Below are 55,639 nucleotides of genomic sequence, written 5' to 3' on the forward strand. Positions count from 1 at the left end.
ACGGGCTGCTGGTGTCCCGCCGGCAGGTGGTCGCCGGCCGCATGCGCCGCGTCTACCGGGCCACCCAGGCCGGTCGTGCGGCCCTGAACGACGATCGCCGCACGCTTCGCGAGCTGGCCCAAGAACTGCTGGGCAACGAGGCCTGACCGCATGACGTCGGCGCCGCCGAAACGGTGTCCCTTAAAGTTGTGTCATGCCTACCAAATCTGATCCTGGCGATATCGACGATGTCGAGCCGCTGGCCGACAGCACAGCGAGCCAGGCCAGGCGGGTCGTCGCCGCGTACGCCAACGATGCCGACGAGTGCCGGATCTTCTTGTCCATGCTCGGTATTGGGCCCGCGAAAATAGAGACCTAAATGGCACCCGGGGGTGGCGAGGACTCGAAGGCCGCGGATGCGGGGCGCTTCGGGGATTCGGAATTCGTGGTCGTCGCCAACCGGTTGCCGGTCGACCAGGAGCGCCTCCCCGACGGCAGCACAACCTGGAAACGCAGCCCCGGCGGGTTGGTCACGGCCCTGGAGCCGCTGCTGCGCCGTCGCCGCGGGGCGTGGGTCGGGTGGCCCGGCGTGGTCAGCGACGAGATCGACGCCGCCCAGGAACCCATCGTTCAGGACGAGCTGCGGCTGCAGCCGGTACCGCTGAGCGCCAACGACGTCGCCGAGTACTACGAGGGGTTTTCGAACGCCACCCTGTGGCCGCTGTACCACGACGTGATCGTCAAGCCCATTTATCACCGCGAGTGGTGGGAGCGCTACGTCGACGTCAACCGCCGCTTCGCCGATGCGGCCTCGCGGGCGGCGGCTCCCGGCGGAACGGTGTGGGTCCAGGACTACCAACTGCAGCTGGTGCCCAAGATGCTGCGCGCCCTCCGCCCCGACTTGACCATCGGCTTCTTCTTGCACATTCCGTTTCCGCCCGTCGAACTGTTCATGCAGCTGCCCTGGCGTACCGAAATCATCGACGGCTTGCTCGGCGCCGACCTGGTCGGATTCCATCTGACCGGCGGCGCGCAGAATTTCCTCTTCCTGGCCCGACGACTGGCGGGCGCAAACACCTCCCGAGGCGCGGTCGGGGTGCGGTCACGGTTGGGCGAGGTACAGCTCGACTCGCGGACAGTCCAGGTGGGCGCCTTCCCCATCTCCATCGACTCCAGAGCGCTCGACGAGGCGGCCCGCGATCGCAACATCAGGCGCCGGGCCCGCGAACTCCGAGCCGAGCTGGGCAACCCGCGCAAGATCCTGCTCGGCGTCGACCGGCTCGACTACACCAAAGGCATCAACGTCCGGCTGAAGGCATTCTCGGAACTGCTCGCGGACGGTCGTGTCAAACGCGACGACACCGTGCTGGTCCAGCTCGCGACACCCAGCCGCGAACGTGTGGAGAGCTATCAGATTCTGCGCAACGACATCGAACGCCAGGTCGGCAATATCAACGGTGAATACGGCGAGGTCGGTCACCCGGTGGTGCACTACCTGCACCGTCCGGTACCCCGCGAAGAACTCATCGCGTTCTTCGTCGCCAGCGACGTCATGCTGGTAACCCCGCTGCGCGACGGGATGAACCTGGTCGCCAAGGAGTACGTCGCCTGTCGCAGCGATCTGGGCGGGGCGCTGGTGCTCAGTGAATTCACCGGTGCGGCAGCCGAACTCCGGCAGGCGTATCTGGTCAACCCGCACGACCTGGAGGGCGTCAAGGACGCCATCGAGGCTGCGCTCAACCAGCCGGTCGAGGAGGGTCGGCGCCGGATGCGCTCGATGCGACGTCAGGTGCTCGCCCATGACGTAGACCGTTGGGCGCGGTCATTTCTCGACGCCCTCGCCGAGGCGCATCCAAGTAGCGGCAAGTAAGACCAGCAAACCCATGGTGTTGCCATCCAAACGCTGTGATACTCGATGACAGCGTTGGCATCCAATGGGAGGGAGAAGCCGTGAACATCCGTCGCGCGCTGGCCGCTGGTGCCGGCATCTTCTCAGCGGTGGCGATCGGAATCGCGTCGGAAGCCGACAACCCGGCACGTGCGGTCGTCGCACCACCGGCGGATGGCACCTATACGTTCAATCAGGCAGGCGTGTCGGGGGTCACCTGGACGGTCACGGCACTCTGCGACCAAGTCAACGGAAGCCGTTACTACAAGGACTACGACAACCCGATCATCATGGCCGATTTCTGCGCCTTGAATGTGGTGAGTTCGACCTCGGAGCGGATCACCCGGCAAGACAAGCTGCAGAACTACAGTGGCAGGGCCCGTCTGGTGAACGGACTTTGGACGTTCAAAGTCGATGTGGCCGACGGTGTTTCGTGTCCGGGCGGCGGTACCGGCCCGTCCACCGAGACTTACGCGTTCGACAACGAGACGCTCGCCGGCACCCATACCAGCTTGCACGGCGCCGTATGCGGCCTGCCGTCGGAGATGACCAAGCAACCGTTTTCGCTTGCCCTCGCCGGTCCTCCGCCCAGCCCGATCGAACGTTATCCCTTGCGCTGCAACGACATAGCGATGTGCTTTTAGAAGCAAGCGCTCAGATCGGCGTGATGAATCCGATCAGCCATTTGTCGCCGACTTTCTTGTAGTCCACCCGCAACCGGCTGCCGTCGAACACCGGCTGCCGTGACTTGTCGGTGACCGTCCGGTTCATATACACCATCACGGTCGCCGATTCCCGTTTCGCCGACATCACTCCCACGCCCACGACATTCGCCTGGACGACGACTTCCCGCTTCTTGGCCTCCGGGATGATCTGGTCGTTGACGCTCTTCTTGAACTCTTGGCGATAGTCCGGCGTCAGCAACGGGTAGGCCTCGGCGAGACTGCGCTCGATGGTCTGGTACTCGTAGGCGAACACCCGAGGTATGTCCTTGGCCGCCTGATGCGGCAACACCGCCCGCGCCGCCTGCGCGCCGCGAAGCTCGACTCGGTTCCAGTACAACCAGCCGCTTGCCGCCGACAACCCGACAAAGGCGAAAATCAGGACCGAGCCCACGATGGCGACCAGCCATCGCCCTATCCGCATCAGTTGCCCCCGTCCGGATACTTCAGGTCGTAGGTCGTCATCCGTCCAGCGTCGTCCTCATGCACGATGACCCGCAGCCGGTAGGGCGTGGACGGCTTGTTGACCCCGTCCATATCGGCGACCGTGACGCGCACCGAGACCAGCACCGACGCGTTGTCGCTGACCGGATCGATGCCTTCCAAGGCAGCCCCGTTGATGACGGCTTCCGACGACGCATTGGTCGAGCGAAACAGGGCTTTGAGGTTTTCGACATTGTTGTTGGAGCTGAGCATGCCGCGCAGCGGGCCGCTGGTGCCGTTGTAGAACCGGTTCACGCTCTCGTCGATGTTGTCCTGCTTGTAGCTGAACATGTTGACCACGGTCTGGGTGGCGGTGTCTACGAAACGCTGGTCGCGCGCCTGGTCGCGCTCGGCATGCCGCTGCTGGGTCACCAGCAGGGTCAGGCACGCGGCTAACGCGCCGACCGCTAGCAGCGCCGCGGCAACGGAGATCCATCCGACCAGGACGCGCCGCGGCTGCCGTCGCGGCGGTGGCTTGGCCGCCGCCGGCTTCTTGGCCGGCCGCGTCGGCTCGGGCGGTGCCTTGACCGCGGCCTTGGCGGCAACGGTGGTAGCGCCGGACTCGGCATTCGCGGGGCCCGCCGCGCGGGATGCCCGCCGACGGATCCGTTGCGTTGTTTGCTGCTGGGTCGCCGAACCGGTCTTGCCCGCCTCGTCTACATCCACCACTAAAGCGGCCTCGGGTCACGCATAAGGTCCAACCAATTCTCGGCGCTCGATGCGCCGCTCATACCGGGCGCGAAAATACCAGTCCCGCCCGCAGGGTCGGCAAAGGCACCGGTCCTCGGGTCATAGGTGGTGTACGCCGGGCCGCTGGCCTGCGGTTGGGGGCCTGGCGGCGGCCCCCCACGGCTTCTCCGGCCCGGGGCCCGCCGGCGGGGGATTGATCCCTTCCGGCGGCGCTGGCGGAGGCAGCCACTTCGGGTACGGCAGGATCGGCGGTACCGGTGGGACCCCCGGCGGCATCCACGACGGGTTGCCCGGCGGCGGCAACGTGTCGTTAGGCGGCGGCGGCGAGAGGGCCGGCTGGTGCCCCGGTAACGGCCCGGGACCAGGCACCACGCCCGGTGGGGGTGGCCCCACGATGGGAGTGCCCGGATCGGGTTCGGCGCCGGGCGGGATATACGGGAACTTGTTGGGCGGCAATACATTTAGCCCATTGGTTACCGGTGTCCCATAGGGCACCGGCGGACCCCGCCAGGGGTTGCGACCAACCGGCACATAGCCTTTGGGATCGCGACACAGCTGGATCGTCGGTGCCCGCTTGCCGGGGAACTCTTGGCACGGATAGTTGCGGGCGCCGCGCACCGTCGTGGGGTCGTTCTGCGCGGCCTTGCAGTACATGTCCCGCGGCAGCTCGCGCACCGTCTCGTCGGCCGGCGTGCGCATCAACGGCGGTGGCACGAAGCCCACCGCGCACGGGGGCGGGTCGTTTAGGTCGAGCTTGAAGTCCAGCTTGGCGCCCTCGTCTTGCGGTGTGCCACCAGCAGCGGTGGTGATCGCGGCGAACAACGCCGGCAACACCACCAGCAGATGCTCGATCGACTTGTGATAGATGACGCCGACCCGGCCCAGGTTGGCCAGGCTGGCCGCCAGCATGGGGAACGACGGCCGGATGCCGGAGAACGTCGCATTGGCCTCGTCGATCGCGCCCGGGGCGGTGGCCAGTGTGTCGCGCAGCTGCGGGTCGGCGCGCCGCAGCTCAGCGGTGAATCGCGCCAGCCCGTCAGCCAGTGACTTGATGTCACCCCCGGCTCGAATCTGGGCTTGCAGGAAGGGATCGACTTGGTCGATCAGCTGCGAGACTTGCGGATAGTCGGCATTGGCCTCGTCGACCAGCAGGCGGGCGGATTCGATGAGCCGGGCCAGCTCGGGACCGGAGCCGTTGGTCGCAGCGAAGGTCTCGCGCAATAGCTCGCGCAGTTTGGTGTCGCCGAGGCTATTGACCAGCGTCTCGGCCTGCTTCAGCAGGTCTGCGATGTCCTGGCCGATCTGAGTGCGGTTCCGGTCGATCCGGTCTCCGTTCCGCAACTTGCCCGGCGAAGGATTGTCGGGCGGGACGAGGTCGATGTACTGCTCGCCGATAGCCGACACACTCTTGACGGTGGCCTTGACGTTCGAGGGAATCGGAGTGCCGGTGTTCAGTCGCATTACGGCGGTGACCCCGTTGGGATTCAGTCCCACCGACTCCACCCGGCCGACCTCGACACCGCGGTAGGTGACGTTGGCGTTCTTGTACAGTCCGCCACCGGCCACGAAGTCGGCGCTCACTCCATATGTCCCGAGGCCGAAGGTCGCGGGCAACCGCAGGTAAAAAATGATCATGATGGTCAGCGTGATGACGGTGACCAGCGCGAATATGGCCAGCTGAATCTTGGTGACTCGATCTATCATCTTCCGCCGCCCCTACTGTCCTGACGCCGTGCCGGGCGGAATCTTGAACGGATCGGCCGCCTGTCCGGACAGGTTGGCCAGCTCGCCGACCAAGAAGTCGGGCGGGTTGAGGATCTCACTCATATGCATCATGTTCGGATCGAGTGCGTACGACGTGGTGAAGAACGTCTCACCGAGCCGGCGCAGGGTCAGGTCGAACGTGGTGAACACGTTGAGGTAGTCGCCCCGCACTGCCTGCTTGATACCGAAGTTGGGGAACGGGAAGGTCAGCAACAGCTGCAATGAGGTGACGAAGTTCTTCCGGTTGTCGTTGAGCGCCTTGACGGCCGAGTACAGGTCCTTCAAGTCCGCAGCGAAGTCGACCTTGGTCTTGGCCAGGATGTGCGACGTCACCCTGGCCAGCCTGCCCAGGGAGCTGAACGCGTCGACGATGTGGTCCCGCTGCTTGTTGAGCACCCGAAGCGCCTCGGGCAGCGTGTCCAACGTCTGGCTCAAATTCTCCTTGTCACGCGCCAGCGTCGCAGAGAACCGGTTCAGCCCGTCGACCGCGGCGATGATGTCGTTGACCTGATTGTTGAGCCCCGACGTCAGCTCGGCGAGCCGGGGTATCAGGTCGTGGAACTGAGCCTGACGGCCCGCGACGGCCTGGTATGTCTCGTCGGTAATCTCTTGCAGCGCACCGACATTGCCCTTGTTGACCACCACACCGAGTGCCGAGAACACCTCCTCGGTGGTCGGGGCGCGGCCGGTGTTGGCTTCTGGGATTTTCGGGCAGCTGCGGTCGCCCAGCTTGCCGACAGACGGTTTGCCCGCCGGACGGGCCAGGTCGACATGCATCGAACCCAGAAGTGAGGTCTGGGCCACCTTGGCGGTGGCATTGCACGGCAACACCACGTTCTTGTCCAGCGCCAATGTCACTGCGGCATAAAAACTTCCGTCGGACCGCTGTTCGGCGCTGATACCGGCGACACTGCCGACGGTGACGTCCTCGAGCATCACCGGCGAGTTCTGCGGCAGCGTCGCCACATCAGTCATTTCGACGGTGATTTTGTAGTCGCCGCTACCGTGGCCGACGGTGCCGGGCATGGGCAGTGAGTTCAGGCCGCCGAACTGACAGCCGGCCAACAGCACGCTGCTCGCCGCTAATACGCTGCCGCGCAGCACCTTTCGATTCATCCCCCGGCCCCTTGCTCAGCGGGCAATGGTGGCCCGGGGACAGGACCCGGTGTCGGGCTGCCGGCGGCCGGCGGCAGGCCCGGCCGGGGTCCCGGCGCGGGCCCGAAACCGGGGGGTGTCCCGGCGGCGGGTGCTGGCCCGGGCGCTGGCGGTGCGGCGCCCGGGGCGGGCGGGACGAGCAGGTTTTGCAGATCGGCCGGATTCTGCACCGGATGCGTTCCCGGAGCGGGGATCCAGGTAAGTTCCGGGATCGGTGTCTGCGCCTTGGCCTTGGTGGCCGGGGTGTCGTAGATGATCTGGCCCTTGTATGCCGTGATCATGTTTAGCGGGTGGAACATGATCGGCGGGTAATTCACGGTAAGCCGGCGCAGCACCGGCCCCAGCCGCTCGCGACAGATCTCGGCGCGCCGGAAGTACTCGGGCGCCCTTGGGCCACCCGCGGTTTCGAATGACCCACCGCAGATGAACTGGACGGGGTTGGCGAACTCGGGAATCGACAACAATCCGTTCAGCGTGCCCTGAGCTGGGTCATAGATGTTGTAGAAGTTCGAGATGCCCGGACCGGCGACGTGCAGGACCTGCTCGATGTTGTCACTCTGACTGCTCAGCGTCCCAGCCAGGTCGTTGAGTTTGTTGACCGTGTCGATCAGCGTCGAATTGTTCTGGCCCAAAAACCCGCGGATGTCGGACAGCGCCTGGTTGAGGGTGCCCAGGGTGTTGTCCAGGTGACGCGAGCTGTCCGCGAGCACCTGAGACACCGACGCGACGTGTCCGGCGAACTGCACGATCTGCTCGTTGCTCGCCGACAGTGCGTCGACGAGTATCTGCAGGTTCTTGACCGTGCCGAAGATGTCGCTGCGCGAATCCCCCAGCCGGCCGGCGACTTGGGAAAGCTCCCGCAACGCATTGTGGAACGACTCACCTTTGCCGTCGAGGGTGTCGGCGGCCTGGTTGATCGCCTGGCCCAGTGGACCTTGCAGCTGCCCCGCGGCCGGACTCAGCTGCACCGCCAGGCTTTTCAGCGACTCTTTGACTTGGTCCCACTCCACCGGCACTCCGGTGCGTTTCAGATCGATGGTCGCCCCGTCGCCCAGCACATCCCCGCCGGTGTACGCCGGGGTGAGCTGAACAAACCGCGCCGACACCAGGTTCGGCGAGATGATCACGGCTTGGGCATCTTTGGGCACCTTGACGTCCCTCGACACCGACAAGGTGACTTGGACGTCGTAAGGTCCAGGATCGATCGACTCGACCTTACCGACCGGGACCCCGAGGATGCGCACCTGGTCTCCGGGATATAGACCGACGGCAGAAGAGAAGTGCGCGAAGATCTTTCGCCCGTTGTCGCCCGCGGAGAAGAGCACATACGCGCCGCCCAGCAGCGCCGCGACCAGCGCGACGATGGTGACAGTACGCAACCCGCGGCTGCCGAAACTTTGCTTCATCATGGCGATTTCGGCCTGATGATCCAGCGTTCCTGAATCAGCCCGCGCAGGTAGTCAGAGAGGCTGGCCGGGAGCTTGCCCGGCTGGTAGACGAAGTCGAACATCGTCGCAATCAGCGGCGCCGGTAGCACGCCGTAAACGTTGACGTTGAAGCCCGGCCCGGAGCCCACCACCTCGCCCAGCTCGGTGGCGTAGGTGGGCAGCCGCTTGAGGGCCTCGGTGATGTAGTCACGACGTTCGTTGAGGAGGTCCAGGACTTGGTTGAGCTTGCTCAGCGCGGGACCGAACTCCCTGCGGTTGTCGGCGACGAAACCGGAAATCTGCGCCGAGAGACCGCTGATCCCGGAGATCAGCTGGCTCAGCGCCGCCCGGCGCTCATCGAGCGCGGCGAACAGCTGGTTGCCGTCATTGACCAGTTTGTCGACTTGTTTGGCCCGGTCGGCAAGCACCGCGGTTACCGACTTCGCGTGCGCCAGCAGCCCTTGCAGCGCCTCGTCACGGCGGTTCAGGGTGCGCGACAACGAGGTCACACCGTCCAGGGCGCCGCGCAGTTCGGGGGTTGCGTCGCGGAAGGCGTCGGTCAGTACCCGCAGCGCCTGCTCGAATTGAGGCTTGTCCAGCTCCCCGGAATTGCGACCCAGATCTTCCAGCGCCCCGGCAAGCGTGTAGGGCGTGGTCGTGCGGCTCAGTGGGATGACGGTCGCTTTGCCGCTGCCGCCCGGGCTCACCGAGATGGAGCGCTCGCCGAGGATGGTGTCGGTCCGGATTGCGGCAAGCGACTGATCGCCGACCACGACGTGGCGGTCGACGGTGAAGCTGACCTTGGCGCTGTCTCCGGCCAGAGCCACGTCCGAAACCTTGCCGACCTTGAAGCCCGAGACATACACGCTGTTACCGGGTGTGATGCCCGCCGCGTCGCTGAAGTAGGCGGTATAGGTCTGGCCTTGTGGCCAGAACGGTAATCCGGCATAGCCGAATGCGACCAGCACCACGCAAATCACCAGCACCAGGCCGAAGATGCCGGTGCGGAGTGGGTCGCGATAGCCCTTGGGGTTATTTGGCAAAAGCGCACCTCCCCTTGCTGGGATCTACCTGTCCGCCCATCGGGATCAGGATGTCGCCGCCGGCCGGCCCGTTGAGCTTGATCGTCACGCTGCAGAAGTAGATGTTGAAGAACGACCCGTATGCGCCGAGGGCGGACAGGCGCAGGTAGTCCTCGCCGAGCTGCTCGATGTCGTTGGCCACCTCGGCTTTGCGGTCGTCGAGTTCGGTGGCCAGCGGCCGGGTGTTTTCCAGGATGCCTTGCAGCGGCCGGCGCGAATTCCGCAGCAGGTCCGTGAGATCCGTCGTCGTCGAGGCCAGGGGCGGAAGTGCGTCGGCGATCACGTCCTTGTTCTTGGCCAACGCGGTGATCAGTTGCTGCAACTGGTCGACGCTGGTGGAGAACTGCGCGCTCTTGGCGTCGATGGTGCCCAGCACCGTGTTGAGGTTGGTGATCGCGTCTCCGATGAGCTGGTCGCGCTGGCCGAGCGCCGAGGAGAACGCGCTGGTGTTGGCCAGCACATTCGACAACGCCCCACCCTGGCCCTGCAGCAACTCGATGATCGCGCTGGTGATCACGTTGACCTTGTTCGCGTCCAGTCCCTTGAGCACCGGTTTGAGTCCGCCCAGCAGCGCGTCGAGATCCAGCGCGGGCTGGGTGTGCGCAGCGTTGATCGTGCCGCCCGGTGGTAGTTTGCGCAGCTCACCCGGGCCCGACGTGATCTCCATGTACCGGTCACCGACGAGGTTTTCGTAACGAACCACCGCGCGGGTGGACGAGTACAGCTGGTAGTGCTTGTCGACCCCGAACTTGACGTCGATGGTGTTGTCCCGGTTGAGCTTGATGTCTTGCACCGAGCCCACCGGCACACCGGCGATGCGGACCTTCTGGCCGGCCTTCAACCGCGAGGCATCGATGAAGGTGGCGTGATAGGTGGCTTCCGGGCCGAACCGGAACTGGCCGAACACCACCACCAGGGCCGCGCTGACCAGCAGCATTGCCACCGCGAAGATGCTGACCTTGATCACCATCGAGCGGTGCGAAGGCATGCCTCCCCTCGGTTCGGCCATCAGAAGTCGTCCCGTTCCGCAAACGCGCCGTGGAACAAGAACTGCAGTGTGGAAGGCGCGTCGACCTGCAGTTCGGTGGGCGGCTCATAGGGAATGTAGGCATTGTCAGTGACCAGGAACGGCGAGCGGAAGAACGACCCGCCGGTCTGCTTGGTCGGGATGTCGGGCAACCCCCGGCAATTCGGGCCGCCGGAGCCGTTGACGATCGGCAGACTCTCCGGATAGACGTACGACGGCGCGCCCAGCACGAAGCTCGACGACGTGAACAGGCCCGCCTTGCGCACACCGAGCAAGGGGGCGAATTCTTTGATGCCCCGCTCGATGCCGGCGAACAGGCAGCCGAATTCCGGCGAGTAGTCGGCGGCCACCTTGAGGGGGGCCCGAAACCGGTTGATGGCGTCGATGAAGTTCTGCTCTGCCGGCGCCAAAGTGTCGTAGGCATTGTTGGCCAGACCGATGGTCGCCAACAGCGTGGTGTTGAGATTGTTCTGCTGGTCGACCAGGGTCCGGTTGATGGTCGGAACGCTGTCGAGCACGGTGTTCAGGTCCGGCGCGGCGTCGGCGTAGATATTCGTGACGATGCCGGCCTTGCGGAAATCCTCTTTCAGCGCGGGCAGTTTCGGGTTCGACTGCTGGGTAAGGGTATTCAGCCCGGCCAGTAGCGCGCCGAAGTCGTCGCCGTGACCGCGCAGGCCTTCGGACAGCGCGCTCAGCGTCCCGTTCAATTCGACCGGGTCGATCTTGTGCAGCAGGTCGATGAGCGACTGGAACAGGGTGTTGACTTCCAGCTGCACCTCCGCGGCTTGCTTGGTCGCGTCCGGGCGCAGCGTTCCCTCGGGGTGAGGGGGCACCACGAATTCCACCGACTTGGCGCCGAAGATGGTGTTGCCCGCGATACGCACGGGCGCATTGGCCGGGATGAAACCCAGCTGGTTGCTGTTGATGGCCAGCTTCAGCCGGGCCTGGTCACGGTCGTAGCTGATGTCTTCAACCTTGCCGACCTGGATGCCGCGGTACTTGACCTTGGCGCCCTTCTCCATCACCAATCCAGCGCGCTTCGAGATGACGTTCACCGTTTCGGTAGGGGTGAAAGCCGCCGTGTACGAAAGGTAAGTCAGGACGGTGAACGCCACGATCAAACCGGCCAGCAGCGCCGCTGCCAGCCGAACAGTCGCGGGTCGCGATCCCGTGCTTGCCATGGTTGTTGAGCGGACTCCTTATCCAGAGAGGTTGAAATTACCGGACGCGCCGTACACGGCGAGTGAGATGAACAAAGTGATGACGACGACGACGATCAGCGAGGTGCGCACCGCCTGACCGACTGCGATGCCCACGCCGACCGACCCGCCGGTGGCGTTGTAGCCGTAGTAGGTGTGGACCAGCATCACCGCGATCGACATCGCGATGGCCTGCAGAAAAGACCACAGCAGGTCGGTCGGGATCAGGAAGGTGTTGAAGTAGTGGTCGTAGAGGCCCGCGGACTGACCGTTGATGAACACCGTGGTGAAGCGAGCCGCGAAGAACGCGGCCAGCACCGACAACGAGTACAGCGGGACGATCGCGATGAGGCCGGCGATCAGCCGGGTCGACACCAGATACGAAACCGAGTGCACCGCCATGCTTTCGACCGCGTCGATCTCTTCGGCGACGCGCATGGCGCCCAGCTGGGCCGTGGCACCGGCACCGATGGTGGCCGCCAACGCGATTCCCGCGATCACCGGAGCGACGACGCGCACGTTGAGGAAGGCGGACAGGAACCCGGTCAGTGCCTCGATGCCGATGTTGCCCAGCGACGAATAGCCCTGCACGGCGATGACGCCGCCGGATGCCAGGGTCAGGAAGGCCGCGACGCCGACAGTGCCGCCGATCATGATCAGCGCCCCTGCGCCCAGGGTCATTTCGGCGACCAGCCGGATGGTCTCCTTGCGGTACCGCGTGATCGCGTTGGGGATATAGCGCATGGTCTGGCCGTAGAACAGCGCTTGTTCGCCGAAGTCGTCGATCGGCCCTTGCAGAGTCCGGTTGAACAGGTTGCGTACCCGGTACGTCACGTCGTAGCTCATCGCGTGCTCACTTCGCCGTCAATCGCACGCCGATGGCGGTCATCACCACGTTGATCACGAACAGGCAGATGAATGCATAGACCACGGTTTCGTTGACCGCGTTGCCGACACCCTTGGGTCCACCCTTGACGGTCAGGCCGCGGTAGCACCCGACCAGCCCGGCCATCACCCCGAACAGCAGCGCTTTGACCTCGGCGAGAATCAGCTCCTTCAGGCCGGTCAGCACGGTCAGCCCGTTGATGAATGCACCGGGGTTGACGCCCTGCAGCAAGACGGAGAATACGTAGCCGCCGGACAATCCGATCGCGCACACCAGGCCGTTGAGCAATAACGCGACCAAGGTAGAGGCCAACACCCGCGGCACGACGAGCCGCTGGATGGGATCGATGCCGAGCACACGCATGGCGTCGATCTCCTCGCGGATGGTGCGTGCACCCAAGTCGGCGCAGATCGCGGTGGCACCGGCGCCGGCCACCACCAGCACCGTCACCACCGGGCCCAGCTGAGTGACGGTACCGAACGCCGTTCCCGCGCCGGACAGGTCGGCGGCGCCGATCTCGCGCAGCAGGATGTTGAGGGTGAAGGCGACCAGGACGGTGAAGGGGATGGATACCAGCAAGGTCGGAACCAGCGACACCCGGGCGACCATCCAGGTCTGGTCCAGAAACTCGCGGAATTGGAACGGCCGACGGAAAGACGCCCGCATGGTTTCTATCGACATCTCGAAGAATCCACCGACCGCCCTGGCCGGGACGGCAAGTTGTTCGATCAACTTGGCTCCCCCCGTCTGCTCGAGGATGTGTCTCGGTGTCCTCCGGGCCCGGCCAGGGATTGCCCGCTGCTCTCTGTGAGCCGGCTCATATTAACTCAGAAGGCATTCGCCGTGTCAACGATTGACGAGTAACGGTATTTGTCGATGGCAAACCGTAATATTGGCAGGTCAGGGCCATACTGCCAAAACCAATCTGGAACAGGTTCTAGCTGGCCGGGGAGTCGCCAGGACCCTCCCACGCTCACTCACCCATCAGCCCGGTTGCCGAAAAGTTCAGGTCCGGATCCCGGCCGGCAAAGTAGTCATGCAAGGTGGCGCTGAGCTGTTCGGGCTCCCAGGCCGAACCGTCGGCACTGAACTGGCGCTCCACGCTCGGCGCAGACACCAGCGTGACGCGTGGTCCGTAGACGATGAACACCTGACCGTTGACTTCCGCGGCGGCCGGGGACGCCAGGAATTGCACCAGCGTCACCACGTGCTGTGGGGACAACGGGTCGACCTGGTCCGGTGGGATGTCAGGTGCCGCGCCGAAGACGTCGGCGGTCATCGCCGTGCGTGCCCGCGGACAGATCGCATTGGCGCACACCCCGTACCGGCTCAGGGCCCGCGAGGCCGACAAGGTGAGCGCGATGATGCCCGCTTTGGCAGCGCCATAGTTGGCCTGCCCCACCGGCCCTACCAGGCCCGCCTCGGACGAGGTGTTGATCAGGCGTCCATATATAAGGCCGTCCTTGGCTTCTTTGGCTTTGCTACGCCAATACGTGGCGGCGTTGCGGGTGAGCAGGAAGTGCCCGCGCAGGTGCACGGCGATGACGAGATCCCATTCCTCGTCGGACATGTTGAACAGCATCCGGTCCCGGGTGATGCCGGCGTTGTTGACCACGATGTCCAGTCCGCCCAGCCCGTCGGCGGCGGAGATGAGTTCGTCGGCCGTCGCACGTTGGCTGATGTCGCCGGCAACGGCGAGAGCCTTGCTGCCTGCCGCGCTGATCTCGTCCACGACGTCGGAGGCATCCAGCGCGGCGGCCAGGTCGTTGACGACGACGGTGGCGCCCCGCCGTGCCAAACCGAGCGCCTCGGCACGGCCGAGGCCCGCGGCCGCGCCGGTAACCACCGCGACCTTTCCGGATAGATCGGTCGCGTTCGTGCTGCTACTCAATATGAATACCTCTAGTTTCGGGGGTCAGCCCGGGCGGGCTCGGACTAGTCGCCGCGCAATAGAGCAGCGCGCGGGCATTCGGCGATCGCCTGTTCGGCCAGTTGCTCCTGGTCGGGCGGAATCGGATCGGTCTTGACGACGGCGTAGTCCTCGTCGTCCAGGTCGAAGATATCCGGCGCGATTCCCAGGCACACCGCGTTACCTTCGCACCGGTCACGGTCCACTATCACCCGCACAACATCCTCCTTGAACCTGGCCACCCGCCCCGTCGGGAGCCCGTCACTTGGTGGCTTCTGAGTAGCTCCACCATAAGACCCTGGTACGTCTGACGAAACGGTCGCTGGATTCCCAGACTAGAACGTGTTACAACCGGGAAGACGAATGGGTAGCCGTCGGTCAGTTCGAGGCGCCCGATCGATGCCAGCGAGATGAATACCAACGCTCAACCGAAGGACGGCTGGAATGCGCATCAGTTATACCCCTGAACAGGAGGAGCTGCGTCGCGAGCTGCGGTCGTACTTCACCACGCTGATGACACCGGAGCGCCGGGAAGCGCTCAGCTCGGTGCAGGGCGAATACGGCGTCGGCAATGTCTACCGAGAGACCGTCGCGCAGATGGGCAAAGACGGGTGGCTCACCCTGAACTGGCCCAAGGAGTACGGCGGCCAGGACCGCTCCCCGATGGACTCGCTGATCTTCACCGATGAGGCCGCGATCGCCGGTGCGCCGGTGCCGTTCCTGACGATCAATAGCGTGGCGCCGACCATCATGGCGTACGGAACCGACGAGCAGAAGAAGTTCTTCCTGCCCAAGATCGCGGCCGGCGAGCTGCACTTCTCGATCGGCTACTCGGAGCCCGGCGCCGGTACCGATCTGGCCAACCTGCGCACCACCGCGGTCCGCGACGGCGACGAGTATGTGGTCAACGGCCAGAAGATGTGGACCAGCCTGATCGCTTACGCGGACTATGTGTGGCTGGCGGTGCGCACCAACCCAGAGGCCAAGAAGCACCGCGGCATTTCGGTGCTGATCGTTCCGACGACCGCCGAGGGGTTCTCCTGGACGCCGGTGCACACCATGGCCGGTCCCGACACCAGCGCCACCTATTACTCCGATGTGCGGGTGCCGGTGACCAACCTGGTCGGCGAGGAGAACGGCGGCTGGAAGCTGGTGACCAACCAGCTCAACCACGAGCGCGTCGCGCTGGTCTCACCGGCGCCGATCTTCTTGTGCCTGCGCGAGGTACGCGAATGGGCGCAGCACACCAAGGATGCCAGCGGTGCCCGGCTCATCGACTCCGAATGGGTGCAGCTGAACCTGGCCCGGGTGCACGCCAAGGCCGAGGTGCTCAAGCTGATCAACTGGGAGCTGGCGTCGTCGCAGGAAGCGTCCCCGTCACCGGCGGACGCATCCGCCGCCAAGGTCTTCGGTACCGAATTGGCCACCGAGGCCTACCGGCTGCTGATGGAAGTGCTCGGTACCGCCGCCACCTTGCGTCAGGACTCGCCCGGCGCGGTATTGCGCGGCCGGGTGGAGCGGATGCACCGGGCCTGCCTGATCCTGACTTTCGGCGGCGGCACCAACGAAGTGCAGCGCGACATCATCGGCATGGTCGCGTTGGGTCTGCCCCGAGCCAACCGCTGACCCTTAGGCCCTTAGGACGGGATTTTCATGGATTTCACCACGACCGAAGCCGCAACCGACCTCGGTGGTCTGGTCGACACCATCGTGGACGCGGTGTGCACGCCGGCGCATCAACGCGACCTGGACGCCCTCGAGCAACGGTTCGACCGCGAGCTGTGGGGCAAGCTCGTCGAGAGCGACATCTTGACCAGTGCCGCCCCGTCGTCGCTTGGGGGCGACGGCTTCGGGGTGCTCGAGCAGACGGCTGTGCTGGTTGCGCTGGGCCATCAGCTGGCAGCGGTGCCATATCTCGAGTCGGTGGTGCTGGGTGCGGGCGCGTTGGCCCGGTTCGGCTCCGAGGAGTTGCAGCAGAGTTGGGGTGTGCCCGCGGTCAGCGGCGAGAAGATCCTGACGGTGGCTCTCGACGGCGAGATGGGTGAGGGCCCGGTGCGGGCAGCGCCCGCCGGTGACGACTTCCGACTGACCGGTACCCGGACTCTGGTCGGTTACGGGCCGGTGGCGGACGCCTTTCTGGTTCCGGCCGAAACCGATTCCGGTACAAGTGTTTTCGTGGTGGCTTCGGGTGATCCGGGAGTTTCGGTGACCGCCCTGCAGACCACTGGCCTGGGCTGCGTCGGGCACCTGGCCCTGGACGGCGTGTCGGTTGCCGCGGACCGGGTGGTGGGCGGAAGCGAAGTCGTGAACTGGCTGCGCACGATTTCCACCCTGGGTCGCAGCGCGTTCCAGCTCGGCGTTCTCGAGCGCGGATTGCAGATGACGGCCGAATATGCCCGGACCCGTGAGCAATTCGACCGCCCGATCGGGAGCTTCCAAGCGGTGGGTCAGCGGCTGGCCGACGGCTACATCGACGTCAAGGGGCTGCGGTTGACGCTCACCCAGGCCGCGTGGAAGGTGGCCGAGGACATTCCCGCCGAGATCGACGTCGCGTCGGCGGCGTTTTGGGCCGCCGACGCCGGGCATCGGGTCGCACACACGATCGTGCACGTGCACGGCGGCGTCGGCGTCGACACCGATCACCCGGTGCACCGGTACTTCCTGGCCGCCAAGGAGACCGAGTTCGCGCTCGGGGGTGCGACCGGGCAGCTGCGCCGGATCGGTCGTGAATTGGCGGAAACCCCTGCTTAGCCCGGCTGCTTCGGCTGACCTCACGGTCACTTCGTTGCTAATGCCGCTGGCCGAAATCGACGACCGCGGTGTCTATTTCGAGGACTCGTTCACCAGCTGGCGTGATCACCTCCGGCATGGCGCCGCGATCGCGGCGGCATTGCGCGCTCGCCTCGACCCTGACCGGCCGCCGCACGTCGGTGTGCTGTTGGAGAACACGCCGTTCTTCTCGGCAATGCTGGTGGCGGCAGGGCTGTCCGGGATCGTGCCGGTAGGGCTCAACCCGGTGCGCCGCGGGGATGCGCTGGCTCGCGATATAGGCCGGGCTGACTGCCAATTGGTGCTGGCCGACTCGAATTCGGCGGCGACACTGGGCGATATCGATCATGTCAACGTCGACTCCGTCGAATGGGCGCAGGAGCTGGCCGCGCATCGTGATGCCGAGGTGCGTTTCCAGTCCGCGACCCCAGCGGACCTGTTTATGTTGATCTTCACCTCTGGCACCAGTGGCGAACCGAAGGCGGTGATGTGCAGTCACGGCAAGGTGGCGATCGCCGGGGTGACGATGACCCAGCGGTTCGAGTTGGGCCGCGACGACGTCTGCTATGTCTCGATGCCGCTGTTCCATTCCAACGCGGTGCTGGTCGGCTGGTCGGTGGCCGTGGCGTGCCGGGGCTCAATGGCGTTGCGGCGCAAGTTCTCTGCTTCGAACTTTTTGCCCGACGTGCGGCGCTACGGCGCCACGTACGCCAACTACGTCGGTAAGCCGTTGTCGTACGTGCTTGCCACGCCCGAGCGTCCCGACGACGCCGACAACCCGTTACGGGCGGTGTACGGCAACGAGGGCGTGCCCGGCGACATCGAAAGCTTTGCTCGCAGATTCGGGTGCGTCGTCCAGGATGGGTTTGGCTCGACCGAAGGCGGGGTGGCGATCGCTCGGACGCCCGACACTCCGCCTGGCTCGCTGGGTCCGCTGTCTGACGACCTGGACATCGTCGACCCCGAGACCGGCCGGTCCTGTCCGCCGGGAATCGTCGGCGAGCTGGTGAACACAGCTGGGGCAGGCCGTTTCGAGGGCTATTACAACGACGAGGCCGCCTCGGCCGAGCGGATGGCCGGCGGCGTCTACCACAGCGGTGATCTCGCTTACCGCGACGAGGCCGGTTACGCGTATTTTGCTGGGCGACTTGGTGATTGGATGCGGGTCGACGGCGAGAACCTGGGCGCGGCGCCCATCGAGCGGGTCCTGCTGAGGTATCCCGGTGCGATCGAGGTCGCGGTTTATCCGGTGCCCGATTCGGTGGTCGGCGACCAGGTGATGGCCGCGTTGGTGCTGGCTGCCGGTACCGAATTCGATGCCCAGAAGTTTCGGGCCTTCCTGGCCGAGCAACCCGATTTGGGGCCCAAGCAGTGGCCGTCCTATGTGCGGATCAGTTCGGCGTTGCCGCGCACCGCGACCTTCAAGGTACTCAAGCGACAGTTATCAGCCGAAGGCGTCGACTGCGGCGATCCGGTTTGGCCGATTCGCCCGCCAGGATCGTGAATTTCGACGAGCTTGCGGCCAGCGTGCCGGCACGGGTCGGTGTCGCCGTTGCTGCGCCTTGCGAGGTCTATGCGCTTGGGGAGTGGACGTCCGGCGTTGCCTGGTCGACCATCAAGGTACCGTTGGCGATTGCGGCACTGCGCAGTGATCCTGCGCTAAGGAATCTGGCAGTCAAGGCGATTACCGAATCCGACAACGCTGCCGCGGAGCGATTGTGGGCTGAGCTCGGTGAACCAGTGCAGGCAGCGCGCCGGGTGCAAGCCGTCATCGAGGAATCCGGCGACAGCGCCACCGTCGTCGAGTCGCAACGAGTTCGCCCTGGCTTCACCGCGTTCGGCCAAACACAGTGGTCGCTTGACCGGCAGGCGCGCTTCGCCGCGCAACTACCCGGGGTTTCGGGGGCTGCCGTCGTGATCGATTTGATGCGTCGTATCGCTGCCAAGCAGTGCTGGGGGCTTGCCGCCAGAGGCATTCCGGCCAAAGGCGGTTGGGGACCCGGCTCCTCAGCACGTCGCTATCTGGTGCGTCAATTCGGGCTGCTTCCAACACAATCCGGAGGCGTCGGAATTGCCCTTGCCGCCGAGGCGCGAAGTTTCAAAGCCGGTGTGGACGTCGTCAACCGGCTGAGCGATTGGCTGATCGACAACCTTCCGGAACTCGTACGCCAATCTACATAGCCGCCGCAATTACCGATGTACGGGGCGCTGCGAGCGCCTGTCGGGCCAGGCGTCACTGGCCGCGTTGGGAATCTCGAAGGTGAACAGGTGGTCGCAGATGTGGATGTGATCGCCGTCGGCGAGAATCACGCCGCCGCGAATCCACTGATCTTGCACCATGACTCCATTCGCCGAGCGCAAATCCGTAATTACGAAGCTGGTGCCCGTATTCGTAATCGCAGCGTGATAACGGCTGACTTCGGGCGTGTCCAACACGATGTCGTTGTTCGCATGGCGACCGATCCGAGTGACCAAGCCGCGCAACGGATATGCCCGCCCGGCGGCATCGCGCAACTGAGCCACCGGCGACTCAGCCTTTTCGGCGGTCTGCCGGTCCATCCTGACCAGAGTTCGCACCGCGCTGCGCCTCGCCCTTTTCTTCGCATCCAGCGGCTCCTGACGCAGGATCCGCTCGTGCAGCGCCCGGATCGACGGGTCCGGGTCGATGCCCAGGTCATCGGACAGTTTGGCGTTCAACCGCCGGTAGGCCTCCAGCGCGTCCGATTGCCGCTCGGCGAGATAGTAAGCGCTGATCAGCTGTGCCCACAGCGGCTCTCGATACGGGTGCTCCTCGATGAGCGACTCCAACTCACCGATCACGGCATTCCCTCGCCCACAAGCGATTTCGGCTTCCGCGCGAGCCGTGTGGGCAAGCACCTTCTCTTCGACCAACGGGTTGGCGACCGTCTGGACAAACTCAAAGTCACTCAAATCTTCAAGTACCGGGCCGCGCCATTCGGCCAGTGCCGCCGATAGGTGGCGACCGGCCTCCTCGAATCGTCCGGTGGAAGCGGCCCGCACTCCGGCGACCTTCTCGCTGAGGAACCGGCCGCTGTCGCAAGCACGCTCGGCGACGGTGAGCCGGTATCCCGGTGGCGCGCTGGCCAGCGCCGTGCCCGAGTCGGTCGCGGCGCTGCCGAACAGCCGGCGCAGCTTTGACACGTACGCGTGCAGGCTGGCGCGCGCTCCCGGCGGAGGCCACTCGCCCCAGACGGCGTCGATCAATCTGTCGATGGCTACCGGGCGGTTCCGATTGACCACGAGCATGGCCAACACGGCCCGCTGCTTACGTCCGCCCAACGACACCAGCTTGCCGTCGACGCTCATCTGCAGCGGCCCCCAGCACACCGAACCCGATACCCGACGCCACCATCCGCCCTATTGTCACCGCTACTGCGGCGCGGCCGCAGGAAATCGGACCGCGCACTCGTAGAGGCCTTTGCTTCGGCGGCCACGGCTCGGCTCCGCCGATGAGCCTTTCCGACGGAATACCGACTTGGTCACAACTGCCACTTGGGTACCAAGAAAGCAGGCCATGTTGCGGTCCGCAGTTCGATATCACCGGCGATAGCAACTTGCAGATTCAGTGGTCGAGCCTTGCAGGGACTGGTGTGGCTGATGTGAAATACTCTGCTGTACAACGCAGTTCACGCAACCGGCGATCGGCTTACCGAATGTCTACCGGCCTCCCGAACGACTGAAGATCCGCAACCTCTACGCCGTATTCCTCAAAGAGCTTTCCGACCACCTGTACATCGTTGTATTCGACAGGCTTACTGATCGCGTTCCGTTTGTCACCCCGAGCTGCGATGGTCGCCGCCTCCAGGCCGCATGCGAATTCAGTCGCCTTTCCGTAAAGGCCGGAGTTGTCGCCGTAATTGTAGGGTGCTCCGTAGGTGTAGTAGCCGTCTCGCGTCATGAAGCTAGTCGCACTGGCATCCTTGCCGGCCACCCAGAACACCTGGCCATTGCGCTTTTCTAGCTGCACGCGGTCGATCGCTCCGGGCTGGCTGTCATCGACCACCTTGATATTGGAGAAGTCGATGTCCGCGAAATCGGGCGCGTCTAGATCCAGCGTGCCGGTAATCGCGCACACGACATAGTTATTGTTCTTGAACACATCCGCAGCGCTTTCTCTACGTTGCAGCCCATCAAGACCCGCATTCGCGCTCAATATCGATTCCATCCGGTGAACGCGCTTGTCGAACACGTCGATCTTGTGGTCGGGAAGCATGTTCTTGAGCGCGAGAACGCTAGACCAACCGATGGAACCGGCCGCACCGATAACACCGATCGTTCCGCCCGAGTCGACGCTGGATCGCTCCATCACTTCAAGCATTGTCTTGGCAAGCATGTACACGGTGCCGCCGTGACCGGTGGTAGTTGTCAGGTTGTGCATGCCTGGCGCTTGCCGAAACTTATTGCCGAATTTGGTCAATAAAGGAAGAGTCGCGCCCAGGCCCACAAATTTTGCGCCCAACCGATGGTGAACGAACTCGGCGGTCTTATGGAGGACGTGGTCGACAATGCGGGCAAGTTGCATGGCCTGACCGCTATCGGCTGGATCCGGCCAAATGTCGTGCGGCATGTCGGCATAAAGCGGTGCCAGTACGAGGGCGCCGGCTTCATTCTCGTCGCTACTGCGCAAATAGGTGTCAAGTATGGCAGGGGGAACGCCGTACATGGTCCGCATGCGAATTTCGGACGACACCCCGAAGCGGACCGGATCCAGCAAGGGAAAGAAAGGCGTCGACTCGCTCGCGTATCCGCTGCCGAGCTCCAGGTCGTTGTGATCGAAGCGAGTCGAGCGCATCGGGACCACGAACGCGCGTTCAATCCTTCGCCCGAGGTCCTTCTTCTGCTCGTAGAAGTCAAACGAGCTATCGACGAAATACTGACTCTGCTCGTACGCCGCTTCGACTGCTGCCGGCGCCGCGCTGGTTTCACCCAGCACCGCATCGCGCACTTGTTCGAGCTTCTTCGATAGATCTGCCCGCGAAAAGTGTGCGTACTCGGGCAGTGCGGTCCAGGGCCCGCCGGAAGCCTTGAGGAAGGCCGTCACCGCGTCTTGTTCTTGGGTCGATCTCTTGCCTGAATGGCGAATTACGCTATTCATTTTGTCCTCCTATCTACGGGGTATTTGCGTGGGTTGTGAGCGGGAATGTTCAGCTCTTGCCGTTCAATTTCTTGCGTGACGGTCAGGTCCGAGATATGTCGCCTCAGCGCAGCCTCCTGTTGGGCTGTCATATCTTCGATGAAATGCGGGTCTACGTCGGGATGTGCGACCAAAAATTCGACAATCTTGGCACCACCCTCGCGAATATGACGTAAATAGAGGTCAATGCTCGGCATACTCATTGCGATGCCCGGTGTTCGCGCATGTCACGGCAGGTGTCGACGGGGTGCAGCAGTCGATCGGCGACCGCACCACCCAGTGCTGCCGCGAGCATGGCGCCCACGCCGACCACTCCGATACCGGTGTAAAAGCGCTCTCGCAACGAACTCATCGAACTTTTCCCCACCTAGTTGCGGCTAGCTCGCTGATATCGCCAATGGCTTTCAGAATGCGCATGTAGGTTCGAAGCGCCCCATAAGTCGTCGCCTCTCTTATGCGCTGCTGCTTTGTGATTCGGGGTCCGGACTGCGGTAATTTTTGGGAATCGACGTCACCCCGGACATCTGCAGCGGCCAGGCGGTGGCCGGCCATTGTTGTGACGAATGTCTTCGTCATTACTTGTCCTCTCTTGGTCGGAGACTGTCGGGCTGCTGACGGCCCGTGCGGTGCCGCATACGTAGGCTCCGGGGGAGGACTTGCAAAATTCTTGGATCGCTAGTTCAGCTGTCGAGCACGCTTAGCAAGCGCGCCGGAACTTAGCGTTAAGCCAGCCCAGGTGGTGGGCAGCAATCAGTTGACGAACGGGCTCGCTCGTCGACAGCCGTCCGGGAACTATCCGATCAGTGACGGCACAACCGCGTCGATCAAGTGTGGCCCGGGCTCGTCGAAACCGGCGCGCAGTGCATCGGCGAACTCCTCGGCAGTGCTCACCCGCCGAGCCGGGACGCCCATGCCTTCGGCGATCTTGACGAAATCCATGGCGGGCCTTGACAAGTCGAGTAGATCCAGCGCCTTGGGACCTGGAGTCGAGCCGGCACCGACGCGTTGCAGCTCGATACGCAGGATGTCGTAGGCGCTGTTGTCGTAGATGACCGTCGTCACGTTGAGGTTTTCCCGCGCCTGGCTCCACAGGCCCGAAATCGTGTACATCGCCGACCCGTCGGATTCCAGGCACAGCACCGGACGGTCAGGGGCGGCCACCGCGGCGCCGACGGCGGTGGGGATGCCGTAGCCGATCGCTCCGCCGGTCAGCGTCAGCCAGTCGTGCGCCGGGGCCCCGGCGGTGGCCGCGGGAAGCAGCAACCCCGATGTGTTCGACTCGTCGACGACGATGGTCCGTTCGGGCAGCAGCGCGCCGACCACGTCGGCCACAGACGCCGAGGTCAGGGCGCCGGTGGGCAACTGCGGGCGTGACGCGGGTGCCACCGGCGCGACCGTCCCGGGCGCCACCTCGTCGGCCAATGCGGCCAAGGCGTCGGCGGCACCCCGGTATTCGGCAAGCACATGTACCTCGCAGCCGGCCGGTACCAGGTCGCTGGGCATGCCCGGGTAAGCGAAGAAGGACACCGGCGATTTGGCTCCGGCGAGCACCAAATGCTTCGCACCGTTCAGCTGCTCCGCCGCGGCTTCGGCAAAGTAGGCCAACCTGTCGACCGCGGGAACACCGGCGCCGCGTTCCAGCCGCGTCGGGAAGGTCTCGCACAACAAGCGGGCCCCGGTCGCCTCGGCGATCCGCGCGGCAGCGGCCAACCCGGGCGCGCGGGTGGCGTCCCCTCCGATCAGCAGCATCGTGGGCTCACCCGACCGCAGCACTTCGGCCACCGGTCCCACGTTCACCGGTGAATCCGCGGAAGGCATTGGCACCGAGGCGGTTTCGCCGCCGTCGGACCACGATGTGTCGGCCGGCAGGATCAGCGTCGAGATCTGCGAGCCTGCCCGGCTGGCCGCGATCGCTTCGGCCGCGTCAACGGCGACGTCCCCGACGTCGGCGCTGCGGCGCACCCAGCCCGACACGGTGCCGGCGAGCGCGTCGATGTCGGATTCCAGTGGGGCGTCGTACTTCTTGTGGTAGGTGGCGTGATCACCGACGACGACGACCATCGGCACCCGAGCGCGTCGGGCATTGTGCAGATTGGCCAGGCCGTTGCCGAGCCCCGGGCCGAGATGCAGCAGCACCGCCGCGGGCCGGTCCGCGATTCGCGCGTAGCCGTCGGCCGCCCCAGTGGCCACCCCCTCGAAAAGGGCCAACACGCCGCGCATCCGTGGGACGGTGTCCAGCGCCGCAACGAAGTGCATCTCGGAGGTACCGGGGTTGGCGAAGCACACGTCGACGCCGCCGTCGACCAGCGTGTTGATCAGAGCCTGGGCGCCGTTCACCTGTCCACCTCCTGGGTTGCCAGCCCGAAGACCCGCTCTGCGTTGCCGCGCAGAAAGTCGCGGCGCGCCTCGTCGGACAGCCCTAGTTCATCGAGGCCGACGAGTGCGTGCGCGTGGGCGATCATCGGGTAGTTGGTGCCGAACAAGACTTTGCGTTGCCCGGTACCGGTTTTCATGAATCGAACCAGTTCCTCCGGGATCCGCCGCACGGTGTAGGCGGACGTGTCGATGTATACGTTCTCGTGTTTGCGGGCCACGGCGACCATCTCCTCGGTCCACGGGTAGCCGACGTGACCGCACACGATGACCAGCTCCGGGAAGTCGAGGGCGACCTGGTCGATGTAGGGAATCGGGCGTCCGGTTTCCGACGGCCGCAACGGCCCGGTGTGTCCGACCTGGGTGCAGAATGGGACACCCAGCTGCACGCATTCGGCGAACAGCGGATAGTAGCGCCGGTCGGTGGGCGGCGCGTTCCACAGCCAGGGCACCACCCGCAAGCCGACGAAGCCGTCATCAACCCGGCGCCGCAGCTCGCGGATCGCCGCCATCGGCTGATCGAGGTCGACGGTCGCCAAACCGCCGAACCTGTTGGGGTGCAACCGGATCCATTCGGCGACCTCGTCGTTGGAGACCAGGTCCTGGCCGCCCGGACCGCGCCAGGCGCTGAGCAGGCCGAAATCGACGCCGGCGCTGTCCATCGACGCGATGGTCGCCTCAATCGGGATGTCGGATTCCGGCATCGCGCCACCGGTCCAGCGCCGCAGCGACGCCAGCATGTCGCTGCGCAAGAACCGCAGAGTCGGGTGCTGCATCCACACGTCGATCGTCATCGCGAGTCGACATTAGCCCGCCGACGATGCGCGCCGCGAAGCGGCGGGCGAGGAGGCGGGCAATCGGGCTTAGCCCGCCGACGATGCGCGCCGCGAAGCGGCGGGAGTCAGGCGCCGGTTGCGACGTGAGCCGCATGCACCTCGTCGGCAGGGCGAGCCTCGGTCTGTTCCTTGGCCCACCGGTAGTCCGGCTTGCCCGCCGGCGACCGCTTCACCTCGTCGACCAGCCAAAGACTGCGCGGCACCTTGTATCCCGCGATCTCCGAGCGCACGAAGCTGTCAAGCTCGGCCAGCGTCGGCCGGCGTCCCGGGCGAGCGTGCACCACAGCCGCCACATGTTGGCCGTACCGGGGGTCGGGCACCCCGACAACCAGGGCGTCGAAAACGTCGGGATGGCCCTTCAACGCGGCCTCGACCTCTTCGGGGTAGATCTTTTCGCCACCGCTGTTGATCGACACCGACCCGCGCCCGAGCATGGTCACGGTGCCGTCTTCCTCGACTTGCGCGTAGTCACCCGGGATCGCGTAGCGGACTCCGTTGATGGTGCGGAACGTCTCGGCCGTCTTCTTCTCGTCCTTGTAATAGCCGACGGGGATGTTGCCTTTCTTGGCGATGAAGCCACGCACCCCCGAGCCCGGCTTCACCTCGTTGCCGTCCTCGTCCAGCACGACGGTGCGGTGATCGATGGTCACCCGCGGACCGCCACTGTGCGGGGCGTCCTTGGCGACAATGCTGGTTCCCCCAAAGCCCGTCTCCGAGGAGCCGATCGAGTCGGTGATGACCCGGTTCGGCAGCAGCTCGAGCAGCTTCTCCTTGATGCTCGGTGAGAACAGCGCCGCGGTGCTGGCGAGCAAGAACAACGACGACAGGTCGTAGTCGTTCTCCTTCTGCAGCGCATCTAGGAGCGGGCGGGCCATCGCGTCACCGGTGAAGAACAGCAGATTCACCTTGTGCTCGTGAATCGTGCGCCATACCTCGTCGGCGTTGAATTCCGGTGCCAACACAGTGGTTTGGCCGGAGAAGATTGACATCCAGGTGGCCGACTGGGTGGCGCCGTGGATCATCGGCGGGATGGGGTAACGAATCATCGGCGGATTAGCGGCGGCTTGCTTCGCCAGGTCGTACTCGTCCTTGACGAATTCGCCCGTCGCAAAGTCGGTTCCACCGAACAGCACGCGATAGATGTCCTCGTGGCGCCACATCACGCCCTTCGGGAAGCCGGTGGTGCCGCCGGTGTAGAGCAGGTAGATCGCGTCGGCGCTGCGTTCGCCGAAGTCCCGCTCGGGTGAGCCCTGGGCGAGCGCGTCGTAGAACTCGACGCCGCCGTAGCGCTGATAGTCCTTGTCCGAACCGTCCTCGACGACCAGGACCGTCTTCACGTTCGGGGTATCGGGCAGCACGTTGGCTACCCGGTCCGAGTACTGCCGCTCGTGAACCAGGGCGACCATGTCGGAGTTGTCGAACAGATAGCGCAGTTCGCCCTCGACGTAGCGGTAGTTGACGTTGACCAGAATGGCGCCGGCCTTGACGATGCCCAGCATCGCGATGACGATCTCGTTGCGGTTGCGGCAGTAAAGCCCCACCTTGTCGTCCTTTTGCACGCCCTGGTCCATCAGGTAGTGCGCGAGCCGATTGGCCTTCTCCTCCAGTTGGGCGTAGGTCAGCTTCTCGTCGCCGCAGATGAGGGCTACACGGTCGGGCACAGCGTCGATGGCGTGCTCTGCGAGGTCGGCAATGTTCAGGGCCACGGCCACCAAATTAGAACGTGTTACATTTCTTGACAAGTTCGTGACATCGACGCGGGAAGGCGGATACCTGTGAGCGAGTCGGAAAAGGGTCCCGACGCCCTCATTGAGCAGCGCGGACACACGTTGATCTTGACGCTGAACCGGCCCGAGGCACGCAACGCGCTTTCCACCGAGATGCTCTCGATCATGGTGGCAGCTTGGGACCGGGTCGACAGCGATCCGGAGATTCGGTCGTGCATCTTGACCGGGGCGGGCGGCTACTTCTGTGCCGGGATGGACCTCAAGGCGGCGACCGCCAGGCCGCCCGGCGACTCGTTCAAGGACGGCAGCTACGACCCGTCGCGCATCGACGCTCTCCTCAAGGGCCGGCGTCTGACCAAACCGCTGATCGCCGCGGTCGAAGGTCCCGCCATCGCGGGCGGCACCGAGATACTGCAGGGCACCGACATCCGCATTGCCGGCGAGAGCGCCAAGTTCGGCATCTCCGAAGCCAAGTGGAGCCTGTACCCGATGGGCGGGTCGGCAGTGCGGTTGGTGCGTCAGATTCCGTACACCGTTGCATGCGATCTGCTGCTGACCGGACGCCACATCACCGCCGCCGAGGCGAAAGAGATTGGTCTTATCGGCTATGTCGTCCCCGATGGGCAGGCGCTGACGACGGCCCTCGAGATCGCCGAGGTGATCAACAACAACGGACCGCTCGCCGTGCAGGCTATCCTGCGGACCATCCACGACACCGAGGGCCTGCACGAGAACGACGCGTTCAAGATCGATACCAAGATCGGCATCGAGGTGTTCCTCTCCGACGACGCCAAGGAAGGGCCGCTGGCGTTCAAGGAGAAGCGCAAGCCTCAGTTCAAGATGCGCTAGTCTTCTCGCCGAGCGTGCTCACAGGGCGGTTTCCGGGCCACTTTTCAACCCTCAGAGCACATTCGGCGCAGGTGTCGGTGCGCCACGACAGACTGCTGTGTCGTGGACGGACCATTCATCGGCAGTGAAGCGCTCGCTACGGGTGCATTGACCCGTCACAAGCTGCGAAGGCATCACGAAGCGATCCATCCCGACGTCTACATCCCGACTGGCACCAACCTCACCGCCGTACAGCGCGCTTATGCCGCATGGCTGTGGTCGAGAAGGCGCGCGATCGTAGCGGGACAATCCGCAGCGGCAATGCACGGCGCCAAATGGGTGGATGCTGCACAACCCGCACAACTTGTCTACGGACACCGCCGCCCGCCGCCCGGCATTCGCACCTGGTCGGACACCATCGCTGACGACGAGATTCAACTGATCGGCGACGTGCCCGTAACTACACCGGAGCGCACCGCGTTCGATCTCGCCTGTCGCTATCCTCTCGGCAAAGCGGTCGCGGCTATTGATGCCTTGGCCCGTGCTACCAGGCTCAAGACTGCCGATGTTGAACTGCTTGCCGAACGCCACAAGGGACACCGCAATATCAGACGGGCAAGACGCGCGCTGACCCTCGTCGATGCGGGCGCGGAGTCACCACGCGAAACCTGGCTGCGACTGCTGGTCATCGAGGCCGGTTATCCACCGCCGCAGACCCAGATACCGGTTTACGGCGCATACGGAGAGCTCGTCGCGGTTGTCGACATGGGTTGGGAGAACCTCAAAATCGCCCTCGAATACGAGGGAGACCATCATCGCAATGACCCCCGAGCATTCGGAAAGGACATCGAACGGTATGAGGCGCTACCCGAACTGGGTTGGCTCACCATCCGAGTCACGGCTCAACACATGCCGGGCGGCATTTTGGCACGACTGGCAGCCGCATGGACACGCCGAACGTGAACTCACGCACACATTTTCGCGGATTTCTCGGCGTGAGAACACGCTCGGCGCGGGGCCTAGCCCAGCGGCGCGCGGGGCGTGAACGTTACCGGCATTTTCTCCAGGCCGGAGACGAAGTTCGCCGGACGTAGCGGCAGTTCGGCATCCGAGGCCAGCCGCATATCGGGTAGCCGCTGCAGCAGCCGCGACTGCATGATCGACAACTCCAGCCGGGCCAGCTGGTTGCCCAGGCAGAAGTGTGTCCCGAAGCCGAACGCGAGGTGGTTGTTCGGGTAGCGCTCGATGTCGAAGCTCTCCGGGTTCTCGAACACCTTCTCGTCGAAGTTTGCCGACTCGAACAGCAGGATCATCTTCTCGCCCTGATGCAGCTGCGTCCCGTGGAACTCGGTGTCTGCGGTGACCGTGCGGGCCATGTTCTTCACCGGCGCGGTCCAGCGCAGCATCTCTTCAATGGCGTTGGGCAGCATTCCCAGGTCGTTCACCAGGCGTTGATGTTGATCGGGATGCAACAACAGCTGCCTCGTGCCACCGGACAGCGTGTGACGGGTGGTCTCGTCGCCGCCGATCAACAACAGCAGCACCTCGGTGACGATCTGGTGGTCTTCGAGGCGCGATCCTTCGACCTCCGCATGCACCAGGACGCTGACCAGATCGTCGGTAGGTTCCTCCTTGCGGGCCGCGATCATCCCCATCATGTATTCGCTGTAGGCGGCGAAGGCATCCATGGTGACCTGGAAATCCTCTTGGGCCGCAGTGCTGCTCAGAAAACTGACCAGATCGTCGGACCACTTCAGGAACATCTTGCGTTCCTCAGGACGTACGCCCAGCATGTCGCCGATCACCGCCATTGGCAGGGGCGCGGCAAGGTCCCAAACGAAGTCACACTCCCCGCGCTCGCACACCGCGTCGATCAGCGTGTCGCACAATGAAACGATCTTGGACTCCTGGTCTTTCACGCGCTTGCGGGTGAAGCCGGAGTTGACCAGCTTGCGCCGCAACAGATGTTGCGGATCGTCCATCTCGATCATCATCTCGACGCCGTCTTGGTCGGGCCGGATGCCGCCCGCGTTGGAGAACAGCTCGGGGTTGCGCTCCGCGTCGATGACGGACTGATAGGTCGACGCGGCGGCCAGCCCGTTGCGGTCCCGGAAGACCGGCTCATGCTCCCGCATCCAGCGGTAGACGGGCCGGGAGTCGCCGGCATAGAAAGCGCCGTCGGTCAGGTCGACGTCTGGCCTGGTCTCCAAAGTCGAGGTCATGAGATCTCCTGCGCATCGCCAAAGGACATTTCGACGTTCTGGGCGGAAGTCGAGAGCATCGCGCGCTTGGGTAAGCCAAGCGCCGCAAGCTCTTTCGCATAGGGGTGGTTACCGAGTCGAAGCAACACACCGCCGGGCCGGTAACGTGAACCGACCGTGGACATTTCGAAGTGAGTCTCGCGCGTGATGCCGTCGTGGCACGAATACGAACGCAAAGCCTGCTTGCGGTACGTCAATGCCGACGGAACCGGCAGGCCGCGACGATATTCCAGGTCGGCAACCAGTTGCCCGTCGATGCTCAGGTCGAAGCCGAACCGGCGGTCGTCACGAATGCTGAAGTCGCCCATCACTTTCGGGAAGCCCCAGATCGTGCGGCCCGCTTCCAATGTGAAGGCCTGGTTCACCACCATGTGGTGGATGAAAGCCGACTGCAGTGCGCGAAATCCGGTCACGGTGGACCCGGGCGGGCTGACCATCACACTGGTGCTGAATTCGTAGTATTCGCCGAGGTCACCGTCAATGAAGTGCGCGAGTATCAGTGCCACGGCCGCACGGCCCGGCCGATACTGGGCGACCTTCAGACCGCTGTAATCGATCATTTGCTGGGCGGCGTCGGCGTCGACGGAATATATCGTCGTGCGCTGGGTGGCCTTGCGGATCTGTACCGGCATCGTGAGTACCGTGCCCGCGATGGTGTGCTGCGAGGCTGTCATCCGGTCTCCTATCCTCGTGGCGACCCGCTGCGCCCGGCGAGGCCGCGCTTGCGATCGCCACACTAGAACGCGTTCTAATGGCCTGGCAAGAACTCCTACGTCAGCGCGGCAAGGTCGCGGACCTGCTCGGCGTTGCGCGCGGCCACCACCATCATGGTGACGCCGGCCGCCTCCCAAGCCACGATCTGCTTACGCACGTAGTCCAGGTCGCCGACGATCATGGCGTCGTCGACCAGCTCATCGGGGATGATCTTGGCGGCCTCGTCCTTGCGGTTGGACCGGAACAGCTTGGTGACCTCGTCGACCACTTCGGCGTAGCCCATCCGGCGATATACGTCGGCGTGGAAGTTGGTGTCCTCGGCCCCCATGCCGCCCATGTAGAGCGCCAGATATGGCTTGATCCCTTCGAACGCCGCCGAACGGTCCTCGGTGACGACGATCTGCGCGGTGGCGCAGATCTCGAAGTCTTCCCGGGTGCGTCGCGCGCCCGGACGGGCGAAGCCCTCGTCAAGCCATTCGTTGTAGGTGTCGGCCATGCGCGGCGAGTAGAAGATGGGCAGCCAGCCATCGCAGATCTCGGCAGCCAGCGCGACGTTCTTGGGCCCTTCGGCGCCCAGCATGATCGGGATGTCGGCGCGCAGCGGGTGGGTGATGGGCTTCAACGCCTTGCCCAGACCGGTCGTCCCGGGACCCGTCAGCGGCAGCGGATAGTGCGGTCCGTCGCTGGTCACCGGCGCTTCCCGGGCCCACACCTGGCGCACGATGCCGATGTATTCACGCGTACGGGCCAGCGGCTTGGGAAACCGTTGGCCGTACCAGCCTTCCACGACCTGCGGGCCGGATACGCCGAGCCCGAGGATGTGCCGGCCCCCGCTGAGGTGATCGAGCGTGAGCGCGGCCATCGCACAGCCCGTCGGGGTGCGCGCGGACAGCTGGACCACCGACGTGCCCAGCCGCAGTCGCTGGGTCGACGAACCCCACCAGGCCAGCGGGGTGTAGGCGTCCGAGCCCCACGCCTCGGCGGTGAAGACGGCGTCGAATCCGGCGTCCTCAGCGGCAGCGACGAGCTCGGCGGCGTTGTCCGGCGGTTGAGCACCCCAATAACCCAATTGCAGTCCGAGCTTCATCGGTTGCCTCCCAGGGCCCTATGAAAAGAGCAAGTTGAAACGATTCTTAGAACCTGTTCTACTCGAAGGCGTGACAGCCAGTTCGAGCGGCCCGACCCTGATGGATCACCATGAGCCGCCCCTCTCCGCGCCACTTACGTTGTCCTTCGACTACACCCGTTCAGTCGGACCCACGCTCGGTAAGTTCTTCACCGCGTTGCGCGACCGGCACATCCTGGGGGTACGCGGGTCAGATGGCCGGGTGCATGTGCCACCGGCCGAATACGACCCGGTCACCTATGAACCGCTGGGCGAAATGGTACCGGTGGCCAGTGTCGGCACCGTCGCCTCGTGGACCTGGCAGCCGGAGCCGCTGGCGGGCCAACCGCTGGACCGCCCGTTCGCTTGGGCGCTGATCAAGCTGGACGGCGCCGACACGCTGCTGATGCACGCCGTCGACGCCGGCGAACCCGGCGCGATCCGCACCGGCAGCCGGGTCCATGTGCGCTGGGCCGACGAGACCGTCGGCGCGATCACCGACATCGCATACTTCAAGCTGGGCGACGAGGCAGAGCCCGTCGCGGAATCGGCGAGCGATCAGGATCCGGTGACGATGATCATCACGCCGATCGAGATGACGATCCAGCACACCGCCTCCCACGAGGAGAGCGCATACCTGCGGGCGATTGCCCAAGGCAGACTCCTGGGCGCCAAGACCGGCGAACACGGGAAGGTCTACTTCCCCCCGCACGGTGCCGACCCCGCCACCGGGCTGCCGACCACCGACTTCGTCGAACTGCCCGACAAGGGGACGGTGACGACCTTCGCGATCATCAACATCCCGTTCCAGGGCCAGCGCATCAAACCGCCCTACGTCGCCGCCTATGTGTTGCTCGACGGCGCCGACATCCCGTTCCTGCATCTGGTCGCCGACGTCGACGCGAATGAGGTACGGATGGGGATGCGCGTCGAAGCGGTGTGGAAGCCGCGCGAGGAGTGGGGATACGGGATCGACAACATCGAGTATTTCCGGCCGAGCGGTGAGCCGGACGCCGACTACGACACCTACAAGCACCACCTGTAAAGGGCTTAATCTGCAATGAGCGCTCGCAACGTTGCGGTCGTCGGCTTTGCCCACGCGCCGCATGTCCGCCGCACCGACGGCACCACCAACGGCGTCGAGATGTTGATGCCATGCTTCGCCCAGCTCTACCAGGATCTGGGGATCACCAAGGCCGACATCGGGTTCTGGTGTTCCGGCTCCTCGGATTACCTTGCCGGACGCGCGTTTTCGTTCATTTCGGCGATCGACTCGATTGGCGCGGTGCCGCCGATCAACGAGTCGCACGTCGAGATGGACGCGGCGTGGGCACTTTACGAGGCCTACATCAAAATCCTCACCGGCGAGGTCGATACCGCGCTGGTTTACGGCTTCGGCAAACCCTCTGCGGGAGTCCTGCGGCGTGTCTTGTCGCGGCAGACCGACCCGTACACCGTCGCGCCGCTGTGGCCGGACTCGGTATCGATGGCGGGACTGCAAGCCCGCATAGGGCTGGAATCGGGCAAGTGGAACGAATTGCAGATGGCACGCGTTGCGTTCGACTCGTTCGCAAACGCACGGCGGGTTGACTCGGTGGAACCGGCAGTCAATGTCGAGGAACTACTCGAACGGCCGTTCTTCGCCGACCCACTGCGCCGGCACGACATCGCCCCGATCACCGACGGCGCCGCGGCCATCGTGCTCGCCGCCGACGACCGGGCGCGCGAGTTGCGCGAAAACCCGGCCTGGATCACCGGTATCGAACACCGCATCGAATCCCCGTCCCTGGGCGTGCGCGACATCACCGAGTCGCCGTCGACGCAGGCAGCGGCCCGAGCGGCCACCGGGGGAAACACCGGCAACCTCGACGTAGCCGAGATTTGCGCGCCGTTCACCCACCAGCACCTGATCCTCGCGGAGGCAATCAGGATCCCCGGAAAGACGAAGGTGAATCCGTCCGGCGGCGCGCTGGCGGCCAACCCCATGTTCGTCGCCGGCCTTGAACGCATCGGCTTTGCGGCGCAGCATATCTGGAATGGTTCGGCACGGCGGGTGCTGGCGCACGCGACCAGCGGGCCCGCGCTGCAACAGAATCTGGTCGCGGTCATGGAGGGTAAGAACTGATGGCCGGCGCAGGAGCGAATCTGGCCGCGGTACTGGGTACCGGCCAGACAAAGTATGTGGCCAAGCGCCAGGATGTCTCGATGAACGGCCTGGTACGCGAGGCCATCGACCGGGCCCTGGCCGATTCCGGCTCGACGTTCGACGACATCGACGCTGTGGTCGTCGGCAAGGCGCCCGATTTCTTCGAGGGCGTGATGATGCCGGAGCTGTTCATGGCCGATGCTGTGGGTGCCACCGGCAAGCCACTGATCCGGGTCCATACCGCGGGTTCGGTCGGTGGATCCACCGGCGTGGTGGCGGCGAGCCTGGTGCAGTCCGGCAAGTACCGGCGCGTGCTGGCGATGGCCTGGGAGAAGCAGTCCGAGTCAAATGCGATGTGGGCGTTGTCCATTCCGATCCCGTTCATCAAGCCTGTGGGGGCGGGCGCGGGCGGCTATTTCGCCCCGCACGTGCGTTCGTACATTCGCCGCTCAGGCGCACCGTTGAACATCGGCGCCATGGTCGCGGTCAAGGACCGGCTCAACGGCGCCCGCAACCCGCTGGCACATCTGCACCAGCCTGACATCACCGTGGAGAAGGTGATGGCGTCGCCCATGCTGTGGGACCCCATCCGCTACGACGAGACCTGCCCGTCCTCCGACGGCGCCTGCGCGGTGGTGATCGGCAATGAGGAAATCGCCGAAGCGCAACTGGCGCAAGGGAATCCGGTGGCGTGGATCCATGCCACCGCGCTCCGTACCGAGCCACTGCAATTCGCCGGGCGCGACCAGGTCAGCCCACAGGCCGGGCGCGACGCGGCCGCCGCGCTGTGGAAGGCGGCCGGCATCACCAGCCCGATCGACGAGATCGACGCCGCCGAGATCTATGTGCCGTTCTCCTGGTTCGAGCCGATGTGGTTGGAAAACCTAGGATTTGCCCCTGAAGGGGAGGGCTGGAAGCTCACCGAGGCCGGCGAGACCGCGATCGGCGGCCGACTACCGGTGAACCCGTCGGGCGGTGTGCTGTCGTCGAACCCGATCGGTGCCTCGGGGCTGATCCGCTTTGCCGAGGCCGCGATCCAGGTGATGGGCAAGGGCGGGGACCACCAGGTGCCGGGGGCGCGAAAAGCCTTGGGGCATGCCTACGGTGGTGGCTCACAGTATTACTCCATGTGGGTGGTCGGCAGCGACAAGCCGGCAAAGGAAGTCGGATGAGCCAACAGCAGACCAAGGTCAAGCACCCCGCGCACGAGGCCGGCCGTCGCTCCCGCGAGGCGGTGCAGGCCAGGGACAAAGAGGCCTGGCTGGCGGTGTTCGCCGACGACGCCATCGTCGAAGATCCCATCGGGCCATCGGCTTTCGACCCCGAAGGCAACGGTCATCGCGGGCGCGACGCAATAGCGGCGTTTTGGGATCGGGCCATCGCCCCTACCGACAAGATCGAGTTCGTTTTTCGCGATACCTATCAATGCGGCAACGAAGAAGCCAACGTCGGGCACATCCTCATCACGACGGGCGATTACCAGATCACCGCGGAAGGCGTGTTCACCTATAAGGCGGATGACGCGGGCCGACTGGTCGCGTTGCGCGCCTACTGGGAGATGGAACGCGCCGCAGCGTCGGCGCGGAAGGTGTTGAGCTGACGCCGATTGTGAATCTGACGACGCGACATGCCGGTGGAGCGTCGCAAACTTCACAGTCGGGCGGCCGAGCTGCCCACCCCCAGGCCGAGCTCGTAATCGTCAGAGTCGATCCATCTCGCGCGCCATGAGCGCGTTTTCCAGGAACGTGTAGCGCCGGGCGTGGTGGCGTCGCTCCGGACGCGTCGACTCCGGTGAGACCGCGAACAAGCGCCGCATCGCTGCCACGAAACCGGCATTGCGTGTGCGCCGAGTCGGAGCTGACAGCGCCGCCGCGGTGCTGAATCGCACCTGTTGCTCGGTGATGAGCGTGGGGGTGCGCAGTTCAACGTCGTTGAGCTGGAAGGTGTCGTCTGCTTTCGGCAGAGTGGTCGAAGGGTTGGACATATCGGTTCACCTCGTGCTGGCTGCGGAAACTTTCTTGACCGCAACGATCCGGGTGCGACTTGGCACATGCTTGGCGAATCCTTGAAGCCACGCTGTCGAGCACCGACGGGCTAAAGCGGTTCCAGTCCCGCCAGATGCCGCTGAGCCAGCTCGCGGTAGGCCTGCGGGTTGAGGTTGATCCACATCTCGGCCCCGGTTCCAGCGATCGGCCCCTTCACCTGAGCGGGCGCGCCCATGGCCAGTACGCCGCCCGGTATTTGAGTGCCGGCCACCACCAGCGAATGGGCCGCGATCATGCTGCGGGCGCCGATGACCGCGCCGTCCAGCACGGTGGCGTGGTTGGCGATCAGGGCCTCCGAGCCGACGTGCACCCCGTGAATGACGCACATATGCGCCACCGTCGCTCCCGGTCCGATGTCGACGGGGATACCGGGCGGTGCGTGCAACACCGATCCGTCCTGTACATTGGCGCCTTCCCGCACCACGATCGGCCCGTAGTCCCCGCGCAACACGGCGTTGAACCACACCGAGGCTCCCGCCTCGACGGTCACATCGCCGATCAGGGTGGCGGTCGGGGCGACGAAGGCGCTGGGGTCGATGCGCGGCGCCCTACCCTCGAAAGCAAACAGCGGCATCGTCTAGATATACCGCAGGCATTGATACGCCCCGAGCCAACACAGCGCGACCCGCCGTCGTTGCGCTCGCCAGTCCCAAAACTGTAACGTGTTCTAGTTAGAGGCCAGAAACTTGGAGGTGACCAGGTGAGTACCGACACCGTCGGCGTCCGGGAGATCGATTCCGGCACGTTGCCGACCAGGTATGCCCGCGGCTGGCACTGCCTGGGCGTCGCGAAGGACTACTTGGACGGGAAACCGCACGCGATCCAGGCGTTCGGCACCAAGCTGGTGGTTTTCGCCGACTCGCAAGGCGAGCTGAAGGTCCTGGACGCCTACTGCCGACACATGGGCGGCGACCTGTCCGAGGGCACCATCAAGGGCGACGAGGTGGCCTGCCCATTCCACGACTGGCGCTGGGGCGGTGACGGCCGGTGCAAGCTGGTGCCGTACGCCAAGCGCACGCCCCGAATGGCTCGCACCCGGTCGTGGACCACTGATGTGCGCAGCGGCTTGCTGTTCGTCTGGCACGACCACGAAGGCAATCCGCCGGACCCGGCAGTCAGAATCCCCGAGATTCCGGAGGCGGCCAGCGATGAATGGACCGACTGGCGGTGGAACAGCATCCTCATCGAGGGTTCCAACTGCCGCGACATCATCGACAACGTCACCGATATGGCGCACTTCTTCTACATCCACTTCGGGTTGCCGACGTATTTCAAGAACGTCTTCGAGGGCCACGTCGCCTCGCAATACCTGCACAACGTGGGCCGGCCCGACGTCGACGATTTGGGCACCTCTTACGGCGAAGCGCACCTGGACTCGGAAGCGTCCTACTTCGGGCCGTCGTTCATGATCAACTGGCTGCACAACAAATACGGCGATTACAAGGCCGAATCAATCCTGATCAACTGCCACTACCCGGTGACCCAGAACTCTTTCGTGCTGCAGTGGGGAGTCATCGTCGAAAAGCCAAAAGGCATGGACGAGAAGATGACTGACAAGCTGTCCCGGGTGTTCACCGACGGGGTCAGCAAGGGCTTCCTGCAAGATGTCGAGATCTGGAAGCACAAGACCCGGATCGACAATCCGTTGCTGGTCGAAGAGGACGGCGCGGTGTATCAACTGCGACGCTGGTATGAGCAGTTCTATGTCGACGTGGCGGACATCAAGCCGGAAATGGTGGAGCGCTTCGAGATTGAGGTCGACACCACGCGCGCCAACGAGTTCTGGAACGCCGAGGTCGCGGCAAACCTGAAGGCGCGCGATGCGGAGCCGGCCGCCGACGAAGTGCCCGCCGAGCAGCACTGACCGCTATGTCCGACGTACCGGGGGTTCCCGACGTCGATCGGCTGGCCCGGTCGATGCTGCTATTGCATGGTGGCGGTCACGATCATGACGGAGCATCCCCGGCGGACGGCCGCGCTGGACCCTGGTCTAAGTCAAGAGATTTCGCCGACGACCCGCAACGCGCAGCTGCCGTCCGCGAGGCCAGCCGCGCGGACCGTGAGCGCTATCTGACCTCCGGTCTGCGGCCAGTGGATTGCCGCTTCTGTCATGTGACGGTCACGGTCAAAAGGCTGGGACCCGGTCATACTGCGGTGCAATGGAATAGCGACGCATCGCAGCGATGCGCATACTTCGCCGAAGTGCGTGCCTCCGGTGGAGATACCGCTCGCACCAGGGCCTGCCCGAGGCTGAGTGACAGCATCGAGCACGCCGTCGCTGAGGGCTATCTGGATCCCGACACGGACGACAGCTAGTCAATTGCCCTGGGGCAGTTTCGTTATCGCTTCGAATGCTTCGACGAACACCGCAGCGATGTCGCTGTCGTGCGCGCTGGTCATAGGCTTCTTTTGTAGCAGCACGCGTTGTACGCCGATGCCCAGGAGCAGCGCCGTGACCATGTCGGCGCGAATCCTGCGGTGGTCCGCGGTGATCCGCTTGGTCAGGTTGCGGGTGAGGCCCGCATCGAGTTGGGAATTGAGGCGGGCCACCACCGCCGGATCCCCGCTGGACCGTAGCAGTGCGAACAGAGGGGCATCGATATCTTGGCGGGCCGCGAGCACGCGTGCAATCAATTGCCGTCCCAGCGTATCGTCGCTGGCGTTTCGGATCTCGTCGACGTTCTCGGAGACGTCGGTGGCTTGCATGAACAGCTGTTGCTTGGAGCCGAAATAGCGGCGTACCAGGGTCACATCCACCCCCGCTTGAGCCGCCACCTCGCGAAGGCCGACCGCGCTGTAGCCATGGCGGAGAAACAATTCCCGCGCCGCGTGTAGCAGCCGAGATCTGGTGGCAGCGGCATCGCGGCGACGGGGCGGCACATCGGCGGAATTTTTGCGCTGCTGGCTCATGTCCACGACTGTAGACATCATCCTGACGAGGGCGCTAGTATTGGCGTTATGTCTACGACTGTAGACATAACTTGGGCGATAAGGAGGTGGCTATGACCGGAGTCATGCTGGTCAAACAACGCGTCGCCAGCATCGACCGATGGCAGGCCGTGTTTCGCGATCCCGCACTCGATGCCGTTCGGCGACGACACGGCTTGGTGGTGACCGGCACCTATGTGGACGGCACCGACCCGAATGTCGTCATCGTCGTCATGGACATGGAGAACTTCACTGCCGCAAAGCAGTTCGCGACATCAGCGGAGCTGGCCGCAGCGCGCGAACGGGCCGGCGCGGTCGGGGATCCCGACGGTGTGTGGTTCGGGCCGCAACGAATCGAGGCCTAATGCGTGGGCACCGTGAATGTGTCACAGCCCGGCGAAGCGCTCCTTGACCGCCTCAACCGAGAGCCCATAGTCAGCAAGCGAATACGTGTGCTTCGGCGCGCGCTCGCCGGATTGACTCTGAGCATGGCTGTCAGCCATCGCTTGCCGGGCCTCCTCGGTGAGCGTCAGGCCGAAATGGCGGTAGATGTCGGCCACCGTGCCGAGCGGGTCGGAAATCAAGTCGCGATAGTCGACGTCATAGAACTGGGCCGGATCATATTTGGCGCGAGCGGTGTTGAACCGCTCCAGGCCCCGCGACCAGGTATCCATCGCATCAGCGCCGATCTGGGCGCCGACGAACGTCGTCGACCAGCCGTCGGCGGTGTGCTGAGCCAGCGAACACATCGACGCCATGATGGTCTCGACCGGCCGGTGGGTCTGCACCACCAGCGCGTCGGGGTAGGTCGCCATCAACGCGTCCAGCGCGAACAGATGGCTGGGATTCTTGAGCACCCAACGCTTTTCAGCGTCGTTAAGCCCGATCAGCTGCAGGTTTTTGCGGTGCCGTTGATACGACGGCGTCCAGTCCTGCTTGGATAGCCAGTGCGCGTAACTGGGTAAATGCGCCAGCGTCTCATAGGAGACCGAATGCAGTGACTGCCGCAGCAGCTGCCAGCATTCCTCGAGCTCGTATGCCGCCATGAAATGCAGGCCGGTGTAGCCGGGGTTCTCGGCGTGATGGCGGTTGAACTGCTCGTCGAGTTGGCGATACAACGGGTTCGACTCCCAGGTTTCCCGCGGCGGCCGCGGCTGGGGGAATTCGGCCAGCCACATATGCAGTCCCTGATGGGCCGGGTCGGCGCCGAGCAGCCGATGCAGTGCCGTCGTGCCGGTACGGACCAGGCCGGTGACGAAGATAGGCCGTTCGATGACGACGTCAGCGTACTGCGGATACTGCTTCCACGCGGATTCGGACAGCAGTCTGGCCACCAGCGCGCCACGCAGGAAGAACCGATTCATCTTGCTGCCCAACGGGGTTAGATTGGCTTCCCGCCGATACGAGTCCAGCAGCACCTGCAGCGCTTCGCGGTAGTTGTCGTCGTCGGTGCCGAAATCGTCGAGCCCGGTCAGCTTGGTCGCCGATGCATGCAGTTCGTCGACCGTGCCGATATCGGTGCGATCGCTCATTAGTTGTGGTACTCCCCGCAGTTGACGTCCAAGGTTTGCCCGGTGATGCCGCTGGACAGGTCGCTGGCCATGAACAGGATGGCCGACGCCACCTCGTCCTCGGTCGGCAGCCGCTTGAGGTCGGAGTTGGCGGCGGTGGCCTGGTAGATCTGGTCCACCGTGGTGCCGTACTTGCCGGCTTGATGGTTGAAGTAGCTCTGTAAGGTGTCGCCCCAGATATAGCCGGGTGCAACGGAATTGACCCGGATACCCTTCTCGCCAAGCTCGGTGGCCAGCGAGTGCGACATGGCCAGCAGTGCCGATTTGGCCATCTTGTACGCGCCGTACTTCGCTTGGGAGTGCCGCAGGACCATGGAGTTGACGTTGACGATCGAGCCGTGCGACTCCGCGAGGGCAGGCGTGAAGCCCTGAATGAGACGCAATGCCCCGAGCGCGCTGAGTTCGATCGCGTCCCGGATGTGCTGAAACGTGGTGCCCGCCAACGGTTTCATCGACGGCACCCGGAACGCGTTGTTGATCAGCACGTCCACCTTGCCGTAGGACTCCAGCGCGGCGTCGACGAGGTTGCTCACCTGGTCGTCGTCGGTGATGTCGGTGGGCACCGGCACCGCCCGGCGTCCGGTGTCGACGATCTGCTTGGCGACGTCGTCGAGCCGCTCCGCGCTGCGGGCCGCCAGCACCAGGTCGGCGCCCTCACGGGCGCACCGGTGCGCCAGTGTGGTCCCAAGTCCGGGCCCGACACCGCTGATCACGACCACTTTGTCCGCGAGCATTCCGGTCACCGTCATCCCAGCATCCTTGCCGCAATTTGTTGTTGGCGCAGTGCAATTCGTGCGCGCCAATCATCGTCGGAAATCTTGTTGTGTTCCAGATACGGCAGCGCGGCCGAAACCGCGTCGAAGTCGACGAGTTCGACGGTGGGCCCGTCGGCGTCGGTGAGCTCACGCGATACCCGCTGCCAACGGAACTGCAGGAAGCCGCGCCGATGACCGAGCGTTTCCACCCAGTTGGTCACCCCGGGATTCTGGTCGGCGACGACGATGCGGACCTTGCCATCCGGATCCGCTTGAGCCTGAGTGTTGTTCAACGATGTCTGATGGTTGATGTAGTCCAGCGAGATGTACCACATGCTACCCAGTTGGAAACCCAGGTAAGGGGCATCGCTTACCGGCACCGTGATCACCAGCGCCTGGTCGGGACGCAGCTCGAAATGCCCGACCGACGAATACTGCGTGGCCAGCCCGCCCGGGGTCAATCGCGGCGGGACCATGGTGTTGACCGGGATCTTGAGATAGAACCACTGCGGAAACTGCAGCCACGTCTTCACCCTGTTGACGAGTTGCTTTCCCGCTGTGGCATAACGCTTTTCGATGGTTTCTCGGGTCAGCGGGGGTGGCGCGGTACCTGCGGTGTCCAGTCGCGAGATGGCGAGCGTCCCACGCTGCGCGGACCAGTCACCGTATACCTCGCGGATCACCAGTTGGCCGGGGCTGGTGGGCCGCAGGCGCCACTCGAAGCTGCCGTCCTCGGCGATATCGAGTTCCCGGTCGTCGAACGCAGCCTGGCTGGCGGGCACATTGTCGTCGGTGTACTCGCCGCCCAGCAGCTGGAAGCTCAGGTCGGTGGTGGTGCCGCGTTTACCGGTGACCACATAATCGCGGTCGGCCTGAACCCGGGTGCCGAAGTAGAGGGTGTCGGGGTTGTCCAGGCCCATCTTGGTGAACGGCCCCGTCCCCGACTGTAGGAAAGGGTGGTCACGCTCGTAGTCGAATGCCAGATGCATACAGCCGGCGATGCACCCGGCCAGGTATTGCAGTCCCTCAAGCAGGTCGGCTTCGGTCTCGATGTGCGGTGCGGCGGCCACCAACTGCTCGGCCTCCGCGATCGCAGCGGTAAGCGGATCGGAGAACACGCCTAGACGCTAGAACGTGTTCTACTTTTTCGTCAATGGCGAACATTCTCGCGTGTCGCGGGCGGCGTTCACCGACGAGGCCGACTCACTAGGGGGCGCACTGCTGCGACAGGTCGATCAGATGCTGCCGCACATCGGGATGCCGATTCAGGTAGTCCATGACGTTGCCGTTGCCGCCCTCTGCCTGCGATCTGGCCTGCAACTGCTGGTGCAGGTCGGGATGCCGCTGCAGGTACTGGTCGATCGATTCACCCACGGTCTTGTTGCATGGCGGATCCGCGCTGGCCACCGGCAACGCAATCATCACCGAAGCTGCGGCAGCCAGCATTCCACCGGCGAGCAGACGGTACGGCCCGCGGCGACGTCGGCCGATTGTGTTGGATGTCGTACCCATGCGGGTCAGGTTACCCGCAGTACCTTTGCGCCAGCTGTGCGCGACGGACCCGCTAGCGGGTAGCTGCGGCGCCGCTTTCTTGCTCCCGTTTGATCTCTAGCGCGATGTCGATGAGTTGGTCTTCCTGGCCGCCGATGAGCTTGCGCTGACCGGCGCGGTGCAGCAGTTGGTGGGCGGGCACCCCGTAGCGTTCCGATTGGCGCACGGCGTGCTTGAGGAAGCTGGAGTAGACCCCGGAGTACCCCATGATCAGGGCGTTGCGGTCGAGCAGGCATTCAGCGGGCATGGCCGGTCGCACCACATCCTCGGCGGCATCGGCGATGTCGAAGAAGTCGATGCCAGTCTTGACGCCAATCTTGTCGAATACCCCGATCAGCGCCTCCACCGGCGCGTTGCCCGCACCTGCGCCGAACCGGCGGCATGAGCCGTCGATCTGCTTGGCGCCCGCGCGGACGGCCTCGACAGAATTTGCCACACCCAAGCCGAGGTTTTCGTGGCCGTGGAAGCCGACCTGGGCGTCGTCACCCAGCTCGGCGACCAGTGCCGCGACCCGGTCGCGCACCCCTTCCAGCACCAACGCCCCGGCCGAGTCGACGACATAGACGCACTGGCAGCCGGCATCAGCCATGATCCGGGCTTGAGCCGCCAGTTTCTCCGGCGGAATGGTGTGCGCCATCATCAGGAAACCGACCGTCTCCAGGCCCAGGTCGCGAGCGAACCCGAAATGCTGGATCGAGACGTCGGCTTCGGTGCAGTGCGTGGCGATCCGGCAGATCGACCCGCCGTTGTCCTGAGCCTCCTTGATGTCTTCCTTGGTGCCCACCCCGGGCAACATCAAAAAGGCGATCTTGGCCTCTTTGGCGGTTTCGGCGGCGAGCTTGATCAGCTCCTGCTCGGGAGTCTTGGAAAACCCGTAGTTGAAGCTCGAGCCGCCAAGCCCGTCACCATGGGTGACCTCGATGACCGGCACACCCGCGGTGTCTAGGGCGGCCACGATGGCGCCCGCCTCGTCCTTGGTGAACTGGTGGCGTTTGTGGTGCGACCCGTCTCGCAGCGACGTGTCGGTCATCCGGACGTCCCAGACCGGGTTGAAGAAGATGTCGGTAGTCATCGCTGCACCCCTCCTGCGGTTGCCGACAAGGTTTCCTTGGCGATCTCCTCGCCCACTTTGGTGGCCGCCGCGGTCATGATGTCGAGGTTTCCCGCATACGGGGGCAGATAGTCTCCGGCGCCCTCGACCTCGACGAACGTGGTCACCACCGCCCGGCCACCGGAGTTGATCGACGGCTGGTCGAACTGCGGCTCGTTGAGCAACCGATAACCCGGCACGTAACTCTGCACCTCGGCCACCACCTCGTGGATCGAGGTGGCGATCGCGTCGGTGTCGGCGTCCTCGGGGATGGCGCAGAAGATGGTGTCGCGCATGATCATCGGCGGTTCGGCGGGGTTCAAGATGATGATCGCCTTACCGCGCTTGGCGCCGCCGATCGTTTCGACGCCCTTGCTGGTCGTCTTGGTGAACTCGTCGATGTTGGCCCGGGTGCCCGGCCCCGCAGACACCGAGGCGACCGAGGCCACGATCTCGGCATACGGCACCCCGCCCAGGTCGGCGACCGCGCGGTTCACCGCGTACACGATCGGAATCGTCGCCTGTCCCCCGCAGGTGATCATGTTGACGTTCGGGGCGTCAAGATGTTCGCGCAAGTTGGCCGGCGGGATCACCGCCGGGCCCACCGCGGCCGGCGTCAGATCGATCGCCCGGATGCCTGCGGCCGCGTACTTCGGCGCCGCATCCTTGTGCACATACGCGCTGGTGGCCTCGAACACCAGATCGGGTTTCTCGGGCTGGCCCAGCAGCCAGTCGACGCCTTCGTGGGTCGTTTCCAAGCCCAGCTTGCGGGCGCGCGCCAGGCCTTCGCTGTCCGGGTCGATGCCGACCATCCAGCGCGGTTCCAGCCACTCCGACCTAAGCAGCTTGTAGAGCAGGTCGGTGCTGATATTTCCCGAACCCACAATCGCAACACTGGCCTTAGCAGGCATGATGCTCCTTACTCGACGGTCGCGACCCGCCGCTGTATTCAATTGCTCGCGACCCGCTGCGCCCGGCTACGCCGCGCTTGCGATCGCTCGTTATTCAAACGACAAACGAACCGCGCCCAGACCGGCGAACTCGGCGATGAACTCATCACCGGCGCGGGCGTCGATCGCTCGTGTGCACGATCCGGGTAACACGATGTCACCTTTGCGCAGGCGCACGCCGAAACTTTCCACCTTGCGGGACAACCATGCCACCGCCGTGACCGGATTGCCCAGCACCGCGTCGCTGCGGCCCTGCGCGACCACCTCGCCGTTGCGGGTCAGGGTCGCGTCGACGGCCTTGACATCGATGTCTGCCGGCGGTACCCGCGCCTTACCCAGCACAAAGCCCGCCGACGACGCATTGTCGGCGATCGTGTCGCACAGCGCGATCTTCCAGTCGGTGATCCTGGTGTCGATCAGCTCGATGGACGGGACCAACGCCTCGGTCGCGGCCAGGACATCGTCCTCGGTGCAACCGGCCCCCGGCAGGTCGGCGGCCAGGATGAAACCCACCTCCACCTCGACCCGCGGGTACAGATACCTGGCGGCCTTGACCGGGACGTCCTCGAAGACCTCCATCTCGTCGAGCAAATGCCCGTAATCGGGCTCGTCGACGCCCATCATCTGCTGCATAGCCTTCGACGACAGGCCCACCTTGTGACCCACCACCCGGGCGCCCTCGGCCACCCGCTGACGGATGTTGATCAGCTGGATCTCATACGCGTCGACGACGTCGATGTCGGGGTAACCGGCCGTCAACGGGGCAATCGGCTCCCGGCTCCGCTCAGCCTGGGCCAGGTCGGCGGCCAGCTCGTCGCGGACCGCAACTGAGAGCATTTACCGAAGTCCCCTCGTCTTACCGGAGTGATCGTGACCGGGCCAGTAGCGCCTAACCCGGGCAATTCTATAACGTGTTCTACATGACAGCACAGGAGTACGACGTCGTCGTGGTCGGAAGCGGCGGCGCCGGCATGGTCGCTGCCCTCACTGCCGCCCACCGAGGCCTCTCGACAGTAGTCATCGAAAAAGCCTCCCACTACGGCGGGTCAACCGCGCGCTCGGGCGGCGGCGTGTGGATTCCCAACAACGAGGTCCTCAAGCGCGACGGGGTCAAGGACACGCCTGAGGCGGCGCGTACCTATCTGCACGGCATCATCGGTGACATCGTCGAACCGGAACGCATCGACACCTACCTCGAGCGCGGACCGGAGATGCTCTCCTTCGTCCTCAAGCACAGCCCACTGAAGATGTGCTGGGTGCCGCGCTATTCCGACTACTACCCCGAGGCGCCGGGTGGTCGGCCGGATGGTCGTTCGATCGAGCCGAAGCCGTTCAACGCCCGCAAGCTCGGCCCCGACGAAGCCGGGCTGGAGCCTGCGTATGGCAAGGTTCCACTCAATGTCGTTGTGATGCAACAGGATTACGTGCGGCTGAACTTGCTCAAGCGTCACCCGCGCGGTGTGCTGCGCAGCCTGAAGGTCGGCGCCCGCACCATGTGGGCGAAGGCGACCGGCAAGAACCTCGTCGGCATGGGACGGGCGCTGATCGGTCCGTTGCGAATTGGGTTGCAGCAGGCCGGGGTTCCGGTTGTGCTCAACACGGCGCTCACCGACCTCTACGTCGAGGACGAGGTGGTGCGCGGCGTCTATGTCCGCGACACCACGGCGTCGGAATCGGCTGAGCCGCGACTGATCCGCGCTCGGCGCGGGGTCATCTTGGCGTCGGGTGGCTTCGAACACAACGAGCAGATGCGAGTCAAGTACCAGCGCGCCCCCATCACCACCGACTGGACGGTGGGCGCCAAAGCGAACACCGGTGAAGGAATCATCGCAGGCGAAAAGCTAGGCGCAGCACTGGATTTGATGGAAGACGCCTGGTGGATCCCGACGGTACCCCTAGCGGGCGCGCCGTGGATCGCGCTGTCGGAACGCAACTCACCGGGCGCGATCATGGTCAACATGTCGGGCAAGCGGTTCATGAACGAATCGATGCCCTACGTCGAGGCCGGTCATAACATGTACGGCGGGAAATACGGCCAGGGGCCCGGGCCCGGTGAGAACATACCCGCCTGGCTGGTGTTCGACCAGCAATACCGGGATCGCTACATCTTCGCGGGACTGCAGCCAGGACAACGTATTCCACGCAAGTGGCTGGAATCCGGCGTCATCGTCAAGGCGGACACACTGGAGGAGCTTGCCGAAAAGGCCGGGCTGCCCGCCGCCGAACTGGCCGCGACCGTGCAGCGTTTCAACGGCTTTGCCCGCTCAGGGGTTGACGAGGAGTACCACCGCGGCGAAAGCGCCTACGACAGGTATTACGGAGACCCCACCAACAAGCCCAATCCGAACCTCGGTGAGATCAGTCATCCGCCGTATTACGCCGCCAAGATGGTGCCGGGTGATCTGGGCACCAAAGGTGGGATTCGCACCGACGTCCACGCTCGTGCGCTGCGCGACGACGGCAGCGTCATCGAAGGTCTCTATGCGGCAGGCAATGTCAGCGCTCCGGTGATGGGACACACCTATCCCGGCCCGGGCGGCACCATCGGTCCGGCCATGACGTTCGGCTACCTGGCGGCGCTGCACATCGCTGAGACTGGGAAGGCCTGACATGCCGATCGACGTCGACGTCGCGCTGGCCGCGGTGCTGGAGCCCATCGAATTCTCTTGGACCAGCAGTGATGTGCAGCTCTACCATCTGGGTCTGGGTGCCGGCGCGGATCCCATGGACCCCCGCGAGTTGCGCTACCTGGTGGACGACACCCCGCAGGTGCTGCCGACGTTCGGCAATGTTGCCGCCACCTTCCACCAGACCACGCCGCCCACCGTGCGGTTTCCCGGCATCGATATCGAGCTGAGCAAGGTGCTGCACGCCAGCGAGCGGGTGGAAGTGCCTGCGCCGCTTCCCCCTTCGGGCTCCGGCCGGTCGATGACCCGGTTCACCGACATCTGGGACAAAGGCAAGGCCGCGGTGATCTGGAGCGAAACACAGGTGACCGCACCCGACGGCACATTGCTGTGGACGCAGAAGCGGTCGATCTACGCCCGCGGCGAGGGCGGATTCGGCGGCGACCGAGGACCGTCGGGGTCGTCGGATGCCGCACCGGAGCGGGACCCGGACATGAAAGTCGCGATGCCGATTCTGCCGCAGCAAGCGCTGCTGTATCGGCTGTGCGGCGATCGCAACCCATTGCACTCGGATCCCGAATTCGCCGCTGCGGCAGGCTTTCACCAGCCCATCCTGCACGGCCTATGCACGTACGGCATGACGTGTAAAGCCATCACCGACGCGCTCTTGGACGGAGACGCGGGTGCTGTCGCCGCTTACGGCGCACGTTTCGCGGGCGTAGCCTTCCCTGGCGAGACACTGCAGGTCAACATCTGGAAGGGCGAAGGCCGTTTCATAGCAAGCGTTGTCGCGCCTTCGCGCGACAACGCCGTCGTGCTCTCCGGCGTCGAGCTGGTGCCGAAGTAGGTTAGCAGACGCCAGGCTGCCCAACTCTACGGTTTTGGCAGCCTTTGCGTTTCATCGGCCGGACGGTCGGCGGCACATTGTCGGTAGGCCGTCCGGAGTATGCAGTCGGCGGTGAGGAATGCAGGTTTCTTGCGATCCGCAGCGTCGATAGGCAGGTCGGCAGCGCAGCGCAACACCATCAGGGCCAACGCGCTGTATGTGGCGTACGGAACTATCAGGAGGTTGACGCAGGCGTCGCACCCCTTGACCGTCATGACGTGCTGGCGTTTGCCTTCCCATCCCGGACAGTTGAAGTCGGGCGGAGCCTGTATAGGTGACCAGTTCACGTTGACGGAACTGATGTTCCCGAGCTGCGGGGTAAGCACCGCGACTAGGCCGGGCAATTCGTTGGAGATGCGATGCACGCGTGGCCACCAGGCGCCGTCGATCGCCCGGCCGAGGTCGCGAGCCACCGATAGCCGGATGGCCGTAGTGCGGCGTCGGCGCTCGACCATATAGTTCATGGCCGGCGCGCGAGGTTGGGACGATCCACGGGCGGTTCCTTCGCGGTCGGCGTCGAACGCCCCGCGTGCGCAGGGCGGCCGGAGGAATCACATTGCCCGTGCGTGTCATTCGCGGGAAATACCACGGGACACCGCTGACAACGAAACAACTCGGGTCTCACCATACGCCGTCCGCTGCTCGGCGGCCAACGGACGCGGGGTTGGGTGCTCGACATTGCGTTCGCGAATGTGGACCAGAGCATGGCCGCAGGTTGGCCGTTCCGAGGATGTTGAGGATTCAGGGTAGTGTGGGGTAACCGACGTGAGGATGATGACATGGCCCTATCTAGCTGGCAGGATGCACCGGAGATTCATCCGTCGGAGATAAGGGTCGGTGACGTCATCGGTGCGACGCGCCCCGGGCAGCTGCGATTTACGGTCAAGCTAATCGGGGCGCCGCACAAGATTCCCAGGCAATGGACATTCTTCGGCCGTGATGACCAGGGCCTGCAACATACCAGCACGTTCGGAGAGAACGAGCTGGTCCGCAGATTCCCGAAGTAGGGTGAACAGACGTAAAATTCCCCAAACCTCGGTGTTTTGGGGGATTTTACGTCTGCTCGGCGAGTTCAGCCCAGGATCAAACCAGAGGTCGGCACGCCCGTCCCCGCGGTGACGAGCACATGCTCGACACCGGGCACCGGGTTCACCGAAGTGCCACGCAGTTGCCGCACGCCTTCGGCGATGCCGTTCATGCCGTGGATGTAGGCCTCGCCGAGCTGACCGCCGTGGGTGTTGATCGGAAGCCGGCCACCCACCTCGATGGCTCCGCCGGCGATGAAGTTCTTGGCTTCACCCCGCTCGCAGAATCCCAACTCCTCCAACTGAATCAGCGTGAACGGCGTGAAGTGGTCATAGAGCACCGCGGTCTGGATGTCGGCCGGCGAAAGTCCGGACTGCTTCCACAACTGCCGCCCCACCAGACCCATTTCCGGCAGTCCTAATTCGGGCCGGTAGTAGCTGACCATCGTGTACTGGTCAGGGCTAGAACCCTGCGCCGCCGCCTCGATGACGGCAGGGCGCTGCTTGAGGTCGCGCGCCCGCTCCACCGATGTGACCACGATTGCCACCGCACCGTCCGTCTCCTGGCAACAGTCCAGCAGTCGCAACGGCTCGGCGATCCACCGCGAGTTCTGGTGATCCTCAATGGTTATCGGCTTTTCGTAGAAATAGGCCTTCGGGTTGTTGGCGGCGTGTTTGCGGTCGGCCACCGAGATGGCGCCGAAATCCCGGCTGGTCGCACCGGAGAGATGCATGTACCGCCGGGCGATCATAGCGACCTGAGCCGCGGGTGTAGACAGCCCGTGCGGATAGGAGAAGGAATTGTCGGCGGCAGTTGAATCCGCTTGGGCCCCAGCATCTCCCACCAGACGAGTCTGAACCTGACCGAACCGCATGCCGGACCGCTCGTTGAATGCCCGGTAAGCCACCACCACGTCGGCCACGCCGGTGGCAACGGCCATCGCCGCATGCTGCACGGTCGCACATGCCGCACCGCCGCCATAGTGGATCTTGGAGAAGAACTTCAACTCGCCGATACCGGTCGCACGTGCGACGGCTATTTCGGTGTTGGTGTCCATGGTGAACGTGGTCAGCCCGTCGACATCGGCCGGACTGAGCCCGGCGTCGTCGAGTGCGTCCAGCACCGCCTCGGCCGCCAGTCGCAGCTCGCTGCGGCCGGAGTTCTTGGAGAAGTCGGTGGCACCGATCCCGACGATGGCCGCCTTACCGGACAACATCTAGGCGTCCCCCATCGTCAGCGTCACCGTCGCGATGACATGATTGCCAAGGCTGTTGGCGCCCAGCACTTTTACCGTGATCAACCCATCGTCCACCGCGGTCACCTCGCCGGAGAAGGTCACCGTGTCGTAGGCGTACCACGGCACGCCCAACCGTAGGCCGATCGACTTGATCAGCGCCGACGGCCCAGCCCAATCGGTGACATAACGCTGCACCAGCCCGGTGTCCGTAAGGATGTTGACAAAGATGTCCTTGGAGCCCTTGGCGACGGCTTTGTCCCGGTCGTGATGGACGTCCTGAAAGTCACGGGTAGCCAACGCCGTCGAGATGATGAACGTCGGGTCCCCATACAGTTTCAGCTCGGGCAGCGCCGTGCCCACTTCCACCACCGGCGTGCTCATGCGTCAGCCTCCCAGGCGTATAGCGCCCATTCCGGGCCGCTGCTGCCCGCCGGGAAGTCGATATACGTTGCGCGGACCGGCATTCCGATCGTGACCTCAGCGGGCTCGACGTTACGGAGCTCACCCAGCATCCGGACGCCCTCCTCCAGCTCGACCAAAGCGATAACGAACGGCAAAGTGCGGCCGGGCACCTTGGGCGCGTGATGCACCACGAAGCTGAACACCGTGCCGCGACCGCTGGACACCACGTAGTCGATCGGCGCGGCGGCGTCCTGCCACACCGCCGGTACGGGCGGGTGTTGCAGACTCCCGTCCGCGAGCCGCTGGATCCGCAGTTCGTGTGCCTTGACCCCGTCCCAGAAGAACGCGGTGTCGCGCGATGACGACGGCCGCATCAGGGCGTCGGGGTCGAGATCCTCAGGCACCGAACTACGCGCGGCACCGTCCGCGGGCTTGAATTTCAAGATACGCCAGTTCATCTCGGCCACGTCTTCGTCGCCGACGCGCCAGATGATGTGCTGGTTGATGAAATAGCCCTCGCCAAGCGCGGTCTGCTTGGGCCCGACCACGTCGCCCATCTCGGCGGTGATGCTGACCTGCTCGCCGGGCTGCAGGTACCGGTGGTAGGTCTGTTCGCAGTTGGTGGCGACGACGCCGATATACCCGGCCTCGTCGAACAACTTCATCATGGGGCCCATGGGATCGTCGTCCGGGCGGGAGCCGCCCAGTCCGAACATGGTCCAGACCTGAATCATGGCCGGCGGCGCCACAATTCCCGGGTGACCGGCGGCGCGGGCGGCGTCCTCGTCCACATAGATCGGGTTACGGTCGCCAATCGCCTCGACCCAGTTGTTGATCATCGGCTGGTTCACCGGATCGCGGGCCGCCCGCGGCTTGGCGGCACCGGCCGCCTTGATCTCCGCGACGGCGTCCTGAATGTCGGTCCCGCCGGTCATCGAGGCACCCTCGGCACCTTGAGGCCCGACGCGGCGATCATCTCGCGCATCACTTCGTTCACTCCTCCACCGAAGGTGATCACCAGGTTGCGTTTGGTCTGGACGTCGAGCCAATTGAGCAGCTCAGCGGTGGCCGGCTCCGCCGGATTACCATACTTGCCGACGACCTCCTCCGCGAGGCGTCCGATGTACTGAATCCGCTCGGTGCCAAACACTTTCGTCGCCGCGGCATCGGCCACGTTGATGTCCTCGCCCGCGGCCGCCACCTGCCAATTGAGCAGCTCGTTGATTCGCCACATCGCATGGATTTCGCCAAGCGCACGCTTCACGTCGTGGTGGTCGATCGGCGTCACGCCATCGCCGCCCGGCTTGGAAGCCCACGCACGTAGCCGGTCGTAGATGCCTGCGACGCGGCCCGCCGGGCCCAACATCACCCGCTCGTTGTTGAGCTGAGTGGTGATCAGCCGCCAGCCGCCGTTCTCCTCACCGACCAGCATGTCGGCCGGCACCCGCACGTCGTTGTAGTAGGTGGCATTGGTGTGGTGCGCGCCGTCGGACAGGATGATCGGCGTCCAGGAATACCCTGGATCCTTGGTGTCGACGATCAGGATCGAAATACCTTTGTGTTTCACGGCATCCGGGTCGGTGCGGCACGCCAGCCAGATGTAGTCGGCGTCATGCGCGCCGGTGGTGAAGATTTTCTGGCCGTTGACAATGTAGTGATCGCCGTCGCGGACGGCCGTGGTGCGCAAGGATGCCAGGTCGGTGCCCGCGTCCGGCTCGGTGTAGCCGATCGCGAAGTGCACCTCACCGGCGAGAATGGCCGGCAGAAACTTTTTCTTCTGCATTTCGCTGCCATACACCTGCAGGGTGGGGCCCACCGTTTGCAGCGTCACCGCCGGCAACGGCACGTCGGCCCGATGCGCCTCGTTGACGAAGATCTGCTGCTCGATCGGACCGAAGCCCAAGCCGCCGAACTCCTTTGGCCATCCGACGCCGAGCTTGCCGTCTTGGCCCATCCGCCGGATCACCGCGCGGTAAGCCGCGTTGTGGCGGTCCTGCTCCATCGCCTTCATCTCGTCAGACGAGATCAGGTTCGAAAAGTATTGGCGCAGCTCGGCTTGCAGCTGGCGCTGCTCCGGCGTCAGGTCGATGAACATTGCACTCCAAGGAGATCCAGGCGATGAGATGGCCCACCCAGCAGCCGGGTCAGGTCTTTGATCGTGGAGTAATAGCGGTGCATCGGATACGTGACGTCCATCCCCATCCCGCCGTGCAGGTGATGGCAGATCTGCATCACCGGCGGCGCCTGCGAGGTCACCCAATACCCGAGCACGTCCAAGTCGTCTTCGGCGGCAGCGGCGGGCCGGCCTTCTTCAGATAATTGCCAGATCACCGACTTCGCCGCCAAATCGATGGTGCGCGAAGCGATGTAAACCTCCGCGAGCTGCGCGGCGACGGTCTGGAAGGTCGACAGTGGCTTGCCGAACTGCTTGCGGTTGGCCACATAGTCAGCGGTCAAGCGCAGCGCCCCCGCGACCAGCCCGTTGGCGTAGGCACCGATGGCCGCCAACGCCAATCGGTTGACCCGATGGGGTGCCGCGCCGGCCAGGACATCGGAGCCCGGCACCGCCACGTCACCGAAAGTCACGACGTACTCCTCGGAGCCGTTCGACGTCGGCGTCCGAACCAGTTGCACCCCATCGGTTTTCGGCGACACCACCACGACCGCGCTGTCGGCCGTCACCAGCATCCAGTCGGCTTGTTCGGCGTACGCCACCGCGACTTTGGTACCGGACAACCGACCGTCGGCGAAGGTGGTTGCCGGCCGGCCGGGCAGGGCCGCACCGGGTTCGTTGAGTGCGGCGGTCAACACACCGCCCTTGCCGACTCCGGCCAAGAACCGATCCTGTTGCTCATCGGAAGCCAGGTCCAGCAGCGGCACCACGCCAAGACCCAGCGTGGCAAGTGCCGGCGTGATGGCACCATGGCGCCCCACTTCGGTCAGCACCGTGCCCACTTCGGCCAGCCCGACACCGTCACCGCCGAGTCGTTCGGGGACCGGCAGCGCGGTTATGCCGCCGTCGACAAGCGCCTGCCATGAGACGTCTCGCTCCAGTGCCGACGTGACTACGTCGGCGACGGCTTGCTGCGTCGCCGTCGGGTCGAAATCCATCAGTGATTCACCGGGCACTTTCCGGTGTAGTCCACCTGCCAGTGCTTGATCCCGTTGAGCCAGCCGGACCGCAGCCGTTCGGGCGGCGAAAGCGGCTTGAGGTCTGGCATGTGGTCGGCCACCGCGTTGAAGATCAGGTTGATCGTCATCCGGGCCAGGTTAGCGCCGATGCAGTAGTGCGCACCGGTACCACCGAAGCCGACATGGGGGTTCGGATTGCGCATGATGTTGAAGCTGAATGGGTCCTCGAAGACCTCTTCGTCGAAGTTGGCCGAGCGGTAGAACATCAGCACCCGCTGGCCCTTCTTGATCTGGACGCCGGACAGCTCGTAGTCCTCCAGCGCGGTGCGCTGGAAGCAGGTGACCGGGGTGGCCCACCGGACAATCTCGTCGGCTGCGGTCTCCGGCCGCTCCTTCTTGTACAGCTCCCACTGCTCGGGGAATTCGGCGAACGCCATCATCCCCTGCGTAATGGAATTACGGGTGGTCTCGTTGCCGGCTACCGCGAGCATCACCACGAAGAAGCCGAACTCGTCGTCGGAAAGCTTCTCACCGTCGATGTCGGCCTGGATCAGCTGCGTCACGATGTCGTCGCCCGGATTCTTGGCTCGCTCCTCGGCCATCTTCATCGCGTAGCCGATCAACTCCGCCGACGACATCTTCGGGTCGATATGGGCGTACTCGGGGTCGTCGTTCCCGGTCATCTCGTTGGACCATTCGAAGATCTTGCCGCGGTCGTCCTGCGGCACACCCAGCAAACCCGCGATCGCCTGCAGCGGCAGCTCGCAGGAGACCTGCTCGACAAAATCGCCGGAGCCGGCGGCGGCCGCCGTTTGGGCGATTTTCTGAGCACGCTCATTGAGCTCCTCGCGCAGTCGCTCGACGGCGCGCGGCGTGAAACCGCGGGAGATGATCTTGCGCAGCCGGGTGTGGTGCGGCGCGTCCATGTTGAGCATGACGAACCGCTGGACCTCGATGTCTTCGCGGGCGATGTCGTTGTTGAAGCGAGGTATGACCCCGTTCTCGTAGCTGGAGAAGACGTCGCTGCGCCGCGACACCTCCTTGACGTCGTTGAGCTTGGTGACGGCCCAGAAGCCGCCGTCGTGGAAGCCACCTCCATTGCCGGGGGCCTGCTCGTTCCACCAAATCGGGGCGGTCGCGCGCAGTTCGGCAAACTCCTCGACCGGGATCCGCTCGGCATAGATGTCGGGGTCGGTGAAATCGAACCCGGGGGCGAGATTGGGACTGGGCACGCTACTTCTCCTTACTGCTGGCTGCGCCGATTCGCGAATTGCTGGCACTAGCTGTACTAGTTGCGCTCTGCTGCCAGTAAAA

57 protein-coding genes and 2 pseudogenes (1 of these 59 only partly in view) are annotated in these 55,639 nt (G+C 64.5%); 20 read left to right on the forward strand and 39 right to left on the reverse strand.

What is annotated here, in order from left to right; all coding sequences use genetic code 11:
* The 4 genes from AC5Y2L_RS15240 to AC5Y2L_RS15255 all read left to right on the forward strand — a co-directional run.
* Positions 1-146: the end of an Rv3488 family transcriptional regulator gene (locus AC5Y2L_RS15240; protein ID WP_499935452.1), read on the forward strand. 157 nt of this gene lie to the left of the window's left edge; 146 of the gene's 303 nt are visible here — the last part of the coding sequence; its start codon lies off the left edge, out of view; the stop codon is at positions 144-146.
* A 47-nt stretch (positions 147-193) separates the two neighbouring features.
* Entirely contained in the window at positions 194-358 is a 165-nt protein-coding gene (locus tag AC5Y2L_RS15245; RefSeq protein WP_499935213.1) for a hypothetical protein, read from the forward strand.
* The gene (locus AC5Y2L_RS15250; protein WP_499935215.1) at positions 359-1,849 is read left to right on the forward strand and encodes an alpha,alpha-trehalose-phosphate synthase (UDP-forming); all 1,491 of its coding nucleotides are present in this window, start codon (positions 359-361) and stop codon (positions 1,847-1,849) included.
* An 80-nt stretch (positions 1,850-1,929) separates the two neighbouring features.
* Complete coding sequence (locus AC5Y2L_RS15255; RefSeq protein ID WP_499935216.1) at positions 1,930-2,511, forward strand: hypothetical protein; 582 nt, start codon at positions 1,930-1,932, stop codon at positions 2,509-2,511.
* A 10-nt stretch (positions 2,512-2,521) separates the two neighbouring features.
* Here AC5Y2L_RS15255 and AC5Y2L_RS15260 read toward each other — a convergent pair whose 3' ends face one another.
* The 12 genes and pseudogenes from AC5Y2L_RS15260 to AC5Y2L_RS15315 all read right to left on the reverse strand — a co-directional run bounded on the left by AC5Y2L_RS15260 (position 2,522) and on the right by AC5Y2L_RS15315 (position 14,429).
* Positions 2,522-3,013, reverse strand: coding sequence for a mammalian cell entry protein (locus AC5Y2L_RS15260; protein ID WP_499935217.1), 492 nt, complete (start codon positions 3,011-3,013; stop codon positions 2,522-2,524).
* The gene (locus tag AC5Y2L_RS15265; protein ID WP_499935453.1) at positions 3,013-3,738 is read right to left on the reverse strand and encodes an Rv1363c family protein; all 726 of its coding nucleotides are present in this window, start codon (positions 3,736-3,738) and stop codon (positions 3,013-3,015) included. Before AC5Y2L_RS15265 ends, AC5Y2L_RS15260 begins: the two co-directional genes overlap by 1 nt.
* 2 nt (positions 3,739-3,740) lie before the next feature.
* A pseudogene (locus AC5Y2L_RS15270) lies at positions 3,741-5,466 on the reverse strand (virulence factor Mce family protein).
* A 12-nt stretch (positions 5,467-5,478) separates the two neighbouring features.
* The gene (locus AC5Y2L_RS15275) at positions 5,479-6,642 is read right to left on the reverse strand and encodes an MCE family protein (RefSeq protein WP_499935218.1); all 1,164 of its coding nucleotides are present in this window, start codon (positions 6,640-6,642) and stop codon (positions 5,479-5,481) included.
* Positions 6,639-8,090: a virulence factor Mce family protein gene (locus AC5Y2L_RS15280; protein ID WP_499935220.1), complete on the reverse strand. Its 1,452-nt coding sequence runs from the start codon at positions 8,088-8,090 to the stop codon at positions 6,639-6,641. The genes AC5Y2L_RS15275 and AC5Y2L_RS15280 overlap by 4 nt, the downstream gene beginning before the upstream one ends.
* The gene (locus AC5Y2L_RS15285) at positions 8,087-9,151 is read right to left on the reverse strand and encodes a virulence factor Mce family protein (protein WP_499935221.1); all 1,065 of its coding nucleotides are present in this window, start codon (positions 9,149-9,151) and stop codon (positions 8,087-8,089) included. The genes AC5Y2L_RS15280 and AC5Y2L_RS15285 overlap by 4 nt, the downstream gene beginning before the upstream one ends.
* On the reverse strand, positions 9,141-10,199 hold the full coding sequence (locus AC5Y2L_RS15290; protein WP_499935223.1) for a virulence factor Mce family protein: 1,059 nt from the start codon (positions 10,197-10,199) through the stop codon (positions 9,141-9,143). The genes AC5Y2L_RS15285 and AC5Y2L_RS15290 overlap by 11 nt, the downstream gene beginning before the upstream one ends.
* Complete coding sequence (locus AC5Y2L_RS15295) at positions 10,199-11,398, reverse strand: MCE family protein (protein ID WP_499935224.1); 1,200 nt, start codon at positions 11,396-11,398, stop codon at positions 10,199-10,201. The genes AC5Y2L_RS15290 and AC5Y2L_RS15295 overlap by 1 nt, the downstream gene beginning before the upstream one ends.
* A gap of 18 nt (positions 11,399-11,416) precedes the next feature.
* On the reverse strand, positions 11,417-12,262 hold the full coding sequence (locus AC5Y2L_RS15300) for an MlaE family ABC transporter permease (protein WP_499935225.1): 846 nt from the start codon (positions 12,260-12,262) through the stop codon (positions 11,417-11,419).
* A gap of 7 nt (positions 12,263-12,269) precedes the next feature.
* The gene (locus tag AC5Y2L_RS15305; RefSeq protein WP_499935227.1) at positions 12,270-13,034 is read right to left on the reverse strand and encodes an MlaE family ABC transporter permease; all 765 of its coding nucleotides are present in this window, start codon (positions 13,032-13,034) and stop codon (positions 12,270-12,272) included.
* A gap of 241 nt (positions 13,035-13,275) precedes the next feature.
* Positions 13,276-14,193, reverse strand: a complete 918-nt coding sequence (locus tag AC5Y2L_RS15310) for a 3-oxoacyl-ACP reductase (protein ID WP_499935228.1) — start codon at positions 14,191-14,193, stop codon at positions 13,276-13,278.
* A 44-nt stretch (positions 14,194-14,237) separates the two neighbouring features.
* Entirely contained in the window at positions 14,238-14,429 is a 192-nt protein-coding gene (locus AC5Y2L_RS15315; protein WP_499935230.1) for a ferredoxin, read from the reverse strand.
* A gap of 226 nt (positions 14,430-14,655) precedes the next feature.
* Between AC5Y2L_RS15315 and AC5Y2L_RS15320 the strand changes: the two genes are divergently transcribed.
* The 4 genes from AC5Y2L_RS15320 to AC5Y2L_RS15335 are packed head-to-tail and all read left to right on the forward strand — an operon-like array spanning position 14,656 to position 19,161.
* Positions 14,656-15,837, forward strand: a complete 1,182-nt coding sequence (locus AC5Y2L_RS15320) for an acyl-CoA dehydrogenase (RefSeq protein ID WP_499935231.1) — start codon at positions 14,656-14,658, stop codon at positions 15,835-15,837.
* A 27-nt stretch (positions 15,838-15,864) separates the two neighbouring features.
* Entirely contained in the window at positions 15,865-16,962 is a 1,098-nt protein-coding gene (locus AC5Y2L_RS15325) for an acyl-CoA dehydrogenase family protein (RefSeq protein WP_499935232.1), read from the forward strand.
* A 40-nt stretch (positions 16,963-17,002) separates the two neighbouring features.
* A complete protein-coding gene (gene fadD17, locus AC5Y2L_RS15330) occupies positions 17,003-18,484 on the forward strand; it encodes a long-chain-fatty-acid--CoA ligase FadD17 (RefSeq protein ID WP_499935454.1) in 1,482 nt (493 codons plus the stop codon).
* Complete coding sequence (locus AC5Y2L_RS15335) at positions 18,457-19,161, forward strand: hypothetical protein (protein ID WP_499935234.1); 705 nt, start codon at positions 18,457-18,459, stop codon at positions 19,159-19,161. The genes fadD17 and AC5Y2L_RS15335 overlap by 28 nt, the downstream gene beginning before the upstream one ends.
* 9 nt (positions 19,162-19,170) lie before the next feature.
* Here AC5Y2L_RS15335 and AC5Y2L_RS15340 read toward each other — a convergent pair.
* The 7 genes and pseudogenes from AC5Y2L_RS15340 to AC5Y2L_RS15370 all read right to left on the reverse strand — a co-directional run bounded on the left by AC5Y2L_RS15340 (position 19,171) and on the right by AC5Y2L_RS15370 (position 27,056).
* Positions 19,171-20,353: pseudogene (locus AC5Y2L_RS15340) on the reverse strand (BTAD domain-containing putative transcriptional regulator).
* A 294-nt stretch (positions 20,354-20,647) separates the two neighbouring features.
* Complete coding sequence (locus AC5Y2L_RS15345; RefSeq protein WP_499935235.1) at positions 20,648-22,096, reverse strand: hypothetical protein; 1,449 nt, start codon at positions 22,094-22,096, stop codon at positions 20,648-20,650.
* A complete protein-coding gene (locus AC5Y2L_RS15350) occupies positions 22,093-22,332 on the reverse strand; it encodes a hypothetical protein (protein WP_499935236.1) in 240 nt (79 codons plus the stop codon). Before AC5Y2L_RS15350 ends, AC5Y2L_RS15345 begins: the two co-directional genes overlap by 4 nt.
* A 2-nt stretch (positions 22,333-22,334) precedes the next feature.
* A complete protein-coding gene (locus AC5Y2L_RS15355) occupies positions 22,335-22,487 on the reverse strand; it encodes a hypothetical protein (protein ID WP_499935237.1) in 153 nt (50 codons plus the stop codon).
* A gap of 440 nt (positions 22,488-22,927) precedes the next feature.
* The gene (locus AC5Y2L_RS15360) at positions 22,928-24,472 is read right to left on the reverse strand and encodes an acetolactate synthase large subunit (protein ID WP_499935239.1); all 1,545 of its coding nucleotides are present in this window, start codon (positions 24,470-24,472) and stop codon (positions 22,928-22,930) included.
* Positions 24,469-25,302, reverse strand: a complete 834-nt coding sequence (locus AC5Y2L_RS15365; RefSeq protein ID WP_499935240.1) for an amidohydrolase family protein — start codon at positions 25,300-25,302, stop codon at positions 24,469-24,471. Before AC5Y2L_RS15365 ends, AC5Y2L_RS15360 begins: the two co-directional genes overlap by 4 nt.
* Positions 25,303-25,409: 107 nt before the next feature.
* Entirely contained in the window at positions 25,410-27,056 is a 1,647-nt protein-coding gene (locus tag AC5Y2L_RS15370; RefSeq protein ID WP_499935241.1) for an acyl-CoA synthetase, read from the reverse strand.
* A gap of 63 nt (positions 27,057-27,119) precedes the next feature.
* Here AC5Y2L_RS15370 and AC5Y2L_RS15375 point away from each other — a divergent pair, with 63 nt between their 5' ends.
* Together AC5Y2L_RS15375 and AC5Y2L_RS15380 are read left to right on the forward strand one after the other, a co-directional pair.
* The gene (locus AC5Y2L_RS15375) at positions 27,120-27,920 is read left to right on the forward strand and encodes a crotonase/enoyl-CoA hydratase family protein (RefSeq protein WP_499935243.1); all 801 of its coding nucleotides are present in this window, start codon (positions 27,120-27,122) and stop codon (positions 27,918-27,920) included.
* A gap of 102 nt (positions 27,921-28,022) precedes the next feature.
* Positions 28,023-28,862, forward strand: a complete 840-nt coding sequence (locus AC5Y2L_RS15380; RefSeq protein WP_499935244.1) for a type IV toxin-antitoxin system AbiEi family antitoxin — start codon at positions 28,023-28,025, stop codon at positions 28,860-28,862.
* Between the two features lie 56 nt (positions 28,863-28,918).
* On the opposite strand, the gene AC5Y2L_RS15385 is transcribed toward AC5Y2L_RS15380, so the two are convergent.
* The 3 genes from AC5Y2L_RS15385 to AC5Y2L_RS15395 all read right to left on the reverse strand — a co-directional run bounded on the left by AC5Y2L_RS15385 (position 28,919) and on the right by AC5Y2L_RS15395 (position 31,961).
* Entirely contained in the window at positions 28,919-30,109 is a 1,191-nt protein-coding gene (locus AC5Y2L_RS15385) for a cytochrome P450 (protein ID WP_499935456.1), read from the reverse strand.
* An 8-nt stretch (positions 30,110-30,117) separates the two neighbouring features.
* Entirely contained in the window at positions 30,118-30,834 is a 717-nt protein-coding gene (locus AC5Y2L_RS15390) for an acetoacetate decarboxylase family protein (RefSeq protein WP_499935245.1), read from the reverse strand.
* A 95-nt stretch (positions 30,835-30,929) separates the two neighbouring features.
* The gene (locus AC5Y2L_RS15395; protein ID WP_499935246.1) at positions 30,930-31,961 is read right to left on the reverse strand and encodes an LLM class F420-dependent oxidoreductase; all 1,032 of its coding nucleotides are present in this window, start codon (positions 31,959-31,961) and stop codon (positions 30,930-30,932) included.
* A 70-nt stretch (positions 31,962-32,031) separates the two neighbouring features.
* Here AC5Y2L_RS15395 and AC5Y2L_RS15400 point away from each other — a divergent pair, with 70 nt between their 5' ends.
* The 4 genes from AC5Y2L_RS15400 to AC5Y2L_RS15415 are packed head-to-tail and all read left to right on the forward strand — an operon-like array spanning position 32,032 to position 35,725.
* Entirely contained in the window at positions 32,032-33,024 is a 993-nt protein-coding gene (locus AC5Y2L_RS15400) for a Zn-ribbon domain-containing OB-fold protein (protein ID WP_499935248.1), read from the forward strand.
* A 15-nt stretch (positions 33,025-33,039) separates the two neighbouring features.
* Positions 33,040-34,104, forward strand: a complete 1,065-nt coding sequence (locus AC5Y2L_RS15405; RefSeq protein ID WP_499935249.1) for a thiolase family protein — start codon at positions 33,040-33,042, stop codon at positions 34,102-34,104.
* Positions 34,104-35,297, forward strand: coding sequence for a thiolase family protein (locus AC5Y2L_RS15410; RefSeq protein ID WP_499935250.1), 1,194 nt, complete (start codon positions 34,104-34,106; stop codon positions 35,295-35,297). Before AC5Y2L_RS15405 ends, AC5Y2L_RS15410 begins: the two co-directional genes overlap by 1 nt.
* Positions 35,294-35,725, forward strand: a complete 432-nt coding sequence (locus AC5Y2L_RS15415) for a nuclear transport factor 2 family protein (protein ID WP_499935252.1) — start codon at positions 35,294-35,296, stop codon at positions 35,723-35,725. The genes AC5Y2L_RS15410 and AC5Y2L_RS15415 overlap by 4 nt, the downstream gene beginning before the upstream one ends.
* A 99-nt stretch (positions 35,726-35,824) precedes the next feature.
* Here the strand turns inward: AC5Y2L_RS15415 and AC5Y2L_RS15420 are convergent, their stop codons facing one another.
* Entirely contained in the window at positions 35,825-36,109 is a 285-nt protein-coding gene (locus AC5Y2L_RS15420) for a hypothetical protein (protein WP_499935253.1), read from the reverse strand.
* Positions 36,110-36,219: 110 nt separating this feature from the next.
* The gene (locus AC5Y2L_RS15425) at positions 36,220-36,744 is read right to left on the reverse strand and encodes a gamma carbonic anhydrase family protein (RefSeq protein WP_499935255.1); all 525 of its coding nucleotides are present in this window, start codon (positions 36,742-36,744) and stop codon (positions 36,220-36,222) included.
* 126 nt (positions 36,745-36,870) lie between these two features.
* Between AC5Y2L_RS15425 and AC5Y2L_RS15430 the strand changes: the two genes are divergently transcribed.
* On the forward strand, positions 36,871-38,034 hold the full coding sequence (locus AC5Y2L_RS15430) for a 3-ketosteroid-9-alpha-monooxygenase, oxygenase component (protein ID WP_499935256.1): 1,164 nt from the start codon (positions 36,871-36,873) through the stop codon (positions 38,032-38,034).
* 5 nt (positions 38,035-38,039) lie between these two features.
* The gene (locus tag AC5Y2L_RS15435) at positions 38,040-38,486 is read left to right on the forward strand and encodes a hypothetical protein (RefSeq protein ID WP_499935257.1); all 447 of its coding nucleotides are present in this window, start codon (positions 38,040-38,042) and stop codon (positions 38,484-38,486) included.
* Here the strand turns inward: AC5Y2L_RS15435 and AC5Y2L_RS15440 are convergent, their stop codons facing one another.
* Positions 38,487-39,080 carry a TetR/AcrR family transcriptional regulator gene (locus AC5Y2L_RS15440; RefSeq protein ID WP_499935258.1) on the reverse strand — a complete coding sequence of 198 codons (594 nt, stop codon included), beginning with the start codon at positions 39,078-39,080 and terminating at the stop codon, positions 38,487-38,489. It abuts the gene before it with no gap.
* A 92-nt stretch (positions 39,081-39,172) separates the two neighbouring features.
* On the opposite strand from AC5Y2L_RS15440, the gene AC5Y2L_RS15445 reads away from it, so the two are divergent.
* Positions 39,173-39,463 (forward strand): hypothetical protein, encoded by a 291-nt coding sequence (locus tag AC5Y2L_RS15445; protein WP_499935260.1) that lies wholly within the window; start codon positions 39,173-39,175, stop codon positions 39,461-39,463.
* A gap of 21 nt (positions 39,464-39,484) precedes the next feature.
* Here the strand turns inward: AC5Y2L_RS15445 and AC5Y2L_RS15450 are convergent, their stop codons facing one another.
* The 7 genes from AC5Y2L_RS15450 to AC5Y2L_RS15480 form a co-directional block, all read right to left on the reverse strand.
* Positions 39,485-40,630, reverse strand: a complete 1,146-nt coding sequence (locus AC5Y2L_RS15450; RefSeq protein ID WP_499935261.1) for a sulfotransferase family protein — start codon at positions 40,628-40,630, stop codon at positions 39,485-39,487.
* Positions 40,630-41,412, reverse strand: a complete 783-nt coding sequence (locus tag AC5Y2L_RS15455; RefSeq protein ID WP_499935457.1) for an SDR family oxidoreductase — start codon at positions 41,410-41,412, stop codon at positions 40,630-40,632. Before AC5Y2L_RS15455 ends, AC5Y2L_RS15450 begins: the two co-directional genes overlap by 1 nt.
* A 2-nt stretch (positions 41,413-41,414) precedes the next feature.
* Positions 41,415-42,542 carry a hypothetical protein gene (locus tag AC5Y2L_RS15460; RefSeq protein WP_499935262.1) on the reverse strand — a complete coding sequence of 376 codons (1,128 nt, stop codon included), beginning with the start codon at positions 42,540-42,542 and terminating at the stop codon, positions 41,415-41,417.
* A gap of 88 nt (positions 42,543-42,630) precedes the next feature.
* Positions 42,631-42,936, reverse strand: a complete 306-nt coding sequence (locus AC5Y2L_RS15465; RefSeq protein WP_499935264.1) for a hypothetical protein — start codon at positions 42,934-42,936, stop codon at positions 42,631-42,633.
* Between the two features lie 52 nt (positions 42,937-42,988).
* The gene (gene dmpG, locus AC5Y2L_RS15470) at positions 42,989-44,047 is read right to left on the reverse strand and encodes a 4-hydroxy-2-oxovalerate aldolase (RefSeq protein ID WP_499935266.1); all 1,059 of its coding nucleotides are present in this window, start codon (positions 44,045-44,047) and stop codon (positions 42,989-42,991) included.
* Positions 44,044-44,976: an acetaldehyde dehydrogenase (acetylating) gene (locus AC5Y2L_RS15475; protein ID WP_499935267.1), complete on the reverse strand. Its 933-nt coding sequence runs from the start codon at positions 44,974-44,976 to the stop codon at positions 44,044-44,046. The genes dmpG and AC5Y2L_RS15475 overlap by 4 nt, the downstream gene beginning before the upstream one ends.
* Positions 44,977-45,066: 90 nt before the next feature.
* Positions 45,067-45,852, reverse strand: a complete 786-nt coding sequence (locus AC5Y2L_RS15480; protein WP_499935269.1) for a 2-keto-4-pentenoate hydratase — start codon at positions 45,850-45,852, stop codon at positions 45,067-45,069.
* Between the two features lie 83 nt (positions 45,853-45,935).
* Between AC5Y2L_RS15480 and kstD the strand changes: the two genes are divergently transcribed.
* Together kstD and chsH3 are read left to right on the forward strand one after the other, a co-directional pair.
* A complete protein-coding gene (kstD, locus tag AC5Y2L_RS15485; protein ID WP_499935270.1) occupies positions 45,936-47,624 on the forward strand; it encodes a 3-oxosteroid 1-dehydrogenase in 1,689 nt (562 codons plus the stop codon).
* Between the two features lies 1 nt (position 47,625).
* Positions 47,626-48,489, forward strand: coding sequence for an enoyl-CoA hydratase ChsH3 (gene chsH3, locus AC5Y2L_RS15490; protein WP_499935271.1), 864 nt, complete (start codon positions 47,626-47,628; stop codon positions 48,487-48,489).
* Between the two features lie 26 nt (positions 48,490-48,515).
* Here the strand turns inward: chsH3 and AC5Y2L_RS15495 are convergent, their stop codons facing one another.
* Entirely contained in the window at positions 48,516-48,992 is a 477-nt protein-coding gene (locus AC5Y2L_RS15495; RefSeq protein WP_499935273.1) for a DUF5994 family protein, read from the reverse strand.
* Between the two features lie 315 nt (positions 48,993-49,307).
* Between AC5Y2L_RS15495 and AC5Y2L_RS15500 the strand changes: the two genes are divergently transcribed.
* Positions 49,308-49,535 carry a hypothetical protein gene (locus AC5Y2L_RS15500; protein WP_499935274.1) on the forward strand — a complete coding sequence of 76 codons (228 nt, stop codon included), beginning with the start codon at positions 49,308-49,310 and terminating at the stop codon, positions 49,533-49,535.
* Positions 49,536-49,600: 65 nt separating this feature from the next.
* Here AC5Y2L_RS15500 and ltp2 read toward each other — a convergent pair whose 3' ends face one another.
* From ltp2 to AC5Y2L_RS15530, 6 genes are read right to left on the reverse strand one after another with little or no spacing between them, the layout of a single operon-like run.
* Positions 49,601-50,770 carry a 17-hydroxy-3-oxo-4-pregnene-20-carboxyl-CoA lyase gene (ltp2, locus tag AC5Y2L_RS15505; protein WP_499935275.1) on the reverse strand — a complete coding sequence of 390 codons (1,170 nt, stop codon included), beginning with the start codon at positions 50,768-50,770 and terminating at the stop codon, positions 49,601-49,603.
* Positions 50,771-51,172, reverse strand: coding sequence for a MaoC family dehydratase (locus tag AC5Y2L_RS15510; RefSeq protein WP_499935277.1), 402 nt, complete (start codon positions 51,170-51,172; stop codon positions 50,771-50,773).
* A complete protein-coding gene (locus AC5Y2L_RS15515; protein WP_499935278.1) occupies positions 51,169-52,128 on the reverse strand; it encodes a bifunctional MaoC family dehydratase N-terminal/OB-fold nucleic acid binding domain-containing protein in 960 nt (319 codons plus the stop codon). Before AC5Y2L_RS15515 ends, AC5Y2L_RS15510 begins: the two co-directional genes overlap by 4 nt.
* Positions 52,125-53,288, reverse strand: coding sequence for an acyl-CoA dehydrogenase FadE29 (gene fadE29 / locus AC5Y2L_RS15520; protein ID WP_499935280.1), 1,164 nt, complete (start codon positions 53,286-53,288; stop codon positions 52,125-52,127). Before fadE29 ends, AC5Y2L_RS15515 begins: the two co-directional genes overlap by 4 nt.
* On the reverse strand, positions 53,273-54,304 hold the full coding sequence (locus AC5Y2L_RS15525) for an acyl-CoA dehydrogenase family protein (protein ID WP_499935281.1): 1,032 nt from the start codon (positions 54,302-54,304) through the stop codon (positions 53,273-53,275). The genes fadE29 and AC5Y2L_RS15525 overlap by 16 nt, the downstream gene beginning before the upstream one ends.
* A complete protein-coding gene (locus tag AC5Y2L_RS15530; RefSeq protein WP_499935283.1) occupies positions 54,304-55,557 on the reverse strand; it encodes a cytochrome P450 in 1,254 nt (417 codons plus the stop codon). The genes AC5Y2L_RS15525 and AC5Y2L_RS15530 overlap by 1 nt, the downstream gene beginning before the upstream one ends.
* Positions 55,558-55,639: the final 82 nt, after the last annotated feature.

The sequence above is a fragment of the Mycobacterium sp. NGS66 genome (assembly GCF_059812225.1).

Coding starts and splice junctions, on each gene's coding strand:
- AC5Y2L_RS15245 (WP_499935213.1), top strand. CDS start 194: ATGCCTACCAAATCTGATCCTGGCGATATCGACGATGTCGAGCCGCTG.
- AC5Y2L_RS15250 (WP_499935215.1), top strand. CDS start 359: ATGGCACCCGGGGGTGGCGAGGACTCGAAGGCCGCGGATGCGGGGCGC.
- AC5Y2L_RS15260 (WP_499935217.1), bottom strand. CDS start 3,013: ATGCGGATAGGGCGATGGCTGGTCGCCATCGTGGGCTCGGTCCTGATT.
- AC5Y2L_RS15275 (WP_499935218.1), bottom strand. CDS start 6,642: ATGAATCGAAAGGTGCTGCGCGGCAGCGTATTAGCGGCGAGCAGCGTG.
- AC5Y2L_RS15280 (WP_499935220.1), bottom strand. CDS start 8,090: ATGATGAAGCAAAGTTTCGGCAGCCGCGGGTTGCGTACTGTCACCATC.
- AC5Y2L_RS15290 (WP_499935223.1), bottom strand. CDS start 10,199: ATGGCCGAACCGAGGGGAGGCATGCCTTCGCACCGCTCGATGGTGATC.
- AC5Y2L_RS15295 (WP_499935224.1), bottom strand. CDS start 11,398: ATGGCAAGCACGGGATCGCGACCCGCGACTGTTCGGCTGGCAGCGGCG.
- AC5Y2L_RS15300 (WP_499935225.1), bottom strand. CDS start 12,262: ATGAGCTACGACGTGACGTACCGGGTACGCAACCTGTTCAACCGGACT.
- AC5Y2L_RS15320 (WP_499935231.1), top strand. CDS start 14,656: ATGCGCATCAGTTATACCCCTGAACAGGAGGAGCTGCGTCGCGAGCTG.
- AC5Y2L_RS15325 (WP_499935232.1), top strand. CDS start 15,865: ATGGATTTCACCACGACCGAAGCCGCAACCGACCTCGGTGGTCTGGTC.
- fadD17 (WP_499935454.1), top strand. CDS start 17,003: ATGCCGCTGGCCGAAATCGACGACCGCGGTGTCTATTTCGAGGACTCG.
- AC5Y2L_RS15345 (WP_499935235.1), bottom strand. CDS start 22,096: ATGAATAGCGTAATTCGCCATTCAGGCAAGAGATCGACCCAAGAACAA.
- AC5Y2L_RS15350 (WP_499935236.1), bottom strand. CDS start 22,332: ATGCCGAGCATTGACCTCTATTTACGTCATATTCGCGAGGGTGGTGCC.
- AC5Y2L_RS15355 (WP_499935237.1), bottom strand. CDS start 22,487: ATGAGTTCGTTGCGAGAGCGCTTTTACACCGGTATCGGAGTGGTCGGC.
- AC5Y2L_RS15365 (WP_499935240.1), bottom strand. CDS start 25,302: ATGACGATCGACGTGTGGATGCAGCACCCGACTCTGCGGTTCTTGCGC.
- AC5Y2L_RS15390 (WP_499935245.1), bottom strand. CDS start 30,834: ATGACAGCCTCGCAGCACACCATCGCGGGCACGGTACTCACGATGCCG.
- AC5Y2L_RS15395 (WP_499935246.1), bottom strand. CDS start 31,961: ATGAAGCTCGGACTGCAATTGGGTTATTGGGGTGCTCAACCGCCGGAC.
- AC5Y2L_RS15405 (WP_499935249.1), top strand. CDS start 33,040: ATGAGCGCTCGCAACGTTGCGGTCGTCGGCTTTGCCCACGCGCCGCAT.
- AC5Y2L_RS15410 (WP_499935250.1), top strand. CDS start 34,104: ATGGCCGGCGCAGGAGCGAATCTGGCCGCGGTACTGGGTACCGGCCAG.
- AC5Y2L_RS15415 (WP_499935252.1), top strand. CDS start 35,294: ATGAGCCAACAGCAGACCAAGGTCAAGCACCCCGCGCACGAGGCCGGC.
- AC5Y2L_RS15420 (WP_499935253.1), bottom strand. CDS start 36,109: ATGTCCAACCCTTCGACCACTCTGCCGAAAGCAGACGACACCTTCCAG.
- AC5Y2L_RS15425 (WP_499935255.1), bottom strand. CDS start 36,744: ATGCCGCTGTTTGCTTTCGAGGGTAGGGCGCCGCGCATCGACCCCAGC.
- AC5Y2L_RS15435 (WP_499935257.1), top strand. CDS start 38,040: ATGTCCGACGTACCGGGGGTTCCCGACGTCGATCGGCTGGCCCGGTCG.
- AC5Y2L_RS15440 (WP_499935258.1), bottom strand. CDS start 39,080: ATGAGCCAGCAGCGCAAAAATTCCGCCGATGTGCCGCCCCGTCGCCGC.
- AC5Y2L_RS15445 (WP_499935260.1), top strand. CDS start 39,173: ATGACCGGAGTCATGCTGGTCAAACAACGCGTCGCCAGCATCGACCGA.
- AC5Y2L_RS15450 (WP_499935261.1), bottom strand. CDS start 40,630: ATGAGCGATCGCACCGATATCGGCACGGTCGACGAACTGCATGCATCG.
- AC5Y2L_RS15465 (WP_499935264.1), bottom strand. CDS start 42,936: ATGGGTACGACATCCAACACAATCGGCCGACGTCGCCGCGGGCCGTAC.
- dmpG (WP_499935266.1), bottom strand. CDS start 44,047: ATGACTACCGACATCTTCTTCAACCCGGTCTGGGACGTCCGGATGACC.
- AC5Y2L_RS15475 (WP_499935267.1), bottom strand. CDS start 44,976: ATGCCTGCTAAGGCCAGTGTTGCGATTGTGGGTTCGGGAAATATCAGC.
- AC5Y2L_RS15480 (WP_499935269.1), bottom strand. CDS start 45,852: ATGCTCTCAGTTGCGGTCCGCGACGAGCTGGCCGCCGACCTGGCCCAG.
- kstD (WP_499935270.1), top strand. CDS start 45,936: ATGACAGCACAGGAGTACGACGTCGTCGTGGTCGGAAGCGGCGGCGCC.
- chsH3 (WP_499935271.1), top strand. CDS start 47,626: ATGCCGATCGACGTCGACGTCGCGCTGGCCGCGGTGCTGGAGCCCATC.
- AC5Y2L_RS15495 (WP_499935273.1), bottom strand. CDS start 48,992: ATGAACTATATGGTCGAGCGCCGACGCCGCACTACGGCCATCCGGCTA.
- AC5Y2L_RS15500 (WP_499935274.1), top strand. CDS start 49,308: ATGGCCCTATCTAGCTGGCAGGATGCACCGGAGATTCATCCGTCGGAG.
- ltp2 (WP_499935275.1), bottom strand. CDS start 50,770: ATGTTGTCCGGTAAGGCGGCCATCGTCGGGATCGGTGCCACCGACTTC.
- AC5Y2L_RS15510 (WP_499935277.1), bottom strand. CDS start 51,172: ATGAGCACGCCGGTGGTGGAAGTGGGCACGGCGCTGCCCGAGCTGAAA.
- AC5Y2L_RS15515 (WP_499935278.1), bottom strand. CDS start 52,128: ATGACCGGCGGGACCGACATTCAGGACGCCGTCGCGGAGATCAAGGCG.
- fadE29 (WP_499935280.1), bottom strand. CDS start 53,288: ATGTTCATCGACCTGACGCCGGAGCAGCGCCAGCTGCAAGCCGAGCTG.
- AC5Y2L_RS15525 (WP_499935281.1), bottom strand. CDS start 54,304: ATGGATTTCGACCCGACGGCGACGCAGCAAGCCGTCGCCGACGTAGTC.